36 protein-coding genes, 1 tRNA gene and 2 pseudogenes are annotated in these 47,058 nt (G+C 63.7%); 18 read left to right on the plus strand and 21 right to left on the minus strand.

Going from position 1 to position 47,058, the window contains the following annotated elements:
* Window positions 1-3,125, minus strand: a 3,125-nt coding sequence (locus NA12_RS31605; protein WP_067460043.1) for a P-loop domain-containing protein, incomplete at its 3' end; no start/stop codon positions are given.
* A 66-nt stretch (window positions 3,126-3,191) separates the two neighbouring features.
* Between NA12_RS31605 and NA12_RS31610 the strand changes: the two genes are divergently transcribed.
* Window positions 3,192-3,542 (plus strand): hypothetical protein, encoded by a 351-nt coding sequence (locus tag NA12_RS31610; protein ID WP_132370469.1) that lies wholly within the window; start codon window positions 3,192-3,194, stop codon window positions 3,540-3,542.
* Between the two features lie 97 nt (window positions 3,543-3,639).
* On the opposite strand, the gene NA12_RS33370 is transcribed toward NA12_RS31610, so the two are convergent.
* Together NA12_RS33370 and NA12_RS35090 are read right to left on the minus strand one after the other, a co-directional pair.
* Window positions 3,640-4,463, minus strand: a protein-coding gene (locus tag NA12_RS33370; protein WP_371856040.1) for an IS5 family transposase whose coding sequence is annotated in 2 segments (ribosomal slippage) — window positions 3,640-4,113 and window positions 4,116-4,463 — 822 coding nt in all. Because the reading frame shifts where the segments join, the coding sequence is not laid out codon by codon here.
* A 127-nt stretch (window positions 4,464-4,590) separates the two neighbouring features.
* Window positions 4,591-4,869: a transposase gene (locus tag NA12_RS35090; RefSeq protein ID WP_084473318.1), complete on the minus strand. Its 279-nt coding sequence runs from the start codon at window positions 4,867-4,869 to the stop codon at window positions 4,591-4,593.
* A 313-nt stretch (window positions 4,870-5,182) separates the two neighbouring features.
* Here NA12_RS35090 and NA12_RS31625 point away from each other — a divergent pair, with 313 nt between their 5' ends.
* Window positions 5,183-9,748 (plus strand): HEAT repeat domain-containing protein, encoded by a 4,566-nt coding sequence (locus tag NA12_RS31625; protein ID WP_207905686.1) that lies wholly within the window; start codon window positions 5,183-5,185, stop codon window positions 9,746-9,748.
* Between the two features lie 788 nt (window positions 9,749-10,536).
* A pseudogene (locus tag NA12_RS31630) lies at window positions 10,537-10,848 on the plus strand (helix-turn-helix domain-containing protein); the annotation flags it as partial.
* 153 nt (window positions 10,849-11,001) lie between these two features.
* On the opposite strand, the gene NA12_RS31635 reads toward NA12_RS31630, so the two are convergent.
* Both NA12_RS31635 and NA12_RS31640 read right to left on the minus strand, forming a co-directional pair.
* Complete coding sequence (locus NA12_RS31635) at window positions 11,002-13,290, minus strand: S8 family serine peptidase (RefSeq protein ID WP_067460061.1); 2,289 nt, start codon at window positions 13,288-13,290, stop codon at window positions 11,002-11,004.
* Window positions 13,291-13,714: 424 nt separating this feature from the next.
* On the minus strand, window positions 13,715-15,769 hold the full coding sequence (locus NA12_RS31640; protein WP_067460065.1) for a DNA/RNA non-specific endonuclease: 2,055 nt from the start codon (window positions 15,767-15,769) through the stop codon (window positions 13,715-13,717).
* 81 nt (window positions 15,770-15,850) lie between these two features.
* On the opposite strand from NA12_RS31640, the gene NA12_RS35095 reads away from it, so the two are divergent.
* A complete protein-coding gene (locus NA12_RS35095; RefSeq protein ID WP_067460068.1) occupies window positions 15,851-16,135 on the plus strand; it encodes a tetratricopeptide repeat protein in 285 nt (94 codons plus the stop codon).
* Between the two features lie 54 nt (window positions 16,136-16,189).
* Here the strand turns inward: NA12_RS35095 and NA12_RS31650 are convergent, their stop codons facing one another.
* The 4 genes from NA12_RS31650 to NA12_RS31660 form a co-directional block, all read right to left on the minus strand.
* Entirely contained in the window at window positions 16,190-18,703 is a 2,514-nt protein-coding gene (locus tag NA12_RS31650) for a tetratricopeptide repeat protein (RefSeq protein WP_132370465.1), read from the minus strand.
* Between the two features lie 104 nt (window positions 18,704-18,807).
* Window positions 18,808-19,278, minus strand: a complete 471-nt coding sequence (locus tag NA12_RS33975; protein WP_503826297.1) for a Het-E N-terminal domain-containing protein — start codon at window positions 19,276-19,278, stop codon at window positions 18,808-18,810.
* 359 nt (window positions 19,279-19,637) lie between these two features.
* Complete coding sequence (locus tag NA12_RS33980) at window positions 19,638-20,684, minus strand: DUF6301 family protein (RefSeq protein ID WP_132370463.1); 1,047 nt, start codon at window positions 20,682-20,684, stop codon at window positions 19,638-19,640.
* Window positions 20,685-20,994: 310 nt separating this feature from the next.
* A complete protein-coding gene (locus tag NA12_RS31660) occupies window positions 20,995-22,065 on the minus strand; it encodes an IS110 family RNA-guided transposase (protein ID WP_067460076.1) in 1,071 nt (356 codons plus the stop codon).
* 1,437 nt (window positions 22,066-23,502) lie between these two features.
* On the opposite strand from NA12_RS31660, the pseudogene NA12_RS34835 reads away from it, so the two are divergent.
* The 5 genes and pseudogenes from NA12_RS34835 to NA12_RS31690 form a co-directional block, all read left to right on the plus strand.
* Window positions 23,503-23,751: pseudogene (locus tag NA12_RS34835) on the plus strand (IMP dehydrogenase); the annotation flags it as partial.
* Window positions 23,752-23,799: 48 nt separating this feature from the next.
* The gene (locus NA12_RS31675; protein ID WP_067460084.1) at window positions 23,800-24,072 is read left to right on the plus strand and encodes a hypothetical protein; all 273 of its coding nucleotides are present in this window, start codon (window positions 23,800-23,802) and stop codon (window positions 24,070-24,072) included.
* A 279-nt stretch (window positions 24,073-24,351) separates the two neighbouring features.
* Window positions 24,352-24,897, plus strand: a complete 546-nt coding sequence (locus NA12_RS31680) for a DUF7691 family protein (RefSeq protein ID WP_132370461.1) — start codon at window positions 24,352-24,354, stop codon at window positions 24,895-24,897.
* A gap of 72 nt (window positions 24,898-24,969) precedes the next feature.
* Window positions 24,970-25,410: a hypothetical protein gene (locus NA12_RS31685; RefSeq protein WP_067460089.1), complete on the plus strand. Its 441-nt coding sequence runs from the start codon at window positions 24,970-24,972 to the stop codon at window positions 25,408-25,410.
* Window positions 25,411-25,702: 292 nt separating this feature from the next.
* On the plus strand, window positions 25,703-26,947 hold the full coding sequence (locus NA12_RS31690; protein ID WP_132370459.1) for a hypothetical protein: 1,245 nt from the start codon (window positions 25,703-25,705) through the stop codon (window positions 26,945-26,947).
* A gap of 481 nt (window positions 26,948-27,428) precedes the next feature.
* Here the strand turns inward: NA12_RS31690 and NA12_RS31695 are convergent, their stop codons facing one another.
* The 3 genes from NA12_RS31695 to NA12_RS33385 form a co-directional block, all read right to left on the minus strand.
* A complete protein-coding gene (locus tag NA12_RS31695; RefSeq protein ID WP_067460095.1) occupies window positions 27,429-27,836 on the minus strand; it encodes a cupin domain-containing protein in 408 nt (135 codons plus the stop codon).
* A gap of 768 nt (window positions 27,837-28,604) precedes the next feature.
* Window positions 28,605-29,807 (minus strand): hypothetical protein, encoded by a 1,203-nt coding sequence (locus NA12_RS31700; protein WP_067460098.1) that lies wholly within the window; start codon window positions 29,805-29,807, stop codon window positions 28,605-28,607.
* A 1,023-nt stretch (window positions 29,808-30,830) separates the two neighbouring features.
* Entirely contained in the window at window positions 30,831-31,790 is a 960-nt protein-coding gene (locus NA12_RS33385; RefSeq protein ID WP_084473324.1) for a recombinase family protein, read from the minus strand.
* Window positions 31,791-32,053: 263 nt separating this feature from the next.
* Between NA12_RS33385 and NA12_RS31720 the strand changes: the two genes are divergently transcribed.
* Both NA12_RS31720 and NA12_RS31725 read left to right on the plus strand, forming a co-directional pair.
* Window positions 32,054-32,218, plus strand: coding sequence for a hypothetical protein (locus NA12_RS31720; RefSeq protein WP_157106429.1), 165 nt, complete (start codon window positions 32,054-32,056; stop codon window positions 32,216-32,218).
* A gap of 210 nt (window positions 32,219-32,428) precedes the next feature.
* Window positions 32,429-33,196, plus strand: a complete 768-nt coding sequence (locus NA12_RS31725) for a hypothetical protein (RefSeq protein ID WP_067460107.1) — start codon at window positions 32,429-32,431, stop codon at window positions 33,194-33,196.
* A 414-nt stretch (window positions 33,197-33,610) separates the two neighbouring features.
* Here NA12_RS31725 and NA12_RS31730 read toward each other — a convergent pair whose 3' ends face one another.
* From NA12_RS31730 to NA12_RS31745, 4 genes are all read right to left on the minus strand, one after another.
* A complete protein-coding gene (locus NA12_RS31730) occupies window positions 33,611-33,937 on the minus strand; it encodes a DMT family transporter (RefSeq protein ID WP_067460110.1) in 327 nt (108 codons plus the stop codon).
* Entirely contained in the window at window positions 33,934-34,293 is a 360-nt protein-coding gene (locus tag NA12_RS31735) for a DMT family transporter (protein WP_067460113.1), read from the minus strand. Before NA12_RS31735 ends, NA12_RS31730 begins: the two co-directional genes overlap by 4 nt.
* Window positions 34,290-34,841 carry a TetR/AcrR family transcriptional regulator gene (locus NA12_RS31740; protein WP_067460116.1) on the minus strand — a complete coding sequence of 184 codons (552 nt, stop codon included), beginning with the start codon at window positions 34,839-34,841 and terminating at the stop codon, window positions 34,290-34,292. The genes NA12_RS31735 and NA12_RS31740 overlap by 4 nt, the downstream gene beginning before the upstream one ends.
* Window positions 34,842-35,197: 356 nt before the next feature.
* Entirely contained in the window at window positions 35,198-35,617 is a 420-nt protein-coding gene (locus tag NA12_RS31745) for a hypothetical protein (RefSeq protein WP_132370457.1), read from the minus strand.
* On the opposite strand from NA12_RS31745, the gene NA12_RS31750 reads away from it, so the two are divergent.
* Window positions 35,591-35,830 (plus strand): hypothetical protein, encoded by a 240-nt coding sequence (locus NA12_RS31750; protein ID WP_132370455.1) that lies wholly within the window; start codon window positions 35,591-35,593, stop codon window positions 35,828-35,830. The two genes, NA12_RS31745 and NA12_RS31750, sit on opposite strands and share 27 nt — an antisense overlap.
* A gap of 178 nt (window positions 35,831-36,008) precedes the next feature.
* Here the strand turns inward: NA12_RS31750 and NA12_RS31755 are convergent.
* A tRNA-Pro gene (locus NA12_RS31755) sits at window positions 36,009-36,082 on the minus strand.
* 724 nt (window positions 36,083-36,806) lie between these two features.
* The gene (locus NA12_RS31760) at window positions 36,807-37,439 is read right to left on the minus strand and encodes an HAD family acid phosphatase (RefSeq protein WP_067460123.1); all 633 of its coding nucleotides are present in this window, start codon (window positions 37,437-37,439) and stop codon (window positions 36,807-36,809) included.
* A 909-nt stretch (window positions 37,440-38,348) separates the two neighbouring features.
* Here NA12_RS31760 and NA12_RS31765 point away from each other — a divergent pair.
* Window positions 38,349-38,975: a TetR/AcrR family transcriptional regulator gene (locus tag NA12_RS31765; protein ID WP_067460144.1), complete on the plus strand. Its 627-nt coding sequence runs from the start codon at window positions 38,349-38,351 to the stop codon at window positions 38,973-38,975.
* 51 nt (window positions 38,976-39,026) lie between these two features.
* Here the strand turns inward: NA12_RS31765 and NA12_RS31770 are convergent, their stop codons facing one another.
* The 3 genes from NA12_RS31770 to NA12_RS31780 all read right to left on the minus strand — a co-directional run bounded on the left by NA12_RS31770 (window position 39,027) and on the right by NA12_RS31780 (window position 43,304).
* Window positions 39,027-40,091, minus strand: a complete 1,065-nt coding sequence (locus NA12_RS31770) for a lipocalin-like domain-containing protein (protein WP_084473330.1) — start codon at window positions 40,089-40,091, stop codon at window positions 39,027-39,029.
* A 17-nt stretch (window positions 40,092-40,108) separates the two neighbouring features.
* Entirely contained in the window at window positions 40,109-41,398 is a 1,290-nt protein-coding gene (locus tag NA12_RS31775) for an oxygenase MpaB family protein (RefSeq protein ID WP_067460127.1), read from the minus strand.
* A gap of 94 nt (window positions 41,399-41,492) precedes the next feature.
* Window positions 41,493-43,304 carry a multicopper oxidase family protein gene (locus NA12_RS31780; RefSeq protein ID WP_067460129.1) on the minus strand — a complete coding sequence of 604 codons (1,812 nt, stop codon included), beginning with the start codon at window positions 43,302-43,304 and terminating at the stop codon, window positions 41,493-41,495.
* 263 nt (window positions 43,305-43,567) lie between these two features.
* On the opposite strand from NA12_RS31780, the gene NA12_RS35100 reads away from it, so the two are divergent.
* From NA12_RS35100 to NA12_RS33985, 5 genes are read left to right on the plus strand one after another with little or no spacing between them, the layout of a single operon-like run.
* Complete coding sequence (locus tag NA12_RS35100) at window positions 43,568-44,086, plus strand: FAD-dependent monooxygenase (protein WP_371856041.1); 519 nt, start codon at window positions 43,568-43,570, stop codon at window positions 44,084-44,086.
* Between the two features lie 12 nt (window positions 44,087-44,098).
* Window positions 44,099-44,437 (plus strand): WXG100 family type VII secretion target, encoded by a 339-nt coding sequence (locus tag NA12_RS31785; RefSeq protein WP_067460132.1) that lies wholly within the window; start codon window positions 44,099-44,101, stop codon window positions 44,435-44,437.
* A complete protein-coding gene (locus NA12_RS31790; RefSeq protein WP_067460134.1) occupies window positions 44,437-44,739 on the plus strand; it encodes a WXG100 family type VII secretion target in 303 nt (100 codons plus the stop codon). Before NA12_RS31785 ends, NA12_RS31790 begins: the two co-directional genes overlap by 1 nt.
* Window positions 44,740-44,746: 7 nt before the next feature.
* On the plus strand, window positions 44,747-46,207 hold the full coding sequence (locus NA12_RS31795) for a deaminase domain-containing protein (RefSeq protein WP_084473332.1): 1,461 nt from the start codon (window positions 44,747-44,749) through the stop codon (window positions 46,205-46,207).
* Window positions 46,197-46,691, plus strand: coding sequence for a hypothetical protein (locus NA12_RS33985; RefSeq protein ID WP_132370453.1), 495 nt, complete (start codon window positions 46,197-46,199; stop codon window positions 46,689-46,691). Before NA12_RS31795 ends, NA12_RS33985 begins: the two co-directional genes overlap by 11 nt.
* The last annotated feature ends 367 nt before the right edge of the window (window positions 46,692-47,058 follow it).

Raw genomic sequence — 47,058 nt, forward strand, 5'->3', positions numbered from 1 at the left:
GTCTTGGCCAAAACGGCAAACAGGTGAGTTAATGCGTCGTCTCGCCTGTATGCCTCGGTAATTCGGTGTGCAATGGTCTCAGCTCGGTTTGTGAGCTGAGCCGCCCGTTCTGGATCCGCGATGCCATCGATCTTGGCCAAGCGGGAAAGTACTGCGACCTGTGTCGCTGGATCGGTTGCGTTGTGTGCGATGGTTTCGGCACGGTCCGGGTCTGATTCAGCGATGACCCCCGCTAGGTGAGCAAGGACTCTGTCCCGCGTTCGCGGAATACTAATGCGGTGAGCAAGGGTTTCTGCACGGTCCGGATCGGTCGCTGCGACGCTCTTCACCACGCGAGCGAGAACGCGATCACTCGGCCAAACGGTTCGGATTTCCGCGCAAATGGTCTCGGCACGGTCCGGATCGGTTTCGGCAATCACTATCGCTACTTCGGCGAGAGCATCGTCCCGCCGAACGCCGCTGAGTCCGCGGGCGATTGACTCGGCACCGTCAGGGTCCATCCTGGCGATTGCGCTAGCGAACTGCGCGAGCACAGATGCGCGCCTTGAGGAAGAGGCGATCTTGCGGGTGATAGCCTCCGCCTGATCAGCGAGTCTTGCGGCACGGGACGGGTCGGTTATGGCCATTCCCTTGGCCACCGCCGCAAGTACCATTGGTCGCAATCCATGATCGACTACTTCGTTGGCGATGGTTTCGGCGCGGTCGGGGTCGACGCCGAGGATCGCATAGGCCAGCCGCATGCGCGCTTGGTCTTGCATGATAGCTGTTAGTCCGTAGGAGGTAACATCGCCGGGGGCGGCGTCGGTGCGGCCCGGGTCGGCGTTGACACTTGCGCTGCCCGGTTGTGTCTGAGCGGAATCCTGCGGTATGTGATCAGTGAATTTGCGGGTTGCCAGCTCGGCACGCTTGACCAGATCATTTGCCCGCAGCTGATCAATGCCGGCGATCGCGTCAGCGAGAGTGCCGAGTATCTGGGCTTGCAACCAAGTTGCTGAGACCTCGCGAGCAGCGGCCTCGGCACGGTCGGCCAGTCCAAATGCCTGTACCGGGTCGGTGTCTGAGACGACTGCGGTCATATGGGCGAGAGTCATCCCTCGGAACCAGGAGTCGGACTCAAGCAGCTCGCGAACGAGCGCCTCGGCGCGGCCCGGGTCAAACCCTGCGCAGGCAACGAGAACAGGCTGGAGCGAGACACCTTCACCGTAGGGACTCCGAGGAAGGCTGCGGGCGATAGCGTCGGCTCGGTCAGCGATTCGCTCGGCGCGCAAATTGTCGGAATCGGCAACGACCCTAGCCACGTAGAAGAGCACCGTAGCCTGTGCACCGGGATCGGTGATCGCATCGACCAGAACTTCAGCGCGCTCAGCGAGTTCAACGGCTCTAGCCTGGTCTGCCCCTTCGAGCACCTTCGCAAGCCGAGCGTATCCGTCAGCCCGGATGTGCAGGTGTTCGATCTCGCCGACTATGCGCTCAGCACGGTCTGGATCATCTCCCGCAATTTCCTCGCTCAGGCTAACGAGTGCGCGGGACTGCCGAACCGGCTGGGGAAAACTGCGGGCCAACGCTTCGGCACGATCGACTTGACCGAGTCGTGCCCTCAGAACCGGCAGAGACTCATCGAGGTATTCGTTGCGACTATCGATATCGTCGCGGTGGCGTGCCAATTGCGCGGCGGTAAGTAGGTCAGGGGCGTGGTGCTCGCAGAGCATTCGCTGTACAACACCGATCTCGGTCAACGCAGCCCAGTCGGCCCTGGTACGTGTGTACATCACATCGTGGCGCGCGGCATCCAGGGCTAGGGTCGCCATACGTGCAGAGGCACCATGTTGCTGCGCCACCGCGAAGTAGCGAGACAGCAGAAAGTCCGGGGTAGAATTTGGCCAGCCCAGATCGCAATAGCGCTCGGCCCAGGCGTGCAGTCGATCCAGGCTTACGGCTACCAGGGCACCGAGCCGGGTTTCGGCAATGCGCTGCAATGTCTCGTGCGCCAGAGCGTAGACCGGATCATGCTCGTGGTGTGATCCGACCGGTTCCGCAACCGCTCGGAAACTCCGCCCTGCCGTCCCGCGCAACAGTCGGTCGATCTCGAATGGTGGCATGTCGGTAAGCATTTCGAGTTCGGAAATCGACAGACCCTGTGCGGCCGTGATCAACGCCAGCAGTTCCCGGTTTCGTTCAGGCCCGTCGAGCACGGCATCGAGTTCGGCGACAGCGCGGTCACGGAGCCCTGCTGCGTACTCCGATGGCGCGAGCCGATACCGGCGAGCCGATGCGAGGGGATGGCCGTGCGGGATGGGCAGGCGTGGACCGTAGCGGGAGGCGACCACGACCCGCAGGCCTTCCTCGGCCAGCGTCGGTAACAGTTCCACGATCGGCGGTGCGCCAGTGTCTTCGTCGAGGCCGTCGACTACCAGTACCAACCGCCGCCGGTTCGCAGCCTCCTGACGAGCAGCGGTGGCGAGCAGTTCGTTGCAGAGGACGTCGCGGTAGAGCGGTGTGGTGTCAATGCGGGATTTCTGATCGGGCAACAAGGCCGAGAGCTGGTCGAGGAGTCCGGCGGTGTAGGCCGTGTGGTTGTTTTGGGCCGCGCGCCGATCGGTGACGAAGAAGCAGACCACTGTCACATCCGAGGGCGGGGTGAGCGCGAAGGTCGACAGCAACGCCGATTTTCCCGCCCACGGTTCACCTTGGACCCACAGATACCGCTCGTCGCCTCGACAGAACTGTTCCAGCATGGCGCGCTCGGCGCCGCGGTCAAGCAGTTCGGGCGGCGCGATGGATTCGCGCACCAGCCGCACGTAGAGGGAGCTGCGCAGCCCGGCAAGATCGGTGCGCGAGCGAGATCGCCTGCTCGGGGTGTCGGCCGCGGCGCGGGTGTGGGCGAGTTCCCATGTTGGCAGCGCTGTTTCGGGGACCTGGTAGCCGAGCAGGATCTCACGCAGTGTCATCCAGGCGGGAAAACTGGTGCCTTTGACAGTGCCATAGAGCGTAGACGTCGAAGCCAGTAGCGGTGCGGCGATCTTTTCGTAGCTAAGACCAGTCTGCTGGTGCAGGTGTTGCAACGCCGCGCTCAGCTCCGCGCGTGTAGTGACTGCATCCGGGTCCACGATGATCTGCGCTCCCATGTTTCGTGGCAATCGAGTCATTCGGTGCGTCCAGAGTATTCGGCCGAACACCCCGGGACCGACCCCATGACCAGCAGTGCTCGCGGCGGGAAGAACGTCGGATGCATTGAATGGCCGGTGGCGCCGATCGTTGCCTTCATGACCACTCAGATCCTCGCCGGAATCGGCGCACTTGTCCTCATCCTGCAAGCCGCGATCCTCGTCCCCGGCGCGTTGGCCGACTTCCTGCACGCCAGCAAGCGCGTCGTGCTCGCGGTCCGCGAGTTGCGTACCGTCCTTAACCCACGCATCCGATTGAACTGCGAAGACAACGTGCAGGCCGGTAAGCAGCCCGAAAACGACAACAACCAGCACGCAGCAGGATTCAACGATGTCATGAACACAATTGCCCCGGACTCGGCAGCGCCAACGGGGTAGACAGAGACACCACTCAGCGGAGGCCGTGCGGCCCACTGACATCGAAGTGTGACCAGCCACTGGCATTTTAGAAGGAAGACGCAACTAAGACCGTGTCTCATGTCGCGGATCGAGCCTTGGTCAGTTTCTTGAAACAGGTGAGGGCGGCAGCGAGGGTCAGGAATCCGAGCAAGTGTTCGGCTTTGCGGTCGTAACGCAGGTTGAGCCGGTGGTAGCCGGTCAACCAGGAGAAGGTCCGTTCCACGACCCACCGATGTCGCCCGAGGCGGTCACTGCGCTCGACGCCTTTGCGGGCGATACGGACTCCGATACCCCGGTCGGCGACCCAGTGGCGCAGATCAGTGATGTCGTAAGCCTTGTCCGCGTGCAGTTTCGCAGGCTTACGCCGCCGTGGCCCGCGTCGTGACCGCACCGCCGGAATCGCCCGCACCAGCGGTCGCAGTGCTTCCGCGTCGTTGGTGTTGGCCGCCGAAACAGCCACGGCCAGTGGGATTCCCGCGCGGTCGGTGAGGATGTGCAGCTTGGAGCCGGGTTTGCCGCGGTCGACTGGGCTCGGCCCGGTCATCGGACCCCCTTTTTCGCGCGTACCGATGCTCCATCGATCACCGCTCGTGACCAGTCGATCAGGCCCGAGCTGCCGAGTTCGTCGAGAACAGCGTGATGCAGACGCCGCCACACACCGGCTCGGGTCCATACCGTGAACCGGCGATGTGCGGTAGGAACGCTGACATCGAACGACGGCGGCAATAACCGCCACACGCAACCGATGGTCAGCACGAACACCACCGCGGTGAACACTGCCCGCTGATCGGTCGGCGCGGTACCACCACCCTGACTACGTGCCCGGAACACCGGCAGCAACGGTTCGACGATCACCCACAACTCATCCGGCACCAACCGCCGTGACAACTCGTCCACCACGACTGAACATCATGCCCCACAACCGGTTACGACGTAAGACACAGTCTAAGAGCGTGTCTCATGTCGCTGATCGGGCTTTCACCAGTTTCTTGTAACAGGTCAACGCCGCTGCCAGTGTGAGGAACCCTCAGTAGTGAGTGTCGTTGCGGGCTATGCGAACCCCGATTCCTCGATCCCGCACCCAGTCCCGTAGTTCGTGGTGGTCAAAAGCCTTGTCTGCGTGAAACTTTCCCGGCTTGCGTTGACACGGACCGCATCGGAAACGGATCGCCGGGATCGCTCGCACCAACGGTCGCACAGCAGCGGCGTCAGGTGTGTTGGCCGCCGAGACCGCGACTGTCAACGGTATCTTCGCCCGGTCCGACAGTACGAGTAGTTTCGAGCCCGACTTGCCCCGATCGAGGATTCGGCTCGGTCATCGGGCCTCCTCTTTTGCTCGAACCGACGCACCGTCGACCACGACGCGTGACCAGTCGAGCAAACCCTCGCTGCCGAGCTCGTTAACCACGGCGCACTGGCCTTGACCGGTGTGCCATGCTGACGCGGCGACGAGGACGCCAGTGCCGCGGGTGACAGGCCGCGCTAGCATCAGCCGACAGATTCGGGCGAGTCGATGTGGAGCTGGTTACGAACTGCCCGGTGAAGCGCTGGACTTCCACCATGGTGTCGGCGCGGGAACGGGTGTCCCGGCGAATATTGGGGCTGACAGCTGAAATGCCATGAGCAACTGTCATGATGGGGAGATCGAGAAATCCGTACAGTCGAGCAGCGCGGCAACTCCCATGCCACAGAATCCGGCGCGGCCCCGAATGGCCGGCGCCAGTGGTGGCGTCGCGGACAAGCTAGGCAATAAATACGAGTTGGCCTGGGCCATCCGTCACGCTCTGCTCTGCATCCAGAACGAGCGCCGCAGTCTCACGCTCGAAGAGATCGACCCTGAACTGGCTGACGGCTCAGAGTTCACCTATGTCAACGAGCACGGCGACACCGCGGTGACCCAGGTGAAGCGCCAGAACAACATCACCGATCACTGGACAATCGCAGCCCTCAGAGGCCGCGGAGTCTTGTCGGCAGCTGCTCGCCACGTTGCTGCTGGGCGTGAGTTCCACTTCAGTTCGATGACTCCGAGTGGGGCACTTCGGGTCATGGCTGGCCTGTCACGGCAATCGGACGACGTACAGGAGTTCCTTGCGCATCAGCTCACGCGCGAGTTGAGACCAACCTTCGATGAGCTGACCGCGGCGAATGTCTTCGGAAGCACTGAGGTGGCCTGGCAGACCCTGCGCGGCATGTGGATTGAGATTGAAGTCGAAGAGCAGCTGATCATGACCAACGCCATGCTCGCCGACGAGAGCTTGGAGGGCGCGACCGGCAAACTTATGGCGGTGGCCATAGGCGCGGTGCTCCTCGATAACCTGCGCACGCGGATGACGCAACGCGACCTCCTTGACGCCCTTGCTCGCGACGGCATCACAAGGCGCGGCTCCCGGGCCACGCGAACGTCCCATGAGCAGGCGGTGGCAACAACCCAGAGCTGGCGCGGCACGATCGAGCGCGAACTGCTCTCGCCATCTATCAAGAGGCAAGAATCTGCAACTCTCGTCGACCTCATGGCTGCGACCCGCATTGCACTTGTCGTCGGGGCTGGCGGTGGTGGAAAAAGTACTGTGCTTTACCAGGCTGCGCGCGAGTTCGAGGCGCGGGACGCCGAGGTATTGGCGTTCCGGCTTGACCGCCGTGGCGCCTTCGGTTCGACCGTCGAACTGGGCATTCAGCTGGGTCTTTCGATCTCGCCGGTTGCGGCGTTGCGACAGGCGGCAGACGGCCGCGACGCCTTCCTGATCATCGATCAACTCGACGCTGTGTCGCTAGTGTCCGGGCGCCTCTCGGAGCGCTACGACGTCATTGCCGATCTCATTCAAGAAGCAACGGCGGTTGACGGGGTGCGCGTCATCTTGGCCTGCCGACTATTCGACGTCGAGAACGACCACCGCATCCGCAAACTCGATGCGCGGAACGATGTCGAGCGCCTGACCGTCGAGCCGCTACCTGACGAAGCCGCGGCGGGCGCCGTCTCAGCCATGGGTCTCGATCCCGGCTTGCTCACTGCTACGCAACGTGCACTCCTCCGGTCACCGCTTAACCTCGTCTTGCTGGAGACGATCGCCGACCAGCCAGGTGCCCTGAACTTCACCTCTCGCGGATCGCTGTTCGAAGCCTTCTGGCTGCGCAAAGAGCAGACCTCCGAGGAACGACGGCCCGGAACATTGTTCAACGACGTGCTGGCCCGGATCGCCCACGCCGCGAGCGACAACCAGACGTTGTCCGTACCCGTCGAGATCCTTGGTCCTGGCGACTTCATCAAACACGCTCGGGTCCTCGCCTCCGAACAGGTCATTGCGATCGAAGACGACCGGGTCTCCTTCTTTCACGAGACGTTCTTCGACTTCACGTTCGCCCGTCAGTGGCTGTCACGACACCAGTCGATGGTCGAATTCCTTTCCGCCCAAGAGCAAGAACTGTTCCGACGCGCGCAGGTGCGGCAGATCCTCGAGCTTCTCCGTGAGCGAGATCCCGATCGGTTCCGGACTGAGGTCGAGGCGGCCCTGAGTAGCGCAGATATTCGCTTCCATATTAAGGAGATGGTGGTTGCCGTCTTCGCGAACGTCAGTGCTCCAACTGTCGAGGATGTCGAACTCGTGCTGCGCCTTGCCGACAGGGAGTCCACGCTCACGAAACGGCTTTTGTTGCAGCTCGCACGCCCTACGTGGTTCGGCCCGTTCTACGCCCAGGGTCACATCGAAAGGTGGCTCGATGGCGACGACGCCGCACTACGCGATAGGAGCGTCAACTGGATGGGCAACGCCGGCGCCGTACATTCCGCCGAGGTCGCTGACCTCCTGACGGCGCGGAAGCAGTCACCCGACTATGTGATGTGGCTCCGTTGGGTGGCGCAGCTCGCCGACCTGCATCTCCACCGGCGGCTATTCGAGCTGTTGCTGGACGCAATCCGTGCCGGCCAGATCGACCCAGCCGATCGCAACCACTGGCTGTCGATACACAAGCTGGCGGAACACCAGCCACTCTGGGCAATCGAGATGCTCAAGGCCTGCTTCGTGGAGAGTCCGTCTGCCCTGGCGCTCGGTAGTGACGACAAAGTAACGCTCCTCGGCATTCATGAGTACGGCGCCACTCAGATGATCGAGACAGCATGCGAAGCAGAACCTCAAGCGTTCGCCGAGGCGTTCGTGCCGCACCTGCTGGCAATCATGGAGGTCACGCATTATGACCGCTTCGAGCAGGATCTTCTTCGTGACCGGCATTTCAGTCTGAGGCTTCGAGCGGAGCCAGGGTACGGCGACGTCGATGACGCGTTGTACAACGGCGTGGCGGACGCGCTCGGGAAGTGTGCGCAGACGTCGCCGGAAGCCATCGAGTCGATGCTGCGGCTCCTGGCCGCTAACGAATACGATGCAGCGCAGTCGTTGTTGTATCGCGCACTGATTGCTGGGGCCGTGACGTTTGCCTCGTGGGCAGCCGAGCTGATTCTCCAAGGCGGCAACCGCCTGAAAGCGGGCTATCTGTCCGATTCGCACTGGCTCTCGCGCGAGGTCGTTGAGGCCATAGCGCCGATTGTCAGCGACGAGGTCCACCTTCAGCTCGAAGAGCAACTCCGAGACCTTCCCGCGACATACCAATCTTCCGACCTCCATCACAGGCTTCGGTCGTTCGGCTACACCGCCTTCAAGTTCCTATCAGCGCTCGACCCCGGGCGGTTGACACCGTTGGGACTTCGACGGCTGCAGGAGTACCAGCGCAAGTTCGACTGCGATTTGCCCGAGCCACCGACCGGCATCGTCACCTACAGGGTCGGGTCGCCGATCGGTGACTCAGCCACAGCCAAGATGAGCAACACGCAGTGGCTGCAGGCCATGGCAAAGCATGGCAACGACGACCGTGACTTCGGCAGCGAGGTAGGCGGGGCTCGCGAGTTGGCGCAGCAACTGCAGGCGCATACGGCTGAGGATCCTCTTCGATTCGCTGGATTGGCCATGCAGTTGATGCCCGAGATCAACGCGGCCTATCCCAGCGCGATCCTGTTGGGCTTCGGAGAAGCATCTATTCCGGAAGAAGCGCAACACGCCGTCTTCGACGCGATCCGTTACATCATGAGCCTCGGCCTCGATGACTGTGACCGCTGGCTGGGCTGGGCGGTCCGTCGCGTCTATGACGAGGCACCTTTGGACATCGTTGAGATAGTCCTCGACCGAGCGCTGCACGCTCCTGACCCTGTCGACAACTCGCCAGTCTTCGTACGCCGAGACGACCACCAACCCGGACGTGACATGTTCCAGAACGGATACAACACCTCGCGAGGAAGCTTGGCTGAGTCGCTAGGTGACCTCCTGGTCCACGACCTTGACGGCACGCGCACGGACCTCGTGGCCCCTCACCTCGCCGAGCTGGCGAGCGATCCAGTACTGAGCGTCCGCGCCTGTGTCGCCCACACCATCGCTGCCTGCCTGCGGCATGCACGGCAAGCGGCCTATGCAGCCTTCGAACGCCTCATCGACGCCCACGATCTCCTACTTGCCTCCGGCAAGTTGGACGACTTGATGATCTATATCGGCAACGCCGATCCAGAAGTGATCGATCCGGTTATCAATCGCATGCTCAGCTCAACAGATGTCGAGGTTCGGAGAGCCGGGGGTCGCCTGGCGGCTTTTGCTGCGCCGCAATGGGGGCGTCCAGCGCTAATGGAGCGAGCTCTGGCCAGCGATGTAGAAGTTCGACGCGGCCTGGCTGAGATGTGCGCAGCAAGGGTTGGTCGATCCGCCGATTCAGAACTCGTGCTGTCTACTCTGCGTCAGCTGATGCATGACGAGGACGATGAGGTTCGGAAAAAGGTTGGCCGCCTGGCCGGTCACCTGCGTGGAGACGACCTGCGCCCTTACGCCGAGTTCTTGACTGACTTGATCGCGTCACCAAGCTACGTACACGCGGCCACGCAACTGCTCATCACGCTGCAGGAAGCGCCGGCTAAGGTCGACGATCTCATCGACCTCGCTGCACACCACTTTCTGAACATCCATGGTGATGACGTGGCCGACATCAGGACCGGTGCTGCCGGGGATGCTCATTACATCTCGGATCTAGTGGTCCGTGGGTTGGCGCAGACTCGCAACCGACAGCGCATTACGGCGCTACTCGATATCCTTGATCGCCTGCTCGAACTCGGTGTCTACGGAGTCGATCAAGCGATTGATGGTGCCGTGCGCAACTAGTCCCGGATCACTTTGCCAGAACGGGATAGCCAACGAGTCGGTAGAGGGTCATCCGGGTCCCGGTGTTAGGCTTGCGCGCCATGTCGCCTCCTTGAGTGTAGGGATCCCGCCGCGAATATATGGTGGTCTGCCTGGAATAATTATGAACTACGTCGATCGAGGCGGTCTGGATGATGTTTGAAGGCGATGAAAGGGCTGTATCCGGGCAGCCGCCGAGCCCGCTCTTGCCGGTGTCGTTTGCGTGTTTTGGTCAACCGCAACTGCCGACGCCGTGGTCACCCCTGCCTGCGCACTGGAGAGCCAAAGCTGCCTGCAGGCACTGGCACGCTGACGGCTTTGCGACGCCGAAACAGGTGGAGTTCTTACAGGCTCTCGTCGAAAAGCTTGTCCCTCTCGGAGGTGCACCGTCCTGGTTCGCGCGTGATTGGCTGAATCGGCTTCGTCACCCGAGCGATTTCACGAAGGAGATCGTGAGCGATGCGATTTCGGAGCTGAAGCCAATTGCAACGCAGACGGCGACCGACATCAGAGACATCTCGAAGTTTCCGACCTGGTTCCAGCAGCCATGTCCAGAACGTAATTGTCGCGCTGTCCCCGGTGTTGCATGCATCGGTGCAAAGGGGCGGAATCTTTCAGAGTATGTGCACGCAGCTCGAAAGCGGCGTGTAAGTGCGAGCCCGCAAGTGGCGGATTCTCGTCAATTATGAGCGATTAAGAGATGTCCCGTAAGTCGTTGAACGGCAACAGATATCGTGTCGACGGTGGTGATCTCGGCGTCCGATCCAGTGATGGTGGAGTTGTTCTCCGGGCTGCGGCCTCGCACGTTCGCTCGCCTGATCACCGGATTGCGGCGCGAGGGCGTCGACCGGCCGCTGCGAGGTCGGCCCTGGGCGTTGTGTTTCGAAGATCGGGTGCTGCTGGTGGCCACCTACTGGCGCACGAATCTGACGATGCGGCAGCTCGCGGCGGTGTTCGGGGTGTCGAAGTCGGTCGCGGCCCGGGTGATCGAGGATCTGGGGCCGGCGTTGGCGCTGCGGCCCCGCGCCCGGTCTCCGCGGGGTGCGGTGTTGATCGTGGACGCCGCGTTGCTCTGTGCCCGTGCTCCGCTCGCGGCCCTATGGAACCAGCTGTTGCCGAGCATCTGGTAGTCGGTGCACACGCAGGATCGATCGGTGCCGACGGATCTGGAAACCATCCGTACCGAGCGAGCCACCTGGCCGGTGAACGCTATTCTCGGAGACTCCGCCCGGGAATCAGCCCGCTGCCGCGCCGAGGATCGCCAGCGCATAGGGCTGAGGCCCCTGCGGGATGTTCGAGCCGATGATATCGATCGTCCACGGACCGACCGCGGGTGTGCCGACTTCGACGACCTCGACGTTGTTGGTCGAGTCCATCGTGAGCCCGGCGCCCTGCTCACCGTTTCCGACCCGGGGTGTTCCGTCCGGTCCTCGGACAACGAGATTGAGGTTGTTGACCAATGTCTCGCCGGGGAAGTCGCTGTAGGCGAGCACGACCCGCAGCGGAACCGTTGCCGAGGTGACCTCGATCTCGAGGGTGTGGAGTTGTCCGGTCGAGATCTTCTTGCCTTGGCGCACCCGCAGCGCGGATGGCGCTGTCGGGGCAACGACCGCGGCCACGTCGACGCAACCGAAGCCCTGGTGGCTATCGGACACGGCGCCTGCAGGTGCTCTGTCTGGCAGGCGACGAGCGCCAGCGATCACGACGGCTTTGAGGAGCGCCCCCGACGGTGTCGCGATGTTGTGGTCGCGGCGAAGGTGCTGGCGTAGCAGCGCGAGCGCGCCTGCGGTCAGCGGTGTGGCCATGCTGGTGCCGCCCATGTAGAAGTACTTCGTAGAGCCTGGGAATGGTTTCCAGCCTGTTGCGGTGGGGCTGAGCATGGTCGACTTCGTCGACAGGATCCAGGTGCCCGGGGCGACGATGTCGGGTTTGATGCGTCCGTCCGCGGTCGGGCCGCGGCTGGAGAACGCGACGACTTGATCGGGGTCGTCGCCCATCGGAGCGCTCTTGTACGGGGGTGCCGGGTAGTCCTGTGGCCACCAGTCGCCGTAGTGCTGGTTGTCGAAGGAGCGTCGCAGGTTCTCGCTGGCGCCGACGGTCAGGCAGTTCTTGGCGGTGCCCGGTGAGGTGACCGAGCCGAGGTTGATCTGGCCGTCGCCGTCGGAGTCGCTGCCGTCGTTGCCCGCGGCGAACAGGATGCAAAAGGAGGGGTGTTCCCACATGAACGTGTCGACGGCGCGGCATTGGTCGTCGTAGATCCCGGGGTCGCCGCCACCCCACGAATTGGTGTGGATGCGTGCGCCTTTGTTGTAGGCGGGTGTGAACAGGTCGGCGAGGTCCACCGGAATTCCCGCGAGCAGGTAGCGGCCGTACTTCGCCACGAAGGCGGGGTTCTTCCAGTCCAAGGCTTGCTCAACGGCCTGGAACACCAGCTTGGCTTTGGTGGCCAGACCGCGGATCGTCGGGTGCCCCGCCACCACGGCACTTGCGGTGCCGTCGCCGAGTACCGATCCGGTGACGTGGGTGCCGTGGCCGGAGTCGAGGTCGGCCGCTCCGTCGTTGGCGCCGGCGTTGTTGATGTAGGGGGAGTATTCCGAGGTGATCGGAAAGCTCATGACGGCTTTGACGCGGTCGGCGAAATCGGGGTGGACGGGGGAGGTGGTGCCGGTGTCGAACCCGGTGTCGCACACGGCGACGGTCTCACCGTCGCCGTCGAGACCAGAAACCCCGCCCAGCGTTGCCGGGGTTCCGCGCATGATGGTCGCGGCGACGTCGTTGCTGATGCGGTTGATCGGCCGGTTGCGGACCATGCGCACACCATGGACCGCCGACAGGGCGGCCAGTTGCTTGCGCCGAGCGGCATCGGTGCTTTCGGGCGCTTCGACGATGAGCGTGGCCGGGCCCTCTCCGATGATCTTGAGTCCGAGTTTGCGGATCTTCGCTTTGCCGGTGCGTGCGGTGGCCGGGGTGAAGAACTCGACCGTGAGGACGTCGGGGAGCAGCTTCGTTCGAGGCAACACGGGTTCGGTGGTCACGTCGACGCGTGCACGGTCGGGCAGGTGACCGGCCCAGCGTACGTGCGGCAGCGCGGCGATCGCCGTGATCTGCTCGGCTGTGGCGCGCACGACCAGCGTGAAACCAGCACGGGCGTCGACGATCGATCCACCTGTCTTTTCGACCGCTGCGCGCCATTGCGGTTTGATCGGACCGACGAACTGGACCAGGTAGTGGTGCGGTCCGGCGTCCAGGCGCCGGGTGCGGTGGTAGGCGGGATGGGCTGAAGGCCGTGCTGCGCCGGTGATCCGCGGCAGGTTGGTGTCGATCGAGTCTTGCGTGGCCGGTCCGAGGGGGATCTCGTATTGCGCGGTGATGTCTTCGACGAGGTAGCGCTGGTTCAGCTCTCGCGCTTGGGCCTCGTTGGCCTGTATCAGCGCGAACGCGTCGTAGTTGGCTGTCACGGTGTGGTCTCGCGCGAGCGCGGCTTGCTCAGATTTGTTCGCGATCACTTTGAGTGTGCGGTCCATGTCCGAGTCCCTCCACGAAGGTTTGTCCGAAGCTAAATGACGCTCCCGCTACGCCGCGTTCCTGATGGAACAGTGCGCGGCTGGGACCTCTGTCGCGCGGCCGGTTCGCACTCCCGCGTCCTGAGGCCCTGTCAACTCAACGCCTGTTTGCTCATCTCGTCCACCTGGAGGATGTGGTTAAATCCTCTGCCCGGCAGGGTCACCTCGATGATGGCCCTAGCGTCGGGCGGTGCGCGCGAGTACCCGACTACTCGGATCCTGTGCAGCGGCGCCAACTCTGTCCGCGCCGTAGTTCTCTCTGATGGTCGAGGCTTCGGTTGCCTCTTTCCTCCGAGTTGTCGACACCCTCCGCAGAATGCGGCCTCGAACACGACAATCGCCCTACGGCCTCGTCGGTGTGGTGGGAGATCGGGTGTACCTGCCATCAGGCGAATTGGATCTGATGAACGTTGTCGAGTTCGGTGTCAGGGCTTTCCGGTTCGCGGAACGGGTCCAACGCGGTGAGGTCACCGAACGACAGCCCTGCTTTCTGCTCGATCCATTCGATCCGGCGCTGGGTGGTTTTGTGCTGACCGAAGACGAACTCGTGCTCGGAGAGGAACTCTCCTTGCGAGAGGCTGTAACCGGTCGCGGTGAGTGCCCCGGTGGTGTCATGGACAAAGACGATCACCTTCCAGAACGCCACGGGAATTCGCACGTCGAACTTGATCGGGTCGTCGTCGTGGAGGAAGGGGCCGGTGATCACCGAGATCCGCATCTGGTCCCGGCGTGCGTTCTGCAACGCGTAGTTCTCGAGGTCGAGCCAGACTCCGGCGTTGAAGGTTTGCATCTGCGGGACAGCGTTGGTCACGTGCATGGAGTCGTTGTTGGCGCGTGCGGCGACGGTTTCCGGACCCCAGACCGGGTCTTCGCGTCGAGTCATGTGGCCGCGGGAGAACTTGGGTGCCAGCCCGTAGCACTCCTTGCTGATCTGGGCGTGGTCGGGGATGCGGGGGTCGCGCCGCCACTGCGTTCGATCGGCTCTGGCTCGTTGCTTGCCGTCGATGTTGACCGCGCTGTAGAGGCACATGCGCCGTGTTCTGCTCATCACGACCGAGAAGTGTTCGTAGTTCAGCACAGTGCCGTCGCGGCCGTTGTCATCGAAGACCAGGATATCGTCGCGGTTGTTGACCACGGGCAGCGTGACGGCCGCGTCCGAGCCCAGGAATGTTTCCGAGAATCCGCTGCGGCCGAGGTAATCCGCGGCGACTCCCTCGACGACGACGTCTGCGGCCGAAATCCCGGGCGTAGGGGAAGCGACCGTTGTGGGACCTGCAGCAGCGAGCGCAGAGAGGTTGTCCGCGTAGGGATCTCCGATCTCGACGGTGATCCGCAAAGGCACGACAGCACTGAACCGTGTCGGCCCGCCTGCGGTCGGTGTGGCACTGTCGAACGTGCCGGCACCGACCGTGTTCACAGTGACCGCGGGAGTCGCCGGTCTTACCGGCCTGCCCAGTACCGCGGCCAGGCGCTGTTGGACCACCGGGGCAGCGACCGCGAAATTGGCTTCGAGGAAGCGGCCGGCGAAGTGCAGCCCGACCGCTTCGCCGGTGGTCAACGACACCACGACCGACCCGGAATTCCCGCCGAGGGTGGTGCAGTCGTGCAGGATCACCGGTCCTTGCTTGCGGGTCAGTCGCCCCGGCGCCAGGCGTTTCTTGTCGTAGAGGTTGCCGTAGATCTGCTCCATGAGCGATTGATCGGGTATCCGGCTGTCACGTGCGGGGTATCCGATCACCGCGAGAAAGTCATCCACTACCGGGTCTTGGGACATCGGTATCGGTGAGGGTGTGCCCGGACCGGTTTGATCCACCCGTAACAGTGCGATGTCGGGTCCGGCGTCGTCTTCGATGTGCAGGATCTCGGTCATCGCGAAAGTCAGGTCTTCGGGACGGTTCGCTTCTTCGAGGAAGTCGATGGAGGCGGTCATCGGTCCGAGAATGCCTTGACGGAAAACGAATTGGCCGCCAGTGGCGCGCCCGAATTCTTGTGCGACGTGGCGGTTGGTGACGATCACGTTCGGTGCCAGAAGCCACCCGGTGCCCAGCCAGGAGGCGTCGTGGCCGGTGACCTCGATCCTGCCGACGGCGCGTGCGGCGCGGATCAGGGTCTCAGAAGCCGCGCTCAGGCGGGTCCGCCAGACCTCGCTGTCGGGATCGGTGAAGATTAGTTGCGCGGCGTCACGGTGGATGGTCAGCACGGGGCGGCCCGTGCGGGCAACGATCGTCTCGGTGTGGAAGCCCGCACCGTCGAAATCCTCCGCCGGGCTCGATGACGGTGTGCCGTCGCCTGTTTCGCGGGTGTGGGGAGCCGCTGCGAGTTCGGTCTCAGAGGTGACGGCGCGGGTCTCGGCCAGTTCGGCACGTAGCTCATCGTCGTTGTCTTCGATCGTGGCGTTGTGGAGCGCGAGCCGAGCGTGGACACCCTCAGAAATATCCATAGCGAGACAGTATTACGTGGACCGTGTCCAGGTCGGTCAAGTGCGGAAGGTGCAGGAGATCGGTCCAGGAGCGGTGGTGGTGTGGGGCTGTTGGGTGCTGGGTGCGGGAAGACCCAGGTCGCGCTGCTTGAGCGGGCCCCTACTTATTGTGAGCGGGTCTTCGGTGATGACCACCCCGACACCCTGACCACCCGCAACAACCTCGCCGCCGCCTACCAATCGGCGGGACGATTCGCCGAGGCGATCGCGCTGTACGAGCGGACCTTCACCGACTCCGAGCGGGGCCTCGGTGCTGACCATCCGCATAGCGCGATGTACCGCGAATTACTCATATCGGCGCGGAATCGACTTCGTCGTAGGAGTTGATTTGTCTGTCTGAGGTCTGTCCCAAACAGGCACTGATCGGGGTCGTTGCGCTCGCTACTTTCTCGCAGAAGCGAGATCCTCACGGGCCCTCACGGTGAGGGGATGATCCGGTCCCAACACCCGCACACAATCGTCCAGTACACGCTCGTAAAGCGGGATCGCCTCTTGTTCTTGTCCTGCCACGCGGTAGTCGGTGGCGAGACTGAGCTGGGATGTCAGAGTGTCAGGGTGGTCTGGCCCCAGGACCCGCTGCCGGTGGATGAGGGTCTGCGCGTGCAGCAAGATCGCGTCGTTGATCCGTCCCACCTCCCGATAGACCGCGGCGAGGCTGTTGTGGGAACGCAGGGTGTCGGGATGGTCGACTCCGAGGATCCGCTCCGAATCGGTGCGGATCTGCTCGAACAAGAGAATCGCTTCGGCGACCCGCCCCGCCGACCCGTATGTAGTCGCGAGGTTGTTGCGCGAACGCAGGGTGTCGGGATGGTCGACTCCGAGGATCCGCAGGCGGTCATCAAGGGTCTGCTCGTACAGCGTGATCGCTTCGGCGGTCCGGCCTGCCGATTCGTAGGCGCTGGCGAGGTTGTTGCGGGAACGCAGGGTGTCGGGATGATCTGAGCCCAGGATCCGCTGGCGATCGGTGAGGGTCTGTTTGTGCAGTGTGATCGCTTCGGCGACCCGTCCCGCCGACGCGTATGCGCTGGCGAGGTTGTTACGGGAGAGCAGGGTGTCGGGGTGGTCGTTTCCGAGGATCCGCTCGGAGTCGGCGACGGTTTGCTCGTGCAGTGTGATCGCTTCGGCGATCCGCCCCGCTGATTCGTAGGTGTAGGCGAGGTTGTTGCGGGATACCAAGACGTCGGGGTGGTTTTCGCCGAGGACTCGTTCGAGGTCGGTAAGGGTCTGTTCGTAGAGCAGGATCGCCTCGGCGGTCCGGCCTACCGTTTCGTAGGCGCTGGCGAGGTTGTTGCGCGACCCCAGGGTGTCGGGATGATCTGAGCCCCGGATCCGCTGGCGATCGGCGAGGGTCTGCTTGTAGAGCGTGATGGCTTCGGCAGCCCGGCCCGCCGACTCGTAAGCGCCGGCGAGGTTGTTGCGAGAGTTCAGGGTGTCGGGATGATCTGAGCCCATGATCCGCTCGGAGTCCTCGAAGATCTGCTTGTAGAGCGTGGTGGCTTCGGTGATCCGCCCGGCCGACTCATAGGTGCCGGCTAGGTTGCTCCGGGAATGCAGGGTGTCGGGGTGGTCGTCTCCGAGGATCCGCCGGCGGGCGGTGAGGGCGTGGTGGAAATAGTTCGAAGCGCTGGCGTGCTGGCCCTGCCCCTCCAGGAACAGCCCGGCGGTGTTGCGTATCGCCGCGATCTGGACTGTTAGCGAATCGATATCGTCGCTGGCGGGATGGCTGGTGAGGGCTTCGATGTGGGGTAGCAGTGAGCGCCAGATCGGCCACGTGGTCGGATCTTGCCAATTGGGCAAGGTGTTGTGCAGGGTGTCAGCGGCGACAGTGCGAGCCCGCTCGATCGAGACAGAGTCGCGGTGCAGGTCGGTGGGGTCGGGGGTGCGGGCCACGGCTTGGACCAGTCGGTGAATCGAGAGCCCTTTTCCGGTGGGGTCGGGGATGATCATGCTGTAGACCGTAAGCAGCCCGAGTGCAGCATCACCGGTCACCGGATCGGTAGTGCTGCGGCACAGGGGGAGTGGGATGTTGTCGGGTGCGTACCAGGCAAGGATCCGCAGCAACTCGACCGCGGCGGGGTCGGTCTCGGCGATACGGTCCAGGGTGACCCGCCAGATCCTGGCGATCGTGCGCTGCGGGTCGGTACCGGCAGCGGCTCGGTCGAAGGTGAGGCCGGGCTGGTCGTTCAACAACTGCAGGTAGGCGTGCGGGGAGGTGAAGCGCGCCTGGGCCAGGTACGCCCCCGCTTGCTTGACCGCCAGGGGTAGATACCCCAATGCTTCACACAACTCCGCGACACCGTCGAGATCACGGGGGCCGCCTGCGGTGATCAACCCGGTCAACAGTTCTTCGGCCTTGTCGACGGCGAGGACATCGAGCGAGATCACCATCGCGTCGGCTTGCCACGGCACCGACAGACGACCGGTGATCAACACCCTGCCTGTCCGGGCACGTGCCAGCAGTGCGTCGATATCGGCGGGGTCTTCCACGTTGTCGAGGATCAGTAGCCACCCGGTATGGCTGGCCAACCACTGCAATCCCCGCTCGGCGAGGTCCTCGACAGTCAACGCCTCGGCTAACGCGGGCTGCAGTCGGGCCGCGAACCCAGCCAGGCCCTGCTCGACCCCGGCGAGGGAATCCGCGCGGATCCACACGATCGGCGCGCATCCGTGTGGATGCTTGCCGGCCCAGTAGGCGACCAAGCTGGATTTACCGACACCGCCCAACCCGTGTACGGCGGCCACGACGACCGACTCCTGGGCGATGACCGCGGCGTCCAAGCGCTCCAGTTCGGTTTCGCGACCGACGAACCATCTCGGCCATGACTCCAGGTTGTCGATCCCCGCGGGTGCCTCGACCTCGGCCATCGGCTGGAAGGCTTCTGCCGGAGGCTGCACCACCCGGGTGCTACTGATCTGGGTGATGAAGTTGCCGTCTACGTTGACTCCGGTAGCCGAGAACATTGCCTGCGCGGCGGGGGCGGGCCTGGGTGCCGCCGCGCTTAGTGAGGGTCCGGCCGCGCCGAGACCACCTGCACATCGGTCACCGAGAAATCCCCCAGGGTCTTCACGTCTTTCGCGATCACCCCGCTCGCGCCGGCGGCCCGGATCCCGCGGACCTCGATCTGCCCGGCCTCCACGCGTTCCAGTCGCACACCTACCAGCTCGGCGGCCTGGGGTGAATGCTGTTCGATCACCCCCAGCAGTACCTGCACGGCGGCCGCCAGCTCCGTATCTGCGCCCGCGCCTGCCGCCTCCAGTTCCTCGGCCAGCACCTCTTGGCGTTTCAGCGCCTGTGGCCGGGCTTCGACGATTTCCACGTCTACAGACGAATACCGCCGCTCCAGCAGTTCTTTCACCTTCTTGTAGGCATCGCCCACTGCCAGTTTCGCGGTCTCGGTCACCCCCGCTGCCAGACCTGCCGCTACCACGGAAGCCGATGCTACTGCCGCAGCCATTATTTCCGGACCCATCCGAACCACCCCTTCTCGACATCGAACCAGTCCGGCACGAACACTGGACGGGTACCCTGCACAAGATAGCGAAAAACCAGCCACCGCACCGTCGTTCGAACAACCGATACGGCTCGGACAACCTTCCAAGCAGGCGTCTGACCTCCGATTCCCATCTCTTCTCGGTCCTCACCAGGCCGAATAGGGCTCTAGTCCGGGGCGGGCTCATTTAGCGGGGCCCGCTCACTCCGGTCAGTCAAAATCCGCTTCAGTTGTGCAACTCAGGCTGAAGGCTGACTGAGTCAGAATTATGTAAGCGCGACCAAGTATGGGGCGGAAGGCATAGTACAGACTTCCGGTCGTCACTCCAACGGTCGCTACTATTCGATATCAATGTCGAGGTCGGTAAGATCCGGCAGCCTTGACGACCAATTGATCCATGCTTCAACGCTCAGCTGTGCAGGGTTCGCAACATGCAGATTGTCGCGAAGGATCGACAGCGCGTTCGTAGCCAAAGCATCATAGTCACTCCTCATAGCTGGCCAGGAAATCGATTTACGCCAGTTATCGCCGTCCTCCTGCGGCCTTGCCCAGCCACCGGCCTCCAACTGATCCTCACCAGCAGTTGACATTCTAAACCGGTGATCGATCTCAGTATTCGGAGCAATTTGGCACAGCAATTCGACACCGCGTCTCGCGTGATGTAAGAATTCGAACTGAATGAATCGCTCACCCGGCGCGCTAAGAATCAGTACCTGATGGTAGGGCATCCTGACCAATGTTTTCACTAGGCCGCGTGATAGCAACCGCCAGTCTGTCGAGGAAACTTGCGCGGTAGTTACACCAGCAATATTGTCATTTATCTGGCCTTTTCCGCTGTCAGAATCCCGATCCGCGTAAAATTCCTCGTCTTCATCCTCGTCGTCCGCCTCTACTTCAATAGCATTGTCTAGCCAGTCCTGATATCGTGGGTTCCTAAGCCACAATACGATTTCGCCATCGCTAACCTCAAGACTTACCACGACACTAGCTAGACCGAGCCATGTAATGGCTTGCACCGGACCAGTGGCATACCGATCCGAACTACCAAACAGGCCCATCAATCGCTGCGCTATTGCGGCGAATGCATCCCCATCCGACTCGAACCATCCGCTGCCGGATGCCGTCGATTGTCCAGACACAGGCACAGATATCACTGATATTCCGGTTTTCGCAATACCAGATACCGAGCCTCCATTTGTGTGTGCAAAAGCTCTGGGGTAGACAAGATCGAGCGCTGTGGCTAGCAGCATGTGAGACTCGCCGACAGCTGGCCTGGTCCACCCAGCAACCCGACAAAAGCTATCAAGGTTCTGATGGGTCCAGGTCCAGTTGAAGGTCGATGCGAGTCTCGCAATGTGGAGTGCACCTGCAACATCGGCATGCATACCTTGACACTACTTCCTATGACGATGGGTGCGTTGCACCGCAGGTCGTGGGGCCGAGTGCGCCACGACGTTCTCAGCCAACTGGTCGGTTGATTCCAAAGATTCTGGGCAGTAGACGATCAGGTTGAATCGGTGCGTGCGAGCTACCTCTCTCGTGTCGCGTGACGGTGACCGAGAGATCCTGCAAGCCTGGATCCGGTCCACGACGATGAAGTTGATGTTCCCCCGGTTTCGTGGAGTCGAGATACCAGAATTCAGGCCACTCCACGAAACCGGGGGAACATCACTCCGTGAAAACGGGGGTGCCTCTCTATTTGTCAAGCTGCTGTAGAGGATTCGGTGACGTCTGTCGTCGTAGCCGGTTCTCGTCGGTGCTCATGGTCCGCCAGATGTGGTTGGACAGGTGTCGTTTCAGGCAGCGCGTGGCCGCGCGTGGCGTCGCTCCTGCAGCCATCTTGCGGTCGTAGTAGGCGCGGCCGGCGCTGCCCGGCATTCGGATCTGGACCATGGCGACGGTGTGGATCGCGGAGTTGAGTTGGCGGTCGCCGTAGCGGTTGAGTCGGTGGCGCTGGTGATCGGCGCTGGCGATCTCGACCGGGGCGGTGCCGTTGTAGGTGGCGTAGGCGCCAGCCGACGGAAACCGGGCCGCCGGCCCGGTGCGGCCGATCAATCGGGCCGCCAGAACGGGACCGACACCGTCGATATCGCGCAGCCGGGTGCCATGCTCGTCGAGCAGCTGCTCGGTTTCTTTCTGGTTCGCGGCCAGCTGCTGATCGAGCCGACGCACGTCGGTTATCAGTTCCTTGCACAACTCGACACGCACTCGGTCGGCCTTCACCTGTGGGCGGAACCCGCGCAGGACCGCCGCGGCACCGGCGGCGGTCAGGCTGGTCGGAGCACCACCGGCAAGCAAGTCCCGCAACAGTGCATGCAGCTGGTTGACCGTCCGAGTCCTGTTGTGGGACAGGTTGAGTCGTCGTTCATCCAGCAGCTTCAGAGCGTCGGAATGATCGTCGACAGTGATCGGTCGACAGTCTCCCTGCAGCGCGGCAACACAGACCGCCGCTGCCGCGGCGTCGATGCGGTCGGTTTTGCGTCGCCCACCGCGCGAGGGTTCCCGTACCCGCGCGGTCGCGGTGGTCGGCACGTCGACGACGATCTCGCCGCGAGCGATCAGCCACCGTGCCAGATGACGACCCAGGCCCTCGGCGTTCTCGACCGCCCATCGGCGCACCGGCCACGGCTTGGCCCAAGCGATCACCCGCTTGTAGTCGGCGAGGGTGGACTCGATGCGGATCGAGCCGAGATCGGTGTTGCTGACCGGATCCACCGCGGTGGCGGTGTGGGTGCGTTTGTGCGGATCGATACCGATGACAATCATCGAGCACGGGTCCCTTCTCGCATGGTGGGCGGGGATCCGCGGCGGACAATCCGACTTCGAGCACCTTGCCCGTCCTTGTGGTCACGCCTCTCTTCAGTCACGTCGCGAACGCAGACCGGGTGGTGCGACATACCCCACGCTGAGTCAGCCGAAAACCTCGGCGACAGGAACCTCAGGAGTCAAACCACCCGGTCTGCTACGGCACGCTACGGGGAGCAAATCCGACCACGAACCGCTGCCAGCCATATAAGTCGAAACCTCAGGTCGAGCCGACTGTGCGCAACGCAGTGTGGATGCGTTTGCCGTTGGCGGTGAGCACGGCGATGCCGGTGCCGGTGAGGCTCGGGTCGATCCCAACCACGATCATCCGTTGATCTCCTGTGTGGTGTTGGCTGCGGCGTTGATCCGGACGGTGCGGGAGGGCAATTGGTCCACCGGTGTTGATGCCAGGCTTGAGTTCGGATTCGATCTGGTGACGGTAGGCGCGAACTGATATGTTGCGCTTGCCAATTCGCTCGTCTCGGGTGCGCCGGGAGGCACCGCCCCCAAGGCAGAGCGAGCTCGAATCCAACACGGGGGAATCCGATGCGAAAAGCCATACTTGCCGTTGCGACCGTCTTCATCGGCTCTGGCGTCATGCTCATCACCGCAGGACCTGCACAGGCGGACAATTCCCTCATCTGCGTGAAAGGCGGAGGACGCGTTCACATTCAGACGGCCCCCTACCCCAAAAAGGGCACGCAAGGGGTATGTCTGGGCGGCAGGTACGACGGCCAGGTTCTGTTCAGGCATTACACCTACTAAGGCCAACTGCCCGGGACCCGGGTGCTGCCGACCTGACGAAGGTGGGCGCCCGGTCCTCGCACAGAACTCACATCTCCGCCTGACCGGGTTGCCGGTCAGGCGGTTTTGTTTCACGCGCACGATTCGGCTCCCGTCTCCCTGTCCTGATAGTCGTGCATGATCGCCTCGATCGGTGTGCGCTCGAATCGTTTGGCATGGGCCTTTTCACATGTGTCGCAGTCACATTGGGCGCAACCATCGCGCCGCTTCCGTGTGCGCCACGAGCTTCGGCGTCGGCCAGGGTCTCGAACCATGGGCGCCGCGTGCTGGCGTTACGTGCGGTGTGGTCGGCTTCGAGTGCGGCCTGCATCGTTCGCGCGCTGACAGCGAGCCGTTTGAGTTGGTCGACGAATACACCGAGGCGGGTGCCGAGCGCTGTTGCGAAGTCGGGTCGAACCCTACGAAGGTGAGCAGTGCTCGATCAAAGTCTTTGTGCGCGTTGCATTTTCGCGCCTAGTGTTTCATGCGTGGGAAGTACTCGGGAGTTCGGGGCAGCTGGCCGCGGCGGCTCATCCCTGGCCGCCCGCGGCGGGCAGATACAGGGCGACGACGCGCTGCACGCCTTCGGCTTGCTCCTCGGTCATCTCGAGATCGCTGCTCTCCGAAGAACGGCTCGTGCCCCAAGGCATCGAGGGCCGCACGCCGTTTCGCGGCCCGCTCGAAGATGTTCTGCACCAGCTCGTCGGCGGGCTGCGCGCGGGGATGGGATTCGCGGGCACCGTCACGATTCCCGAGTTGCAGCGGGCACAACTGATGCGGATCACAGCAGCGGGGATGCGCGAAAGCCACCCCCACGACGTCGCGATCACCACGGACGCACCCAACTACGCATCGAAGCCTTAGTCGACCAGCGCTTGCCGCTACGCATCGGGTAGCGGCAAGTGGGGGCTCGTGACCGCGACAACCGACTACCGCTCCGGCACCTACCTCTACGCCGGAATCCGGTGGCACCAACAGAGTTGGTGCCACGGCCTCTTCGCCGACGCCGGCACCACCTGCGAGATCCCCGGGCATGAACGCCTGGTCATCGAGACCGACAGCCGAGCCCACTGGTGTTTGGGCTTCACCGACTACCGGGGCCCCGGTAGTCGCCGTCGATGCCCCAGCAGCGCCACGCTGCGGATCAATACCCAGTGCGTAGGCTCCGGCTCCGGGAAGGCCTGAGCACCGCCGAGAGGGCGCTCCCACGTCACCGACTGGCCGATGCCGGCCAGATCATCGGGCGCAGAATCATCGTGCGCCCCAGCGTCCCGACAGCAGGGGCCTGCCAGAGGATCGTGACCAAATGTCAAGGTGGGAAACCCCTTTAGGTAAACCGCCTGCGTCCGCCGTAGACGGGTGGTCGCTGCTCCGCGGTAGCCTTCATGGTGGTAGCCGCCCGAGCGGGTGGCACAAACCGTGGATCGGCGCGAACGTAGGGGAGTGGTTGTGGGGTACGGGATCATGGCGTACTCGGTTCGGATCGAACATTTGCGCGCGCCTTCGACGTTCGCCTCAGAACCGGCGGCGTTCTACGACTGGATGGTAGGGCTTCATTCGTCCGCGATCAGCTCAGCGCAGCGACGCACCGCGCTACGCGAATTGTTCTTCAGTGAGCCGCATTCGGGCACCGACGGGGCGGACTACGGGTACGCGCTGAAGGTGCTTTGCGAGCGGTTCGGCGGCTCGTTGAACAACGAGTACTGGTATCCGATCGGATCAAGCGGGCTCGACACGGTCGGTCAGGAACTGGCAAGGCTTGGGGTGAAGCTCGACCCCGCTGATGATCTCGCCTTCGCCGGCGCACCCGTCCCGATCCCGGAGGTCGACGACTTTCCAGGCATCGGCTACCTGACCTGTGCGCGGATGAACGAGCTCGCCCCGGCCCTGGACGCTGCGAACTTGAGCGTCGTCGGCGACCCCTACGTGCGAGGGGCCATTGCAGAGATACAGCAGTGGATACACCACTGCACTGAGGATGGCAGCGACCTGGTCACCTTCTATCACTGACCGGAGTCTCCGGTGCCTGCAACAGGCGCCGATCCGTGTTCGTCGGAACCCGATCTGGTCTACGTTGCCGAGGTGAACGAAGACACCGATCTCGACCCCTCACCGGCACAGCTGGCATGGTTTTTCGCCTTGGATCTCGACGAGCAGGTGCAGCTGATTGCCGACCCGGAAATGGCGCTGCCGCTGACGCTGGTCAAACGGATCACGACCCTCGGTGGAACCGCATCGACGGCGTACTGGGTCGGACAGCCTCCCGGCCCGCTGCGGTTGACACCGCACCATGCCCGTCTGCTGAACCGACGACGCCAGCACCTGCTTGAATGGTGGTCCGGCCTTCCGGCTGCTGTCCAGCAGAAGTTCTTGGACAACCGCCACGGTGAGATGCAGTGCGACCTGCGCGGCTTCGCCCTCGAAGCGGTCACGACGCCGACGGAACCTTCCTCGATGTTCTCCGTTGGGCCGTTCAGCCGCATATTCCTTGAGTGGAGGGCCACGACCGCGGAGAACGCCTGATCAACCAACCCCGACCATCCAGGTACCGGGTTGGTCGGGATCAGGGATGAGAAGCGGAGCGGTATAGGCCGACGCAGCGGGTCGGGGCGTGACGATTGCGGGGATCATGCTCCGGCCCCGGAGATGTTCGAGCGTCGTCACTGCCCGACTCGCTCAGCTCGACCACGCGCGTTGGTAGGGCCGGTCAGGCGAGGTCAGCCACATTCCCCCTGAGCAACCGTGCGATCCTCGTCGAGGCGGTTTCCATTGGGGTAGAAGGGGGTTGGCTGTGATAGGCCGAGACGAGCAGGGTGTGTTCGAGGTGCGATGGGGCGGCGACCGATTCATGAGGGGGTGGTCGGCGACGGCCGACGAGTTGACGACGATTCTTCACCGTTACGGCATCCCCGACCCCGACCTGACCAACCCTGACGTGTCGACCATGACGGTCGAGAACCCCGAAGAGGTGCGTACGGGCCGGCTCGATGACGACATTGACGAGTGGAACCGATTGCTGCGGTCGCGGGCAGATGGACCCCAGCGCGCTCAGCTGCGCGAGGCTCTGGTCGCGTTGAGAGATCAGATCCCCGCCGACGGCGCTGAACTTCGACGATGGTTGGCACAACGCGCCGAGGTAGTGAATGCCGAGGCACCGCAGGTCGATCGGGTCGCGGTGTTCCAGGGTGGCAGTCCGGTCCGGTGTGATCCCGGGCCCGAGTTCCCGGCCTGGTCGGAGTGTCTGGAGTGGGTGGATTCGCAGACGATAGTTTCCACGGTGGACCGGGTCTGGGGCAGTTTCGACCGGATGGAACGGCATCGGCGGTCCTTGGATGCGTTCTGCCTGTCGCTGCGCGCGGCCGACTCGGCGCCATTGCTGGAGGCCTGGATCGATGACTTCACCATCGGCAGATTGCGCCAGCCCGTGCAGCTGGTTCGTGTCGAGGGCCCAGCCGGGCCAGTACACCAGCTGCGCGCCGACGGAACGCACCGCGCGCACTTTGCGCGGGTGTTCGGCCTGCCAGTGATGGCATTGGTCAAGATCAGTCAGTTGCCGCGGCCGCTGATCGTGATCGATCACCCCGATCACCCGGGTCCGGATGCCCTTGGTGCGGGGTTCGGGCGTGTAGCGTCGCTATATATGGGGCTGCGAGCGCGAGGCCTTCTTGAGGTCGACGGCGACCCGCGACGGCCGGACTTCATGGACGTGTGGCAACTGCGGCGGGTGTGTGCGGAGTGGATGTTGCTTCCGCCGGCTGAGGCAGCGGCGGCCAATCATGCCTACGACAAGGTGTTTCCGGGGGCGCTGGTCGAGGCCACAGGACTCACCGCCGAGCAGCTCTATGACCCGCACCGGTGGGCTCGTGCAGTTGTGCTGCCACCGAGTAAGCTGTTCCGGGCCCGCCTGTGGCATGAGAACCGCAAGCGCAAAAGGCTTTTCGCGCGAATGCACGACGTGCCGACCGCTCCTGCATTCGGGATTGACCTCGCTCAACCGGACGGGGGAGTCAATGCGTCCCGGCAGGGGCCGGAGCTCACGGCTGACAAGCGCGAGCACTAGGTGGCTGACGAGGGCGTCCCGGGCGGGGCGTTTCGACTCGAACTGGTCAGCGATGTCGGAGTTCTCGGCGGCCGTCGCCGTCGGCGTGTCCGGAAAGACGCGAGCGCAGTACGCCTCGAGCTGGCGTACTTCCGGCGCATCCTCGTCCTACGGGCCCACAGGCGGCTCCGTCACACCGGTGGACTCCAAGAACCTGTGCGCTTGTGCGCGTTGGCGTTCCGGCGACACCCATTCTGTCCACGTCGGGGTCGTCTCGACGGCTTCCCCGCCGGACGCCATCGTCAAGATTTCGTCATCCACCGTGCTGTCTCCGTACTCTCGAATTTTCCGAAGAACCTGGGATCCCTGCGAGGGATCACGCTAGCGCCAGGAACCGACACGTGATGCCGCTGCGTGGCCAACCCCGGCGCGCGGGCTGTCATCGGCCCGACCCTGGCATACACCGCACCCGCCTCGGCGCGGTAGCGGTCGGGTCGATCGATCAGTCGCACGGGACTCCGTACCCGGCCACAGTGGTATAACCAGCTTCAGTATCGATGCGATAGTCCACTCCAGCGGGCACATATACCCAATCACCGGTGCGATATTCGGTACCGTTCAGCGTTAACGACCCCGAGACCACAAGACGCAGAATCGGCTCACCGTGCCGGTGCGACTCCACTGCGGTACGTGGGGCGACCTCGGTCATTACCAAGAACTGCGCGGATGAGATATCGACGGGCACAACGCATTTCGTGATACCCGAAGCGGTGTTTTCCTGCATTGTGAGGGCGCGCCACTCACCGTCGCGAAACGTGTGTGAATCGATGATCGTCGCAGATGTGGACTCGGAGACAAACTCGTCCACATCTATCGCAGAGTGCAGCCCGACCGGTTCCAAATTTTGCATCGAATCTCCCTGGGGGTTGTCAATGTAACGAACAACGGACAGAGGCAACGAGCCTGCTCAGGCTACTGCCATGCCGTTCTCTCGACTACGCGCCGCGCGTGCGCCTGATCGCCGACTCTCTGAGGCTCGGCCGCCGGGACCGGGGGGCGGTGATCCTGTTCTGACCGGGCAGGTCGGCATCCGTGAGGCAAGGTTGTCGACCATGTGGCAGGGCCGCTAGCTCGCCGCTGCCCTCCTGAGCACCAAAGACACGGACGCGAGTCGCCCGATGTCGGCTCCGAGGTATGTCCGCGCCGACGATCGCGGCGGCCGATACGGTGGATTCCCGCGACCGGCCGAGTCGCCTGCGAGGGACGCACGGCCGCGAAGGGCCGCTGTGCTTTCGCTCTTCTCGCCGATCGGATCACCGCAGAGCTCTGGGCGATTCGGTGCATCCTGAACCCGGTCCCGAGCCGAGGATCCGCTGGAAACCGTCACGCAAGACCGAGGCTCGGTCCAGGAAAGCCTCAGGATCTCACAACGGATGGGCCGGGAGGCTGCGGCTTGGTTGGCGGACCTGGGTATCGCGCTTCGGCCATTCCCCTCGGACACGATTCTCATCTTGCCGGGAAGCCGCTCGGGTATCCACCGGATGCCGATCAGTCCGGACCGCGCGGCGGTCGCTGACTGGTGACGATCAGTGGAATTCGGGATCGGCTACCCAGCCGGAGTCGTGATCGCCCGCAGCGTACCTCGCCCTGGCCTACACCCTCGAGGGCTTGGTGCGGGTCAGATACAGCCCGGATACGGCCATTCGAATTGCAGGTAGTTGAACATGGCGTTCCAGGCGTAGTAGCCGTAGGTCGACGGGTCGCCTTCGCAGGCGATGAAGTTGTATCCGAAACCGGTCGGATAGTCGCCGTCGGGATAGTTGACGAAGAGCGTGCTGTGGTAGACCAGGAACCACTTGTTGCTGCCCTCGGCGGTGTTGAAGGACAGGGCTTTCGGGCCGAGTCCGTCCATCACGCCGACCGTGGGCAGACCCGCGAGAGTCGGCCACATATCGGTCACGCCGACGGGAGAGGGGAGATACGAGTGGAAATCTCCACTGGTCGCGTCGAGAATGGCGAGCCGGTTTCCCGCGATGAACACGTAACTTTCGTTGACGGCCGTGGCGCAGGAGATACCGTTGCTCCATTGCTTCCGCTCGTCGTCGCCGAATTCGCCGTCGGCGATCCGCTGTAGTCCCCTCCACACCGTCGTCAGTTTCGATGGCGACCAGGTCAGGGTGTCGCCGTTGCCGTTCGTCCGCGCGCAGTACTGGCCGTTGAACAGCCACCACATACCGGTGCGGGGACTGTAGGCGCAGGTATCCAATCCACTGTCGAATTCCGAATGCCCCCGCAACGCGGTCCACGCGTAGGTGTCGCGGAAGTCCCTGGGGCTGGTGTGCATGGTACTGCCGTTGTAATCGGTGGAGAAGTAGATCGACGACACCCGCTCGTCCGGATTCGTATTGGTGGCGGTGAAAGCCCAGCGGCCCTTGTAGGCGTTGATGGAGTTCACCGTCCACCATCGCAATCCGTTCACGGTATCCGGGGGCCCGACGGGACCGGGGGGATTGTAGCCGGGATCGGGTACCGGGTTCACGATGGGCGAGGGAAAGGTGCCTTCCAATTTGACCCTGTGGTCCGATACCCCGCGGGATACCGACTTGATCGATTCCACTTCGGTGTCGATATACGCCTGGATGGCCGCGAAGAGGGGCACGAACTCCTCGAAGGCTTCCATCGACTCCTTCAGGACTTCCTCGAAGAATTGCCCCATGCCGTCGATCCAGGTGACCGCCTGCTCGCTCAGATGAATGGTGTACCAAGGAAAATCCACCTCGGTATAGATATCTTGTCTGAGGTCGGCCTTGCTGACGTCGGCCGGTGCCGGATTGCGGCGGTGGACGAGTGGTCCGGCGGAGGATTGCGGGGAAAGCAGCACGACGTCTCCTCGGGAACCGCCACAGAAGGGGCGGCGGGTAGCACGAAACCCCATGTGTGGGAAAGGTTTTCAACTACTTCTTCCAGATGACTGTATCGAGCTGTGGTGCGGTGGTGCAAGAGTTCTCGACAGGTCGCGAGTTCACGGGGTGACGGCAGGTGCCCGCCGGAGGAGGTCGCGGCCGATCGCCGGATCGGACTCCCGGATCCGCAGGGAAGGAACGATTTTCGTCGACCGGGTGGGCCCGTCTCGGGATCCGAAATCTCGGCCCTGCGCGAATCCGCACCGGTGTCGATCACGCCGGGTGCGCCCGCACCGAGGAAGCGCACGGCCCCGGTGGCTTCGCCTCGGCGCAGGCGCGCCGAGGCGGTCTCCGGTCAGTTCGGCGCGGACGCGCCCGAGGTCGGCGGCAGTGGTTTGGTGATCACCGGTTGCGCTGCCGTCACGGCGCCCGTGGCCCCTCCTCATGGATGTGCTCGCTGGACAGATCGTCGCGCGAACGCCTCATTACTCACTGTCGCACGGCCGAGATCCGTTCCAGCGGAAGGTGGTACGGCAACGAGCCGGGCGGCGGGCTCGCACGCTGATCCCACGCGACCCCCAACAACCACAACAACCGGAACCACCGAAGAAGGTCATGCCCATAGCTCTTATCGCTGCTCGAGAGCAGATGCCCGACGAGCCGGAGTGCTTCGAGGGAGAGGCCGAAGCCGTGCAGGCGCATGCCGAGCGGGGCGAGGGTTGTAACACCAATGTAAGCGCCATAGGCCGGATCCGTCGCTCCAGTCGGCGCCGAACGCTCTGCGGGTGCTGTGCGGATCATTCGGGGAATCGCTGGCCTCAGGGTCCTGCTGGGCCTGGTTCTACTTATCTTTCTCATCGGCGGGTTCTCGCCTGGCACGGGAGCCGCGACGGCGATTTTGGTCGTCGTAGGCGTAGCGTTCGTACGTCGAAGACGCGATGCCGAGACACGCAATACGAGCTCGACCGGGTGCTGCGGATGTTCGCTGACGAACCGCACGATCACCGACGGGTCTGGCCGAGCTCCGAGGCGAAATACGCACTCGCATCACGCAATGCAGCGTTGACCCGCTCCAGCTCGGCAACCCGTTTCCGGAGCTGCTCGTTCTCCTCGGCCATATCGGTTGTCGGGCGGTCATGACGTTGGCCGGCATCGGCTTCGGCCTGGCGGATCCAGTTCCGCAACGCCTCGTGATGCACCCCCAGCTGCGCGGCCAGCTTCCGGATCGTCGGCTTGGGATCGGACTCTCGATACAGCCGGACCGCCCGAACACTCAACTCGTCCGGATATCTCTTCGGTGGTGCCACTGATCGGCACCGGCGTCGCACGATGGTGCGATGCTGAGCCGTGCCGACTGCTGTACCGCCTGAGGTGAAGTCGGGCGCCGCCGCAGCGGTTGCGCCCTCGGCGACTTTCACCTCACCATGTACGACGGCCAGGCTGATCCCGACTCCGCGCGAGATCTCGCGCAGGGCTTGCCCTTCGGCGCGGCGGGCGAGGATCGCGCGGCGTTTGTCGTCATCGACGACCCTGGGACGTCCGCCTTTTCGGCCGCGGCGGGCGGCGGCGTCGAGGCCATCGCGGGTTTTACGGGCGATGTCGCGGCGCCGGTCCTCGGCCATGGCGAGCGCCAGATCCAGGATGAGGCTGCGTTCCGTGTGCTCGCCAGCGGCGATTCCGTGCAGGATTTTCACCGCGACGCCTTGCCGGAACGGGTCGTTGAGCACGATCAGCCCTTCGAGCAAGTTGCGGCCGAGCCGGTCGGCTTCCTGGACGGTGAGCATGTCCTCCCCGGGGCGCATGAAGTCCAGCGCGGCGCGCAGGCCCGGCCGATCGGCGATTCTCAGTTTGCCGCTCACCTTTTCCTCGAACACCCGCACGCAGATCGGATCGAGGTCGTCGTGCTGCCGCCGGGTCTCCTGTCTGCTAGTGCTGACCCGTACGAGACCGACGAGCGCCATTCCACCCTTGTCGATTCCTGAAGTCATCTGCGCGGATGCTCGCAGTCGTCTGCACTGTCAGCTACTGGGCCATCGGCTTGGTGGGTGAGCGGCCAGAATTTCGACTGTTCGAGTTCGGTTCATCGGTCCGCTGTAGTGGGCGAGGGCGGCGGCTTGGGCATTCGAACAGCGTTGTGGGTGGGCGCTTTTCGGCTAGATTTAGCGTTGCCTGTCGCGCTTCGATAGGGGGCTGGATGAGTTCGGGGTCGTGGTGGCCGGTTGCGGTGCCGATCGCGGTGGCGGGAGCGGCGAGCACCGGGTTGGCGATCGTGGTGAATTTGGCTACCGGAGACGGGCCGTGGTGGATGTGGGTGCTGGTCGCGTTCTTGACGGTGGCAGGTATCGGAATCTCGGTGTGGCTTGATGAAGCACAACTTGATGCGTCGTAGACGCTTCACTCACTGCCCCGGAACTCCTCCGCACAAGCGACGCAGTCGAAGCCTCGGGTACACCAGTCGGCAGCGCGCTCGTGGCCTCGAGCGCCTGCCTCGCCTTGGCCCTCGCCCAGCTCCGGGCGAGGGCCAAAAGCGCTTTCGGACAGCCCCTTGCTATCGGCGCAGCCGGTATCGGGCGTCGGTGCCGGATGGGACCATCGCGACGTGAACACCGACGAAGGTACAGACGCAGTCGGCAGCGACGCTGTCGTCGCGATCCTCGCAGACATGCAGACCGAGCTGCTGCTCACGATCGCGGTAGCTCGCATGGCACCGCGCGCCGGCGCGGCAGCCGTTCAACTGATCAGGGGTCAGGTCCCGTTCCTCGGGCAGACCTACGGCTACAACAGGACGAATATCCGTACCCCCGCAGGTTTCGATGTATGCGATCCGAGCGGGCTATTTCCTGTGTGGAAGGGATCCTCGACGACCATCCCGGCCGATCTGCTGCTCGATGCCCTCGCCCACGGCAGCGAGCATCACGCCTGGGGCGGGCGCATGTGGTTGCCGACGTTCTTCTCTCGGTGGGAGGAGGACTACCGACACCGGCTCGCCGACGCACACGGCTGCAAGCCGCGAGACTTCCAAATCCCGTTCTTCGGCGACCTGCGCAAACTGCGCAACGACATCGCTCACCGCGGTGGCGTTGCGCGCGCCAAAGGCGCGGCCACCTGCGAGATCCTGCAGTGGTTCGAAGCGGGCGACCCGATCGTGCTGGACCACACCCACTTCAAGGAGATCATCGAGAAGTTCCCCTGGCTCGAACTCGCGACGCCTCCGACACCGGCGCCGGCGGGCAAGGCGAATTTCGCGACAAACATCGACGACGATCTGGCATTGCGAGTGGAGCAGGCCACGCTCGAGGATGGGCTCAACCGTGCCGAGGTGGCCGATGCCGCCCTGGAAGCGTGGCTTACACAACGCGGAAAGTGAGCTAGCCGCCGATATCGCCCAGGATATGGGCCTTGCCGGCGGCCAGAAGCCAGATTCGAGGCTGCCGCTACGCCGTCGCTTCAACCCGCTCGATCGAGATCACCTGACTGACAGGCAACGCGTAGACCTGCCCCGCGAGCCTCGACCCGACTCCGCCATGCTCAATCCTCCTGTGCTGAAAGAACAAATCTGGAGAACGCTACGCGGTCGGTCCGACAAGTCCGCCTGCGTAGCAGGTGAAGTCAGCGACTCGCGCGGCTGAGGAGAAGGCCACCGCGTGAAGCTCAGCACCCCGCCTGGAACGGGAAGCAGTGACCGCTCCCGCCGACCGGGGCCTGCGGCTCTGACTCGGGGTCTCGGTAGTAACCGCCGAAAATCAACGGATATGGCGTGGCTTTCTGTCGCGCACGTGGGTCAGTGGGCGGCGCCGAGTTCGATCATGAGTACCCCGCCGATGATCAGGACGATTCCGGCGGTCATGACGCGGTTGAGGGGTTCGCCGAACAGCAGGCGTGCGGCGATGGCGGTGAGTGCGACGCCGCTGGCGGCCCAGATACCGTAGGCGACACCGATGGTCATTCCGTGTGCGAGGGTCAGGGCGAGGAAGGTGAAGGCGGTGAGGTAGCCGACGCCGACAGCGGCGAACCAGGCCTTGCGGGCGCCGGGTTGGGAGGCCATGCGTAGTGCCAGGGTGGCCGCGACCTCGCTGAGAATCGCGCCGATCGGCAGGATCCAGCTCATTTCGGGCCTCCCTCGGTCGCGGTGGTGGCCTTCTTCGGCGGGTGGGCGCCGAGTTCGACGCACAGCACTCCGCCGATGATCGTGACGATCCCGGCACCCATCAGCACGGTCAGCGGGTCACCGAAGAGCACCGCGGCCATGACCGCGGTGAGTGCGACGCCGCTCGCGGCCCAGATGCCATAGGCGACACCGAGTCCGAGTCCGGTGCGCAAGGCCACCGACAGGGCGGCGAAAGCGCTCAGGTAGCCGGTCGCGACGAGCGCGTACCAGCCGGGGTTGTCCTGGGCGGCGCGTAGTGAGAGTGTCGCGACGACCTCGGCGGTGATCGCGGTGGCGAGTAGCAGCCAGGTTTTCATCGGTTCGTTCCACCTTCCAGGAGTTGTTCGGCGACCGCGGCGAGGGCGGCGCGGTCGTGTTCGGAGACCGGAAACACTCCAGTCGCTTGGGCCGTCCAGTAGCCGTCGGCCAGCATTCGTGCCGCGCTCAGTCGCGCCCGCTCGGGCGCGGGGAGTTCGGGGGGCAGGGCCAGCCACGGTGTGAGCCGTCGTATCCAGGCATCGGTGAGCGCGGGGTAGTAGGCCGCGTCGGCGTAGATGGCGAAGTCGGCGCGGTCGAACTTCTCGTACAGGGCCGTCTCGAGATAGGCGCGGACCCGCGCGGTGACCGGGACCTGTCCGGGATCCCGGTCACCGATCCGCCGGCGCAACATCTGCTCCCAGCGTGACGCGACGTGATCGACCACGGCCAGCATCAACGCTTCCTTGGTGGGGAAGTGATACATCAGTCCCGGCTTGCTCAGTCCGGCCTGCTTGGCGGCCGATTCCAGGGTGATGTTGGCGCCGCCGGTGGTGCGAAGCAGTTCCACCGCGCCGTCGAGGATCCGCTGTCGTGAACTCGTACCCATACCTTTACTTTACCATCCGGATGGTAAAGTAAAGGTATGGGTTGGTCGCCGGTTCTTCGCGGTGTCCGTGGGGCGAGAGCGGGATGGGTGGCTGTAGCCGGGTCAGCGGCGCAGGTCGGCTACCGGCCCGACTAGTGAGGCGAGGGCGCGCATCGCCCCGCGTCGCCACGAAACCGACTTCCCATACCAACCAACAGTGTTGGGAGCCAAGCCGCCAGCAACTCGCCCCCACCGCAGGTCGAACCCGGCCTCACCAGCATTCAGCCTCGGCTACGCCATATCCGTTGATTTTTCGGCGGCTACTACCGGAACCCCCATCCGCTCGGAACTCGGCTTTCCGGTGGCCGACAGACTTGTCACCGGATGTCACTGTCGATCTGGTCGAGCGCCTCGACAACCAAGGGCAGCAGGTTCGAGCGGATGAAGTATCGCTCGATCACGGCGTCTTGGTTGTTGTTGGTGTGTTTCTTCTCGATGAGCCATCCGGGTGGCCGCGGCTGCAGGGGTATCGACCGGAACGCCTTCTGCTGTGCCGATTTCACCCCCGACAGGCTCTTCATGCCGATGAGTTCCTTGATGCGCGCGGGTGTAGCGCTGCCTCCCTCGGCGACCAGGGCCCGCAGCGTTTGCATGCCGGTCCCGGGCAGTCCCTCGATGAAGCGCTTGATCGTGGGCAGGTCCCACTCGCCGACCGTCACTGGCAGGTGGGGGACCTGCTGCGCTTGCAGAAGGTCTGCCGGAAGACGGCCTTGCTCGTCGCGCTGCACGATCGCCACGGACTCGACGGCGTCGCCACGGCGATGCGCGTCATCGAGATCTTCGACCGGGTGGCCGCCCAAGCCGACGGCATGGAGGCTGTCCGCCAGGAGTGTACGAAGACGCAGGCGGGCTGCCGGTCGATCGTTGTCCCACAGTTCATCGTCGAGTACATCGATAGGCCACGAGGTCTCTTCGAATGCTGCCCCGCCACTCTGCTCGATGTGGTGTGACGTCCATCTCAGCTCCCCGAGAGGGCCTCCCCAACGCGAATCATGAGGTGCGCAGACGATCGGACAGCGGCTGCTCAAAGCAATAAATGTGCAATAAGTGTGCACTTCGGCCGAAAAACGTCGAATCCCCAGGTATAAGAAAACCCCCTCCGACCCAGGTCAGAGGGGGTTTTCACTGTCGGGCTGACAGGATTTGAACCTGCGACCCCCTGACCCCCAGTCAGGTGCGCTACCAAGCTGCGCCACAGCCCGTTCCTGCCCCCGTCTCCGGGTGCTCGAAAAGGTTACCTCACCTCTTGGCGAGAGTACTAATCGACTGGTAGATGCACCTTTTTGTCGATCCAGCCGAGCATCGGCAGCGGTGCGGTCGGACGTCGACGGCGTGTTGTGGCCGAACTGCACAGAAACTCAACAGGTTCGATTCTGATCAAGCGTCCAGTGCTGAGTCGAAGCGGCGCTCCTCGGTAGCCGGTCAGCCATCGTCGAGTCGGTGCGCGAGCGGCTGCCGCTGTGTGCATCGACGGAGGCACCGGCTGTGATCGGTTCTGATGTGTGTTCGGACGACATGGCAGCGCATTCGAGCATGGCTTGGCGCGGTTTCCGCGTTCGCGGCCATGCCATGCATAAGCTGGATCGTGCCTGCGCCGTGGCGGCGGTGTAGGCATGTAGGGGAAGGTCTCGCCTCGTCGAGCGATCGGCTGAGGCGAGACGCCCTGTCCGGCTAGCTGGGATAAGCAAGATCGCTATCCGGACCGTTTTCCAAGCGAGAGGGAGGCCGCACATGGCCGTTCCCCCTGAATGGCTGAGCTGCGGTTTCGGCGAGCGTAGCTTTGGTCACCGACCGTTTCCCTGGTCGCCACACCCATTCGGACACGAAAACTGTCCGCGAGCAAAGGATTTCGTTCGGGTGAAGACAATGCTCGGTGCCCCGCGCGGATCCTGACCTACTCGGCGCCGGAAGGCCACCTCACGCGGATCAGTTCAGTGCGCCGTTGTAGTCCGGGAACTTGAACGTGCGCTCGGCGTGCCCGCCGGACAGGTCCGATGCGCTGTTGCCGATATTGGCGACGATCGTGTAGCCCTTGCTCTCGATGTCTGCCCGGCTCGCGGTCTTGTACTCGGCCAGGCCGGCATTGCCCGCCGACAGCGTGGTCGGCGCGCTGCCGTACAGCGCGTCGACCGGGTAGCCGACCGAGGTCAGGTTCGCCTGCGAGTAGGCGTTGACCAGGGCAGGTCTGCCGGTGACGAAGATGATCGCGGCGCCGTTCTGTTTCGCCCAGGTGGCCAGGTCGAGGACCGGTTGGATCGCGGGGATGACCAGGCCGGTGTTGTAGGAAGTCTCGAGCGTCGTGTTGTCGATGTCGAAGACGATCGCGGGTCGGGTCGCGCTGGGTAGTCGGCCGACGAGATAGATCTTCGCCTCGGCCACGACGGGGGTGATCTCGCCGATCCACTGAGCGTAGGGCGGCAGCTCGGACTGATTGCCCGACAAGGAGGACGAGCCACCACCCGGCAGGGCCGCGGAACCGGTGTCGGCGCCCGCGGCGGGCAAGGGGGCCAGGAGCGCGGCCGCGACACCGGCGACCAGAGATGCAGTAACGCGTTTCATCTATCGCACGCTAACAGCGGACCGAGCCACGCAGCTTCACAATCCCGCGCTGTGGGATTGCAGCCGGGCGCGCCCAGCGTGGCCGCGATCAGGGGTTCAACCACAGCGCTTCGCAGGGCATCCGTTGGTGGGGGAGGAATCCGTCCATGATCTCGCTGGCGGTGATGGAGGGATGAGGACGGGAAAGCCAGTGGTGAAGAAAGTTGCGCACGGCGGTGCGGCAACCGCAGAAGTCGACCACCAGGCCGCCCGTGATTACTCGGAGGTGGGTGTCGGGCTCGGCGGGGCGAGGCGATACGGGCGGTGACATCAGAACCTTCCCCGGCCTTCGGTGGCACCTACGACCGTGTTGCGCAACCACCGCGAATCGCCGGAGGCGATGTCGACGCGGAGGTCGGTCCAGGTGGGTGGAGATGACAGCGATCTGGGCGCCGACCGGGTCGGATGCTGCCAGGGGGCGGTATCCGTCAGAACCGGACTGCCGCCGTCCACAGCTTTCGCCAGCGCCCGCTGGGAAATTGTCGCTGTGAGCGATCTGCGCACAGGCTCTGTGTTCATGCGTCGCCTTATGTACGTGGTGAATACGGTCGGTCGTTGCGCGGCCGGACGATGGCCGTATGACTCGCCGATCGTCGGATTGGTTATCGCCGCCTACGGCGGACGTGATCTTCGCCCGCAATATCGACCGGAGGCAGGGCTGATCTGCCACTGTGCTGTGCGTCGCCGGGTTCTCCCGGGCTCAACAGCACGGGCTACACGATAACACGGTTATCGTCGACGGGTTCTCGTGGATGTACTGCGCGCGCTTTCTCGCGGCCGTCCATCATTCGGATGTCGGCAGGATCGGACATACCTTTTGGTAGGTTTAACTGTACGGTGAAGTATGGCGCCAGCGGCGAGGAGACGACCATGACCGACGAGTCAGGCAGTACCCGGCCGACGGCGCCGGTGTCCAAACGCAAAGCGGCGGCCGCGCGTGGGGCGGCGCGCAGGCTCGGCGTCGAGGACTGGACCGACGCGGCGCTGCGCGTGTTGCTGCGCGACGGCGTCGCCGCCATCACCATCGCCAAGGTCTGCGATGAGCTCGGCGTCACCAAAGGTAGCTTCTACTGGCATTTCGACGGTATCGACCAATTGCTCGAGACCACCGCGCAGTTCTGGTGCGCCGATCAGAACGACGCGGCCCGCGGCTTCACCGACCTCGACGAACTGCCGACGCAGGAGCGCTTGGCCCGGATGGGCGCCCTGCTCACCGGGGAGCGGGTCTGGCAGGTGGAGCTCGCGGTCCGCGACTGGGCGCGCACGAACGCCAAGGTGGCCGAGGCGGTGAAGGCGCTGGATCAGCGGATCTTCCACACCCTGTCGAAAACCCTGGTCGACATGGGATTCTCTGCGGAACAGGCGGAAATGCGCGCCGGGCTGATGTGCTTCGCCGGGATCGGCTTCGTGCACGGCAATCAGAACCTGCCGGTGCCGACAGAGGATCAGCGCCGCGAGTTCTTTCGGTTCATCACCAGCACCGAGCCGCCTCGCTGAGGTCCGTTGCACCGCAATGGGTTCCGCACCCGATGAGCACGGTGCGCAGGGTCATGTCAGCGCGACCAGTTCGTGCAGTGTGGTCCCGCTGCGTCGCTGCGGTCCGCTCTCGGTGTGCACGGTCAGCTCGAAGCTCGACTCGAATCGGAAGTAGCCCGGGTGCCCGACCAGGCGGTGGATCAGGGGTTTGACCAGGCGCGAACGCGCGATCGGAAGATCGTCGAGCAGGTCGTGGGCGTGGATGACCCGCTCGACGTCCAGGCGCAGTTCGAGCTCTCCGGGCACCTGCAGTGCGACCCATTCGGGGTAGTCCCGCCCCGCCGTGGCGTCGAAGCGCGTCGGCCCCTCGGTGAGGACGGTCTCGCCGGTGGACAGCACGATGTCGGCGTGGTGGGCGAGCATCAGCGGGCTGATCTCGTGTCCGCCTCGGCGCTGCTGGGTGAGCACCGAGGCGAACAGCAGCGAGTAGTCCTCGACGTACAGCCTGCCCCAGTGCCAGCGCTCGATGATCTTCTTCATGTCGCCGACGCCCCAGTTGTGGTCGTGATACCCACGTCCGGTGACCTCGTGTCGCACGCCGTCGAGCTCGATCGAGCCGGTGACCGCGGCACGCGGCGCGGCGACCATCCAGCCGAAGGAATCCTTACTGCCGAAGCGGGTTTCCCCCTTGCCGGGCATCCAGCTGGGGACCTCGTTGTGGAACCGCAGGTCGAAGACGAGACCGTCCTCGGCCATCCGTAGGTGATGGACCGGCAGGCCGTCGTCGCGGAACTCGGTGCGCGCGGTGTTCGCGCCGACGCGTACATCGCAGGCGTCGGGCGAGAACGAGGTCGCCGAGTGCGGATAGCGCCGCGACACCTGACGGCGGGTGCCGTCGGGGGCGTAGACCATCATCTCCACCCAGGGCCGGGCCAACGGCAGGTCCTCGGGTCGACGTTTGGTCAGGAAGCCGATCACCACGTGGCCGGTATCGAGGTGCGCGTCGAAATACCAGTGTTCGAAGGCGAGCTTGCTCGGCGAGGGATGTAATCCGTTGTGGCGCGGCTCGACCGGCGTCAGTTCGCCGTCGCGACGGCCCGGCCCGTTCCATACTTCGACGATGTCTGCGGTAGTCATGGCTGCTTTCGGTGGGTTCATCGGCGCAGGGCACCGCTGGCGTCGAATGCCGCTGTGCGGCCCTGCATCTGGGCTCGATACCAGTTCTCGCGATGGGCGAGCATCAGCTTTTCGTGCGCCCGCGCGAACGGCGGGCAGATCCGGCGCACGATCTCCATCGCGGTGATCAGCGGAAAGCGCAGGATCGGGATGAGGATCCACGGGAACGCGGGTGGCATGGTGTAGTGACGGCGGGTACCGGGGGCCATGTACATCGCGGAGTACACGGAATTGATCCGATAGTTGTACTTCTCGCGCCACCTGGTCAGACCGCGGTGGCCGTCGCGGGGCGCGAAGGCCGCCGGATAGGACTCGATCAGTTCCGTCCCGTGCTGTCCGGCGTCGTAGGACCGGGACACGATGGTCATCGCCAGTACCCGCAGTCCGTCGAGGACCGTCTCCGGGTACCAGCGCACCCGCACGCCGAGCAGGTGACCCATGTACTTCTGGAAGTGCAGCAGCGCACGGATTTCCGACGGAGTCGTCTGATAGCCCAGTGCCCACAAGCCGAGGCCGGGCGTCACGCTGCCCGCCAACAGGGTGAGCATCTGGTAGGTCTGACTGATCGGCAACCCCCAGCGTTCGAGGTCCCATTCTGGGTGGCCCGCGACCTTCGCGCGCACCGAGACATGCATGACCCGCACCTTCAGCGCGGTGGCCCGACCCGCCGAACCCGGGGTGAGCAGCGCGTCGGGTTCGGAAACGTCGATCCAGAAGCGGGTGGTCTCCAGGAACCGGCGCAGGGCGCTGTCGCCCGCGTAACCACCCGCGAGCGACAGTGGCGTCGCGACCGCGGCCTCGGTGTACATCTCGAGCGTCTCGGCACCGGCGAAGCTGAACAGCATGGTGCCCCAGCGCCGCCAGATCGCCGCGCCCTGCTCCACCAGTTCGGGCACCACCCAGTCGGGCACTGTCTCGAACTCGGCGAACAACGCGCGCATGGATTCCGGCGCGTCCGGCACCGCATCGATGCCCTCGGTCAGCGCCGTCTCCAGCATCGCGCGCCCGGCTTTCGACCCGATCGCGCCGTGCATCACCTCGGCGACGAACCGTTCGGCTACCGGGTCACCGGTGAACAGGTCCTCGCACAGCGCACTCGCCTGCTCGTCGCTGGGAAACAATCGCTGCCGGGTGACGGTCGTGAAGACACGCTCGAGCCGACGTACCAGTGGGGTGTCGCGCGCTTCCCAATAGCGAAAAGCGTTGGGGCACTTCACCGGTAGCTCGGAGCGGGTGTGCTCGACCTGACGTTCGACGGCATCGACCACTGCCGGCCTCCTGATCTGACGTCCACTCGCTGACTGCGATCGAAGTCGACCATACTATGTTGAATCTCTTTCCGTACCTGAAAGTACGGAAATGTCACCTCACGATGCGGTACTTCAGCATCATGTCGTGGTCCTCGTGGTCGAGCAGGTGGCAGTGCCACACGTATCCGCGCAGGTCGTCGTGCTGATGACCGGCATGGTCCGGCGCGCGGTGACCGGTATGGGTATCCTCGCCGACGCGTTCGGTCGCGACCCGGCGCGGGAACGGCGCGTCTGGGTCGAAGCCCAGTTCCGCCGCGGTCGGGAACCGCACGATGATGCTGGTGACGGTGCCGCCGTCGACGCGCACGATGTCCTTGTTGCCGGCTTCCCACGGCTGCGGCGCCATCATCGGACCGGCCAGGAATCCTTCGGCCGACGGCGCCCATTTCTGTCCGATGGGCGGCTGCGGATGGGCCAGCTGATAGTCGACGGTGCGCAGTGGGGTCCGGCCGAGAATGCGAAAGGTGACCAGATGCAGGTGAATCGGGTGCGGATCGGGCGTGATGTTGATGATGTTCCACTGTTCGACGGTGCCCTGGCGCGGCATCTCGATATCGGGACTGCTGAAGGTGAGATTGTTCAGCGACATGATCGCGGGCGGCACGCGCAGCTCGTAGGGCTGACTGACGGTGACATCGCGGATCACCGTCGGCGTTTCGATCGGCGGCAGCAGCGGCGGCAGTCCGGCTCCGCCGCGTAACCGTGCAGGCAGGCCGCCCGCGAAGCCGGGCCGATCCTCCACCCGGAACTGGCAGAACCGCGGCATCGCGACCTCGCCGAGGATCGCGGCCTGGAAGACCGGCGCCTCGTCGTTGCGCAGTTCGACGGTCTCGCCCGGGGTCAGTTCGGCGAAGTCCACCAGCAGATCCACCCGTTCACCCGGCGACAGCCGCAGCTCGTGGGTGGCGACCGGCGCGTCGAGCAGGCCGTGATCGTTGCCGATCACCCAGAACCGCATCCGGTTGCCGAAGAACAGATTCCATACGCTGAACGACGCCGCGTTGAGCACGCGAAAGCGGTAGAGGCCGCGCGCGACCGGCAGATAGGGCCAGACTTTGCCGTTGACCAGACCGATGTCGCCGACGGCTCCACCCTCCCAGCCGCCTTCGGGCACCACCGGTGTCGACCGGACCGATTGGCGCCCGTCCGCGGTGAACAGCTTCTCCTGCAGGACCAGCGGCACTTCGAACTCACCCGCGGGCAAGCCGAGTGGGTTGTCGGGTTCGCCGGTGTCGAAATCGTCGCGGAGCAACAGCATTCCGGCCAGCCCGGCGTAGACGTTCACGCGGGTGATGCCCATGGCGTGGTCGTGATACCAGAGGTGGCCGGTGTCCTGCGCCAGCGGGAAGTCGTGGTCGATGTCACCGCCGGGATAGACGAGCTGCTCGGGGTGCCCGTCGCTGTCGGGCGGCGTCACCCCGCCGTGTAGATGCAGCGACGACGGCGGTGCGGTACGGAAACTCTCGGCGACGCCGTGCAGGCTGGTGTCCATGTCGGCGGCGAGCGGGTGCGTGGTCATCCGGTTGGCGAAACGCAGGCGCAGCGGGGTGCCCGCCCGATGCTCAACGGTCGGGCCCAGATAGCTCATGCCGTTGTAGCCCAGTGACGGCGACGGCGGCAGATCACGGTGGAACCGGTGGGTCGCGGTCTCGGCGACGAGTTCGAGCCGGTCGCCGCGCACCACGGGCAGTCGCGGCATCTCGTCGACGAACGGTTCGACCGCCGGGGAGTGGAACAGGAGGGGGCTGCGTCCTTCCGGTGGCGCGACGGGGGCCGCGCCGACCTGCGACTCTGCCAGCGTCGCGGCGAGCAAACCCGCTCCGGCCGCCCGCAGGAATCGACGGCGTTCGATCGGATGTTCCATGCTCGAGCCCTTCCCTGGCCCGCATCGTCGCAGGCACCGCGCGAGCGACCATACCACCAAGTACGGTAACCAGTACCTCCCTGAATGGCACGCGGTGCATCGTCGCGGCACTCCCGGATCATCGACGCGCAATCGGATCGGCTCCAGTACGTGAAAGTAGTGGGCATTCAACCCTGCACGCTGGAACTGTTCGAGCCGATGGGCATCCTGCGGGAGGGGTCCGGCCCGTCGGGTTCACCCAGGACGAGGACGGTGTAGACGCCGTGCTCGCCGGACCCGAGGGTGAGCACACGGTGCGGGCACGGTATCTAGTCGGCTGCGACAGCGCGCACAGCAGCGTGCGAAAGGCGCTGGGTCGACGTATATCAGCTTCGCTGACCTGTATAAACCGCGCGATCGCGGGGACCGGCTGGCATTGCGTCGAGACCATCACCACGATCGCGCCGCATCCTGATCGGTTGGTTGCTCGCTTTCGTGAGCTTCTCAGTCGGCGACCCTCGTCCGGGATTACCTCTCGCACAAACACTTCCGGTTCTTGGCGCCCGCATCAACCTTCGGGGGCATCTCCGGTCGCGGGCGCGCGATCAACTCGGCACCCGGATACCGAGGCAACCTTGCTGACCGATGCGCTAGCATCAGAGCAGCAGAATTCGCCGGGGGAGCTCCAGATATTGGTGCTGGGGCGAAATCCGCGTACGAGGGGATGCACCTGTGCGGCCAACTCTCGACAGGTTGTTGCGGCTCCAACCCTGTCATGGCTAGGCTGGGCTTCGTTGTCTTGATGAGGGGGTCGCGTGTCAGGTGAGGACTATACGGCTGCAACAGTTTTCGCGATGGTTCCGGCCGAAGTGACCGACGCGGGTAGCTACGTTCAGCAAGTCGCCGAGTCCCTGATCAATGGACTCGGTTCGCTTGACCAGGAGGTATCTGGCGTCCTCAATAACTGGACCGGGTCGGCGGCAGAGGCATTCGGAGAAGGCTGGGCCGAAACCAGGAAGGGTGCAGCCGTCGTATTGAACGCCCTAAATACCATGGGTGAACTCTTGAGTGACGCGAGCAAAGCCATTGTCAGCCAGGACATCTCCAATTCCAATACCCTGAGCTCGCTCGATTTACCAGAGCTGAATCTGTAATGGTCGACTACTCCCGCGACTTCGCATTCGATATCGATGAGCTAGACCAGCTCATCAGTCGCTCCGATGGATTTATCGGTTTTCTCGCCGATAGCCTCGATGGCATCAACAATCGAATCGCCACCATCCAGCAGAACTGGCACGGATCTGCTGCTGTCGCTCAAGAGGATGCCTATCGAGAATGGGCAAGTGGGGCTGCAGCAGTAATCGATGGGCTCACCCAGATGTACAACGCCGCGGTCACCGCCCGCGACGCCTACAGTCAAGCAGCGGACACCAACTTGAGAATGAGCGGCGGCTAGAGCTTCCGTGGCCTCGATCTCCCCGCAGTCCTATGAGACCGCAGCCAAGGCATGCTACGATCTATCGGAGAAATTTCAAACTGTCTACAACTCACTGCAGACCATAATTCTAGCCGCCCCCGCGATGGCCGGTGGGTATCAAGCTGTCCAGCCATGGTCGAAGACATGCGACGGCCGTGCCGCCGCAGTGGCCATGGTTTCGAACAATTTCGCGCGCGCTCTGCGAAATTATGCCGATATTCTGACCGCATCCAACTACAACTGGGCGCTCGGGGAATACATAGCCAACATCGACCCCAGTAAAGGCCAACCCCCATCATTGCCAACGGGATTTCCTACGGAACTCCCCTATGGTCCGGGCATAGTGGTCGGTGTCGCCTCGTCGGGCACGTACAGTAACGGATTGCAAACAGATTGGACCGAATTACAAGATAGGGTCACCGTGCTTGTCTCTGGCGGCCAAGTCCCTGACGGCGACACCGAAAACCTCGCGCGTGTGGCAACCGCGTGGAAGACCTTCGCCAATTCAGATCCGCTCGAATACGGTGTGTCGCAACTGCTCACGGTTGCCTCCGGGCTGGAGCGCGGTTTCGGATCCCAGGTCCCAAGAGACATTCCGAACCACGCTACCAACCTTCGCGGGCTCGCTCATAGCCTCCGCGATATCCGTACCGCGGCCCACGATATCGCGGCGTCGGTCGAGGCTCATAAGGTCGCCCTGGCGACAATGCGGGCGGACATCAACACCCAGTTCGCGATGGTAGTGGTCGTCACCGCCATCTCGATCGGGCGTTCGGCGGTGACCGTCAAAGAGCCACCTACAAAAACAAAAACACCGAGCAAGCAACAATCACCCAACCCCAACGAGAACAAAGTCGAGATAGATATCGACTTCCTCAACGATGCCGCCGGGGCCATAGCCGGGCCCGCCAACATCTTCCTCACCACGCTTGGTGGTCTCACCTTCACCGCAGCAGAGCTGACCAATGGCGACCTACTGACCATCGTCGCACTGCCAATACTGATCACAGAGCGGAATGGTGTAGCGCTCACCGACCAGGGGCACTCTCCAATCAACGGAGCAGAGGAAGCCCAAAAGGTTCGCGAACGCTTGGCTGCAAGCGGAGAAACGATAAAGAAGACTCGGAATGTCGCCGTAGCGCGAGGCGAGATCAACGGACAGCAAATTAGCCTGGATGCCGTCAGTGGCGACGATTCTCCGACGGGCACGGTGTCAAAACCGGAGAACCCGGTCCTGGAGCCGCGTTCGGACGATGGACTAACGGTCCGCCCTACCGATTCCGAGTTCAAAATTCTTGATAGCTTAGCGCAACAGCTTGGCCCGGATGCAACGGGAACAATCAACCTGTATACTGAGCGTGAACCTTGCGATGCTTGCGATAATGTGGTGGAACAATTCATGAAGAAATACCCTGGAGTGAAAGTGAAGGTTACCTATGGGGCGTGAGGATAGTAAACGCGAGATAGAGACCTTCGGTCGTCAGTTGATAGGCTCCGGATTCGCAACGAGTGACTCGATCATAGGGTGCGATGCAGCAGAGATCGAACAGGTCCGCTCCGTCGCACCCGATGGCTTCCCCATCTCTGATGAGTACCAGGCATTTCTTGAGTATATGGGGAAGAAGGCTGGCACGCTCTTCAAAGGAAGTGACCTATTCTTTCCTCGTATGCTCGATGCCATAGAAGCTGCCGAAGACATCTCTGGCAAGGGATTAGCGTTGGATGGACAGTTCTTCTTCGGTCATCACCAAGGTTACAAAGTTTACTTCTTTAAGCGCGGGTCAGGTGCTGTCTACGCCTACCAGGAAGGTTCTTCCGAGGATCAAAAGCTTGCAGATGGATTCATTGAATTCCTGCGAGATTCATGGCGTATCCAGCAGAAGACTCGCGAATCTACGGAAGCGATGCGTCGGGAGAGAAATAAAATATAGGGTGCCACCAGTCGTTTCGGGAGCCGACGTACAGGTGGTGCTTGCCGTCTGCGGAGACCGCCATCGTCGACCGCTCGCGCGCCACCCGAATCCGGTCGATGTGCGCGACAATGTCCACCTCCAGATCGTCGCAGTGGGTTCCGCGGTGACATAGGCATATCGCCCGTTGGGCGACAGCGCGACTGCGGCACGCCGTTGTCCACTGCGCCAATGTCGGTCCCGCCGCCGCGCGCGTGAGTCTGTCGGCCGTGATCCGGGCGGACGGCGGCTGTTCCAGGCATGGCTCCACGCGGAACTGCAGACCCGTGGTGAGTGCCTGAGGTTCTGTGGTCGCGGAGCCTGTTCGCGCCGGGCCGCAGGTCCTAGT

The sequence above is a fragment of the Nocardia alba NBRC 108234 genome, from assembly GCF_001612665.1.
GTDB lineage: Bacteria > Actinomycetota > Actinomycetes > Mycobacteriales > Mycobacteriaceae > Nocardia > Nocardia alba.

Excerpts from the sequence above, each read along its gene's own strand:
- NA12_RS33975 (WP_503826297.1), bottom strand. The coding sequence starts at position 19,278 with ATGGGTCCGGAAATAATGGCTGCGGCAGTAGCATCGGCTTCCGTGGTA.
- NA12_RS33385 (WP_084473324.1), bottom strand. The coding sequence starts at position 31,790 with ATGGCGCTCGTCGGTCTCGTACGGGTCAGCACTAGCAGACAGGAGACC.
- NA12_RS31680 (WP_132370461.1), top strand. The coding sequence starts at position 24,352 with ATGGCGTACTCGGTTCGGATCGAACATTTGCGCGCGCCTTCGACGTTC.
- NA12_RS31625 (WP_207905686.1), top strand. The coding sequence starts at position 5,183 with ATGAGCAACTGTCATGATGGGGAGATCGAGAAATCCGTACAGTCGAGC.
- NA12_RS31695 (WP_067460095.1), bottom strand. The coding sequence starts at position 27,836 with ATGCAAAATTTGGAACCGGTCGGGCTGCACTCTGCGATAGATGTGGAC.
- NA12_RS31730 (WP_067460110.1), bottom strand. The coding sequence starts at position 33,937 with ATGAGCTGGATCCTGCCGATCGGCGCGATTCTCAGCGAGGTCGCGGCC.
- NA12_RS33980 (WP_132370463.1), bottom strand. The coding sequence starts at position 20,684 with ATGCATGCCGATGTTGCAGGTGCACTCCACATTGCGAGACTCGCATCG.
- NA12_RS33985 (WP_132370453.1), top strand. The coding sequence starts at position 46,197 with ATGGGGCGTGAGGATAGTAAACGCGAGATAGAGACCTTCGGTCGTCAG.
- NA12_RS31790 (WP_067460134.1), top strand. The coding sequence starts at position 44,437 with ATGGTCGACTACTCCCGCGACTTCGCATTCGATATCGATGAGCTAGAC.
- NA12_RS31780 (WP_067460129.1), bottom strand. The coding sequence starts at position 43,304 with ATGGAACATCCGATCGAACGCCGTCGATTCCTGCGGGCGGCCGGAGCG.
- NA12_RS31635 (WP_067460061.1), bottom strand. The coding sequence starts at position 13,290 with ATGGACCGCACACTCAAAGTGATCGCGAACAAATCTGAGCAAGCCGCG.
- NA12_RS31765 (WP_067460144.1), top strand. The coding sequence starts at position 38,349 with ATGACCGACGAGTCAGGCAGTACCCGGCCGACGGCGCCGGTGTCCAAA.
- NA12_RS31610 (WP_132370469.1), top strand. The coding sequence starts at position 3,192 with ATGACCAGCAGTGCTCGCGGCGGGAAGAACGTCGGATGCATTGAATGG.
- NA12_RS31740 (WP_067460116.1), bottom strand. The coding sequence starts at position 34,841 with ATGGGTACGAGTTCACGACAGCGGATCCTCGACGGCGCGGTGGAACTG.
- NA12_RS31760 (WP_067460123.1), bottom strand. The coding sequence starts at position 37,439 with ATGAAACGCGTTACTGCATCTCTGGTCGCCGGTGTCGCGGCCGCGCTC.
- NA12_RS31770 (WP_084473330.1), bottom strand. The coding sequence starts at position 40,091 with ATGACTACCGCAGACATCGTCGAAGTATGGAACGGGCCGGGCCGTCGC.
- NA12_RS31640 (WP_067460065.1), bottom strand. The coding sequence starts at position 15,769 with ATGGATATTTCTGAGGGTGTCCACGCTCGGCTCGCGCTCCACAACGCC.
- NA12_RS31660 (WP_067460076.1), bottom strand. The coding sequence starts at position 22,065 with ATGATTGTCATCGGTATCGATCCGCACAAACGCACCCACACCGCCACC.
- NA12_RS31735 (WP_067460113.1), bottom strand. The coding sequence starts at position 34,293 with ATGAAAACCTGGCTGCTACTCGCCACCGCGATCACCGCCGAGGTCGTC.